Here is a 55565-nt window from a genome sequence, read left to right as displayed (position 1 = left end):
CGAAGAAACCGTCGAAACGTACCCGTTCGACAAGGTGCCTGAGGAGCGCATGGCCGCTCTGATCGGTACCACCAAGCGCGCACTCGAAGGTAAACGGGCACGCGGAATCATCCCCGAAGGCGTCTGGAATAAGATAGACGGCCGCGTTTTTTATAGCATCAGGAGATATGAAGCATGGCAAGAAAGCCAGTGGGCCTGCCCCGAGGAGTTGAATTTGCTGGCCAGTCTGTCCGTATCCGGTTCACTTGGAACGGCGAGCGGCGGTGCGAAACCCTTGCCCATCCCCAGACGCCAAAAGGGATCAAGGCGGCCGCCGATCTACGCGATCAAGTAATCAGCCTGGCCAAGCATGGGGTTCTGGACGAGAAGCGCTACGCCGAATTGTTCCCGAACTCCAGCTACGCCGCCGTGGCCACCGGCCTTACTTTCGGTGAATACGCCCAGACTTGGATCGACGGCCTTGAGATCGTTCCAGGCACTCGCCGGAACTACAAGGGCACCGTCAACAATTACTGGATGCCGGAACTGGCCACGGTACCCATGACCACTATCACCCCGATGCTGTTGCGTCGGGTGATTGCCGAGACCACATGGGAGAGCTCGACCGTGAAGCGCACGGCGATCTCGCGAGTGAATGCCTTGTTCAAGGCTGCGGTGCGGGATGAGGTAATCGAAAGGAATCCGGCGACGGCGATCAAGCTCCCTGGCAAGGCCAAGAAAGTGATTGATCCCTTCAGCGTGGAAGAAGCGGACATGATCATTGAGTGGATGTATGCCAACTTCACTTCGAGGGCGGCACAGATCTACGCGGCCTACTTTGAGTTCGCGTTTTACTGTGGCATGAGGACGGGAGAGCTTAGGGCTCTGCGATGGGATGAGATCGACATGGATAAGCGCGTTGCACACGTCTGCCGGATCGTTGTTGATGGGAAGGTCGAGGAGCGCACGAAGACCAAGCACGCCCGCACGGTGATGTTGAACAGCCGAGCCATGCACGCGCTGAAGCGCGCCAAGCGAATTGCCGACGCCCGACTCAACCAAGTTCGCCGCAAGCGCCAGTCGTCGCCGTATGTCTTCCCGCCTTCCGGCAGTTCGGAATACATCCTCGGCGCGACCACGCCGGGCGGCCACTTCACCAAGGCACTGGAAGCTTTGAAAATAAAGCCACGCAGTCAGTACAACTGCCGTCACACTTACGCCACAATGTGCCTCATGGCGGGCATGAACCCCGCGTTCATCGCAGGACAACTCGGGCACAGCGTCCAGGTGTTACTGTCCACATATGCTCGCTGGCTGAGCTCAACTACCGACTGGTCTGAAGTCGGGAAGCTGGAAAGCCAGATTGGTACAAAATTGGTACAGGCTTAAATTTATTTCATATTTCGCCCTTTGTTTACGGGCGGCTATAGCTTTCTTAGCACATACTCCTAGAATGCGACGCTTTGAAGAAATAACCCGTTACAAACTAACGGAATATCCAACCTTTATGAGTTCGCCCGCGTGAAAATTCGTCTTTCGATCCTGAGCCTGTTTTTTGCATTTACAGGCACATTCATCACGCCAACGATCAACGCTGCGGAAACCACGGCTGCCCCACGCGATGCCTCGACCCTGAAGATTGCCTCCGGCAGCGCCCTGCTCATGGATATGCAGACCAACAAAGTCATCTACTCCAGCAACCCTGACGTGATCGTGCCGATTGCCTCCGTCAGCAAGTTGATGACCGGACTGGTGGTGGTTGAAGCGCGGCAGAACATGGACGAATGGATCAATGTCGATATCAGCAACACCCCGGAAATGAAGGGTGTGTTCTCGCGAGTCAAACTCAGGAGCGAACTGCCGCGCCGCGAAATGCTGCTGATTGCCTTGATGTCCTCGGAAAACCGCGCGGCTGCCAGCCTCGCCCACCATTATCCGGGCGGCTATGCCGCGTTTATTGCGGCAATGAACGCCAAGGCCAAGATGCTGGGCATGACCAGCACGCATTTCGTCGAGCCAACCGGGCTGTCAGAGCGCAACGTTTCCACTGCGCGCGATCTGAGTAAATTGCTGGTCGCCGCGCACAAGCACCCGTTGCTGAGCCAGCTCAGTACCACCAAGGAAAAAACCGTCGCCTTCCGCAAGCCCAATTACACCCTGGGTTTTCGCAACACCGACCATCTGGTCAACAAGGCTGACTGGGACATCATGATCACCAAGACCGGCTTCACCAATCCTGCTGGTCATTGCCTGGTGCTGGTGACCCGAATGGCCAACCGCCCGGTGGCGCTGGTGATCCTCGATGCATTCGGCAAGTACACGCATTTTGCAGACGCGAGCCGCATTCGCAGCTGGGTGGAGACCGGTCGCAGCGCGGCAGTGCCGGCAGTCGCGCAGCAGTACAAGGCACAGAAGAATCTCAAGTCGCGCCAGAGCGGCGTGGTTGAAGCGTCCAAATAGCTGTCGCACAGGAAAAAGCCCCGATTTTCGGGGCTTTTTAAGTCTGCCTAATCAGTCGTTGGGCAGCGGCATCCTGTCGTCATCGGGGATGCCATCGCCCGCAGCCGGATCTCGAGACGGCTCGGGGGTCAGCACATTCGGCCTCGCCAATGGGTCACGCATCGGACTGTCCGGATCGAGCACCGGGTCGACGTCTGACTCGGGCGTGGTCGGCACGCTGTCCGGTTTCTGGTCATCGAAGCTTGAATCGGTACTCATATGCACCTCGCTCAGGGTTTCAGATCGCCCAACGGGTCGTAGGCTTTGCCGGGCTTGCGCTGCGCATCGTCGGGCTTTTCATCCAGCGGAGCCTTCGCGGGGCCGATCGGATCGACTTGCGGATCTTCAAGGTCGGGCGAATCCGGATCAAACCCCAGATCATCGCCAGAGGAATGTTCAGATGAATGTGGGCCTTTCGGGGATGAATCTGCCATGTGCGCCTCCTGGTGCGCCCGCAAAATCACGGGCTCTACGCATAGGAGGCGAGCCGGACGCAGTCGTGCCCGGCAAGTGACGAACGGACCTCAATGTGCCGCCAGCGCCTTGCGCGCCTGCGCCGCTTCGTTTTCCTGACCGGCCTGGGCCAGCGCATCGGCTGCTTTCAGCCAGCGCTGCTGGTCAACGGCTGCAGGGATCTGCGAAGGCTTCTGGATCAGAATGGCCCAGCCGCCGGACTTTTCCAGCGCCGACTCGAAGGCACTGAAACCCATCAGTTGGCGACGGTTCATCCCCGCGCGCAACAGCACGTTCTGCTTGTTGCGATCGTAGCCGGAGAGAATCGCGTAGCGCGGCTCGGCCCAGAAGGCCGAACCTTCGCTGAAGCGCACCATCACCGGATAACCGGCAGCTACTTGGGTCAACAGCGCTGGCAGATTACTGTCCAACGGATAGACCAGCATGCCGTACTCGCGGGCGAGGTTTTCCATGTTGCGCTGCAATTTGTCTTCGGCGCCCGGCAACTGCAACGGTTTTTCCAGCAGGCCAGGGGTAATCACGATGCCTTGCTGTGACAGCAAGCTGGCCAGCACCTGCGGCCCGCTCTGATAGGCTTCGCCACGATAGAACGTGCCGCTCAACTCGACCCGCTCCGGCAGACGCTTGACCTCTGGCGCCACAGTGCCTGCGCAACCGGTCAAAACTGCCGCACCGACGGCAATGAGCAGCGCCGCACGCACTCGGGAAAATAGCTGGACCATCATCACTCTCTGTTCAGACGCCGGTCATCGTGTTCCGGCAACGCTGCGATCATAGGGCCGTGACCGCCTGCGGTATAGCCTTTACCCGCAGACGAGGCGATTGCATAGAGCGAACTGATTGGTCGCCAGCGACCTTTGGTCAATAGCCTGAAACACCCCATTGGCTAGACTGTCAGTGAAACAGAGCGAATTGAAAAGTGTGCGCCCGCTGCAGGGCGAAGAGGAGGCACTGATGAGCCTGACCATGACCATCGTGATGTTGATTGCCGGCTGGCTGGCTGTGGCGACCGCCATGTTGTGGGGGGTGTTGCGGATTTCGCGGCGGCATCATCATCCGGTGCAGACTGCGCCAACTGAGAAAAGCGAAGAGCATCGTGGGCGGCATGTGACGGCGCACTGAAGATCAAAAGCCCCTCTCCCTAGCCCTCTCCCGCGGGGAGAGGGAACTGACGGAGCTGTTCTCGCAAGTTATGCCGACCTGCACTATCGAGCCGAACTCATTACTTGAAAAGCCCTCAAATCGGCTCCCTCTCCCTCGGGAGAGGGCTGGGGTGAGGGGCTGGCGTCACATCGCACCACCCATATCAAAGCGAAAAAAAACCGCCTGAGCCCAAAAGCCCAAGCGGTCTTTACGCTGTCAGCGCTTACGCTTGCTGAGTAACTTTCTTCTGTTTAGCCCGACGCGACATCATGTTCAACACCTCGATACCCGCCGAGAACGCCATCGCCGCATACACATAACCTTTCGGTACGTGGGCGCCGAAACCTTCGGCGATCAGGGTCATACCGATCATGATCAGGAAGCCCAGGGCCAGCATCACCACGGTCGGGTTGTCGTTGATGAACTTGGCCAGCGGGTCAGCTGCCAGCAGCATCACCAGGACCGACACCACCACCGCAATGATCATGATCGGCAAGTGTTCGGTCATGCCGACAGCGGTAATGATGCTGTCGATCGAAAACACCATGTCGAGCATCAGGATCTGACCGATCGCGGCAGCGAAGCCCAGGGTCACGGTCGAGGTCGCGGTCTTCGGATCTTCCGGAGCCGGGTCCATGCTGTGATGGATCTCGGTGGTGGCTTTCCACACCAGGAACAGACCACCGGCAATCAGGATCATGTCCTTCCAGGAGAACGCATGGCCAAGGATTTCGATCACAGGCTCGGTCAACTGCACGATGAAGGCGATGGTGCTCAACAGCGCCAGACGCAGGATCAACGCCATGCCGATACCGATGCGGCGCGCCTTCTGCCGATGTTGCTCAGGCAGCTTGTTGGTCAGGATCGAAATAAAGATCAGGTTATCGATGCCGAGCACGATTTCCATTACCACCAGTGTGGCCAAAGCAACCCAGGCGGTGGGGCTGGCGGCGAGTTCTAACAGATATTCCATGGGTCAGTCCTGACTCTGTGTAAGACGGGGTTAGATAGTCTTGGAGGAAGATTCGGATTCTTCCGTTTCTTTTTCCGGTGTTTCTTTTTTCTGAATCAAGCCACCGGTGGCATCGCTGAGCGCTTGCTCGGCGGCTTTATGGGTATCGTCGATCGCTTGCTTGGCAGTTTCAGCGGCCGCGCCCATCAATTGCTGGGCGCTTTTTTCGGCCTGGTCGCAGCCTGCCAGAACCAGTAAAGACGCAAACATCAGCGCAGGAAATGTGTATTTCATAATGATTCCTCGAATAAACCAGAGCGGCACGCAGAGCAGCCGTCGATGGCTGGGCATTCTAGGGAGACGAACACTTCAGGAAAATTCGTATTTTTAGCGGCTATACTTCGGTTTTCACGAACTGAAGATCGCCATGCTCAATTACCGTCAACTGCATTACTTCTGGGTTGTCGCCAAGACTGGCAGCATTGTGCGCGCCTGCGAGCAACTGAACCTGACCCCGCAAACCATCAGCGGGCAGATCTCCCTGCTTGAACAGACCTACGGCATCGAGTTGTTTCGTCGTGTCGGTCGACAGCTGGAACTCACCGAAGCCGGGCGCCAGGCCCTGCCCTACGCCGAGCAGATGTTCCAGCTCGGCGGCGAACTCGAGTTGATGCTGCGCGCGCAGCCCAACGAACAGCAGATCCTTTTTCGCGTCGGGGTCGCCGATGTGGTGCCCAAATCCATCGTTTATCGTTTGATCGCGCCGACCATGGAATTGAGCGAACCGCTGCGCATCACCTGCCGCGAAGACAAACTCGAACGCTTGCTGGCGGATCTAGCGATCCAGCGTCTCGATCTGGTGATCTCCGACAGCCCGATGCCTTCGCACCTCGACATCAAGGGCTACAGCCAGAAACTCGGTGAATGCGGGATCAGTTTTTTCGCCACCGCCGAACTGGCCGCGACATACGGTCAGGACTTCCCGCGCAGCCTGCACAGCGCCCCGCTGCTGATTCCCGGCGCGGAGACCGTGGTGCGCAGCCGTTTACAGCGCTGGTTTGCCGAACAGCAGATCCAGCCGCAAATCGTCGGCGAGTTCGATGACAGTGCGTTGATGCAGGCGTTCGGCCAATCCGGCAGCGGAATTTTCATTGGTCCGAGCGTGATTGCCGATGAGGTGAAGCGCCAGTACGGCGTCGTGTTGATTGGCCAGACCGACGCGGTGACCGAGTCGTTCTATGCCATTTCCGTGGAGCGCAAGGTCAAGCACCCCGGCATCGTGGCGATTACCGAGGGTGCCCGACGCGAGCTGTTTACCACCTTATGAAGCGCAGGCCTCGCGCGGCTTCAAGGTCATCAGGACCATGGCGAGGAACACCGACAGCAGAATGAACCCGGCAGCGGCAAAACCGAGGAAGCCCAGGCCCGCGCTGTCGATGACCCGACCGCCGATCATCGCGCCCAGACCGATGCCCAGATTGGCCCCGGCGATGTTCAGCGAGGCAGCAAAGGCAGGCGCTTCCGGTGCGGCTTTCATCAGCCGCACATGGCTGACCAGGAACAACGCCGCCTGGGTCACGCCCCAGATCGCCATCGCCACCGCCAGGCCCAACGGCGAATGAATGTTCGGCACCAGCGAGACCATGCCGGCGATCATGAACGCACAGAACAGTACCGAAGCGCCGAGCGGGTGCCGGTCCACCGCACGGCCGCCCAATGAGTTGCCGATCAGCCCGACCGCGCCGAAGCCCATCAGGCACCAGCCGACCACGGTGCCGTTGAACCCGGCCAGACGCTCAAGGATGTCGGCCAGATAGGTGTAAGCGGTGAACATGCCGCTGAACACCAGGATCGACAACAGCACATGGCCGAGCATCAGCGGGCTGCGCAGGATCTTGAACTGCGAACGGAAGCTGACTTGATGCTGATGCAGGCTGGTTTTCGGCAGGTAGACGAATAGCAGTAGAGCCTTGGCAAACGCGACCACCGCGAGAATCGCAAACGCCGTACGCCAGCCGAAGGCGTCGGAAATCAGCGTGCCGACCGGGATGCCGAACACCGTGGCGCAGACAATGCCAAAACCGATCTTGGCGATAGCGCGGCCGGCGAAATCCGGGCCGACAATATCGACCGCGGTTTCGCTGGCCAACGCCCAGAACACCGGCAACCCCAGCGCCGGAATCAATCGGGCAACGGCCATGACCCAGATATTCGGCGCCAGTGCCGCAACGGTATTGGCCAGACCGAACATGATCAGAATGCTGATGAACAACTTGCGTCGCTCGAAGCGGGCGAAATACGCAGTCAAAAATGGCCCGAACATGGCCACGGTAAAAGCGAATAAAGTCACCAGCAAGCCAGCCTGAGGGATAGTGACTTCGAGATCGCGGGCAATCGCCGGCAACAGGCCGACGATGACGAATTCCGTGGTCAGCACCGTAAATCCGGCGGCGGACAACAGAAGAATAGGCAACAGCATGCGCAACTCCAGAAAAACGACGACACCAGCGTTGGCCTTGCGGCCCGCTGGCGAAATTTGAAAATGAGGATGGCGCAGCTTACCAGAGAGTGCCCCGAGCTGACTTGCACAAACCTGTCTGATTGGCCAAACAAACAGGTGGCAGATCGTCACATGCCTGAGGGATAAGGCCTACGCTGTGATAAAGTCCGCGCCCTGCAAAACGTACAGCCTGTTCAGCGGCCGGTTTTTTGGCGCTGATGTCGATTCGACACTCGGTTCGTGCCTGCCCACGCAACCTCGCACCCTATAAAAAACAGAGATGCCGTTCATGACCGCCTCATCCCCTTCTCTCCTGCAACGCTTGAAAAATCTCAGCCTGGTGACCCAGATCGTGATCGGCCTGATCGCCGGTATCGCCCTGGCGCTGCTTGCCCCGGAAGCGGCCAAGTCCACCGCGTTCATCGGCAAGGTGTTTGTCTCGGCGTTGAAAGCCGTGGCGCCGATTCTGGTGTTCGTCCTGGTGATGGCCTCGATTGCCAATCACAAGCATGGTCAGGAAACCCACATCCGACCGATCCTGTTCCTGTACCTGCTGGGCACGTTCAGCGCAGCGGTGGTGGCCGTGGTTGCCAGCATGGCGTTCCCGTCCCATCTGGTGCTGTCGACTGAAAACGTCGCGGTCAGCGCACCGGGTGGTATCGGCGAGGTGCTGCAAAGCCTGCTGCTGAGCGTGGTCGATAACCCGGTCAACGCGCTGATGAACGCCAACTTCATCGGCATTCTGGCGTGGGCGATCGGCATGGGCATCGCGATCCGCCATGCCGGCGACACCACCCGCGAAGTGCTGGGCGACCTGTCCAATGGCGTCACGGTCATTGTTCGCGTGGTCATCCGCTTTGCGCCGCTGGGTATTTTCGGTCTGGTCGCGTCGACGCTGGCCACGTCCGGTTTCGGCGCGCTGCTCGGTTACGCCCACCTGCTCGCGGTATTGCTCGGTTGCATGCTGTTCGTGGCGCTGGTGATGAACCCGCTGATCGTGTTCTGGAAGCTGCGCCGCAACCCTTATCCGCTGACCCTCAAGTGCCTGCGTGAAAGCGGCATCACCGCGTTTTTCACCCGCAGCTCGGCGGCGAACATTCCGGTCAACCTGGAACTGAGCAAGCGCCTGGGCCTGCATGAGGACACCTACTCGGTGTCGATCCCACTGGGCGCGACCATCAACATGGCCGGCGCGGCGATCACCATCACCGTACTGGCCCTGGCTGCGGTGCACACGCTGGGGATTGCCGTGGACATTCCGACGGCGATCCTGCTCAGCGTAGTGGCGGCAATCTGCGCCTGCGGCGCTTCGGGCGTGGCCGGTGGCTCGCTGCTGTTGATTCCGCTGGCGTGCAGCCTGTTCGGCATCCCGAGCGAGATTGCCATGCAGGTGGTGGCGGTCGGTTTCATCATTGGCGTGTTGCAGGATTCGGCGGAGACTGCGCTGAACTCGTCGACTGACGTGCTGTTTACCGCAGCGGCTTGCATGGGGGAAGAAGCGAAGGCGCAGCGTACCGCCTGATATTCACAACTATAAAAAGCCCGCCTCGGTGTGAACCTTGGCGGGCTTTTTTGTGGCTGACATCTTTTGCCCCCTCACCCCAACCCTCTCCCCCAAGGGGGCGAGGGGGAAAGGGAGCCGATCTGTGTGCTGTTCGAAATTAGAGTTCGACTCGATGGATCGGGCCGGCGTATCTCGAACAAACAACTTGGTCAGTCCCCTCTCCCTCCGGGAGAGGGTTAGGCGGGCGGCGTTCCGATGAGGGGCTTTTAAAGGCTTAGAACGCGCCCATGTAATCGCGCTTGCCCACTTCCACACCGTTATGACGCAGCAATGCATACGTGGTGGTGACGTGGAAGAAAAACTGCGGCAGACCGTAAGTCAGCAGGTACGACTGGCCACTGAAGCGCTTCTCTTTCGGCGTGCCCGGACGGGTGACGATCTCAACGCCTTCCTTGCCATCGATCTGCTCTGGCTTGATCTCGCCGATGAAGGCCAGAACCTTGGCGATCAGGGCTTGCAGCTCGGCGAAGGTGGTTTCGCTGTCGTCGTACTTCGGCAGTTCGACTTCAGCCAGACGCGCCGACACGCCTTTGGCGAAGTCGACGGCGATCTGCACCTGGCGGGTCAGCGGAAACATGTCCGGGTACAGACGCGCTTGCAGGAACGCGTTCGGGTCGATGTTTTTCTCGCTGGCGTGGGCTTCAGCCTTTTTCAGCACATCGCTCAGGGCGTTGAGCATTTGTTGAAAAACCGGGACGGATGCGGCGTACAGGGAAATGGTCATGGCAGTCTCGTGTGATGGCTGGGTGGAACAAGGAGGCGATTATAGCCATGCTTGATGACCACACGGCTTGCCTTTTGTTGGGCAAGGATTAGGCTAGGCGCCTTCGACTGCAGAGGGAACGCGCGATGACCACCGAACCAGAATCCAGCTCCGAACAGCCACGGCTCAATGCCACGGAAATCCGTATCCTCGGTTCGTTGATCGAGAAACAGGCGACCAGCCCGGAAAGCTATCCGCTGACCCTCAATGCGCTGGTGCTGGCCTGCAACCAGAAAACCAGCCGCGAACCGGTGATGAACCTGACTCCGGGCCAGGTCGGCCAGAGCCTGCGCGCCCTTGAAGGTCGCGGTTTTGCCAGGCTGGTGATGGGCAGTCGCGCCGATCGCTGGGAGCACAAGGTCGACAAGGCGCTTGAGCTGGTGCCGGCGCAGGTGATCCTCAGCGGGCTGATGTTTCTGCGCGGCCCGCAGACGGTCAATGAGTTGCTGACCCGCAGCGGCCGCATGCATGAATTCGAAGACGCCGAACAAGTGGTGCATCAGCTCGAGCGCTTGATTGCGCGCGGGCTGGCGGTGCTGATCCCGCGTCAGGCCGGGCAGCGTGAAGACCGTTACAGCCATGCGCTGGGCGATCCGGCGGATATCGAGGCGATCATCGCCGCGCGGCACAATCCCGTAGAGCGCTCGGCCACCGGCGTTTCTGTGGAGCGCATCGAAGAACTCGAAGCACGGATCGCTGCACTGGAAGAACGCCTGGCACGCCTCGAATAATTCACGCATTCCCTTTGTAGGCAGGGGAGGTGCGTTTATTCACCGTCCCAGTAATCCACCCCATCCGCCTGCCGCGCCACGGCGACGAAACCGGACGGATTGCCCTCGGCATCAACGCTGAAGTTATCCATCACCGCGTATTTATTCGAATCCGGGTATTCGCAGATCTCGGGTTGCTGCTGCGTGCTGATCGCCAGGTATCGCAACTCGGCCGAACTGGTATTGATGATCTGATGCGCCTGCTCCGGGCCGCCCGGTGGACAGGCGATCACATCACCGCTACGGATCGGAAAACGCTCGCCCCCCAGGCGCACCTCGCCCTCCCCGGCCACCACGTAGAACATTTCCTCATTGACCCGATGGCTGTGAAACGGACTGCCGCGCATGCCCGGCGGCAAGGCGTACAGGCGATAGCCAAGTTTTTGCGCGCCCAGTCGCTGGCCGATGCGGGCGAAGCGCTGTTGATAGCGCCCAGCGGTTTCGCCTTGCGGGGCAAGTGCCTCGGGAAGGGGTTCGAGTTCGACCTCGTCGAGGTTGAGGATGGGCGGGTGCATAAGCGGCCTCGGTTTTGTTTTTTTAAGGTGGACAAGTCTGCGCTTGCCGCGCAGGCAGCATAGCCCACGATGTCTGGCGTGAAATCGCAGCGAGGCCATCGCCAGCAGGCTGGCTCCCACAGGTTGACCAGGTTCCAGCTGAAAAAATGCGATCACATTGTGGGAGCTTGCCTGCAAGCGATGAGGTCCGCCCCGCCACCGCAAGATTCAATCAGCTACGCGCAAACGCCACCGCCGCCGCAAACTGCGCTTCATTCGGGCGCACGCCGGTGTACAGCACAAACTGCTCCAGTGCCTGAATCGCGATGACTTCCAGCCCGGTGATGACCCGTTTACCCTCCGCCCGGGCGCGCACAATCAGCGGTGTTTCCGAGGGAATCGCCACCACATCGAAAACCGTCTGCGCCGCCTTGATGACTTCCGGCTCAAACGCCAGTTGCCCCGCTTCCGGTCCGCCGTCCATCCCTACCGGCGTGACGTTGATCAACATCTGCGGGCGCTCCTCGCCCAGCTCTGCCTGCCAGCGGTAACCCAGCGAGTCCGCCAGCGCACGCCCGGCGCGCTCGTTGCGGGCGACGATCAGGCCGTTCCTGTAACCGCCGTCACGCAAGGCACTGGCCACCGCTTTGGCCATGCCGCCGCTGCCGCGCAGGGCGAAGGTCGAATCCTTGGGCACGGCGTGGCTCTGGAGCAACTGGGCGACGGCGATGTAATCGGTGTTATACGCCTTGAGATGGCCATTAGTGTTGACGATGGTGTTGATCGACTGGATCGCTGCCGCCGACGCATCGAGCTCATCGACCAGCGCAATGCACGCTTCCTTGAACGGCATCGATACGCCGCACCCGCGAATACCCAACGCGCGAATGCCACCGACCGCGCCGGTCAGGTCCTGACTGCTGAAGGCTTTGTAATAGAAATTCAGACCCAACTGTTCATACAGATGGTTGTGAAAACGCAGACCAAAATTCCCGGGGCGCCCCGACAGGGACATGCACAGCTGGGTGTCTTTGTTCGGGTTCATCTGCATGAAACTTCTCCTTCAAACGCACTTTCGGATAGACGGGATTAGCCAGCCCCGCGGGCTCTGAACGATCATGGGGCGTGTTTTAGAGGGCTTTCGCGGCGATCGTTCAGCCGGGTAAAGAAACCGCTACAGACCTTACACAAAATTTACCCAGCGGCTGTGCTGATTTTGCCGATTTCACTGTCTCAGATGTATCCCCGTGACAACTATGGGCCTGGTGCAGGCCCTGCCGCCGGGTCGAAGAACCGAGGATTTATCATGATTCGTAAACTTCCCATTATGGCTTTGTTGATCGGCGCGCTCGCGGTCACGGGCCAGGCAGAAGCGGGTGGTGGCCACGGCTGGCAAGGCCCTGCAGTGTTTGGCGCGATCGTCGGCTCGGCCATCATCGGCTCGGCGCTGATCAATCAGGATCGGCCGGTGTATGTGCAGCAACCGGTGTACGTTCAGCCACAGCCGGTTTATGTGCAGCAGCCGCCGCCACCGGTTTATTACCAGCCGGCGCCGGTGTATGTGCAGCAACCGGTTTACGTGCAGCCCGCGCCGGTTTATTACGGTCCGCCTCGCGGGTATTACGGTCGGCCGCATGGGTATTACGGCGGTCCGCGCTGGTGACCGGAACGCAAAGCCCCGCTTTTGAAGCGGGGCTTTTTTGTGGGGAATCGTTTAAAGCGTGAGATTGGCTCTGGATTTGCGGTGAATTCAACCCTCACCCCAGCCCTCTCCCAGAGGGAGAGGGAGCCGATCTCGGTTGGCTTCCAAGCTTGCGTAGGACTCGGTATTTCACCTCAGCGTACCTCTCACATCCACCGCGATCAGTTCCTCTCCCTCTGGGAGAGGGCTAGGCGGGCGGCGTTCCGATGAGGGCTTTTGATCTTGAGCGACGCACCTGCGATATTCGACCATTTGTCGCCCAACGTCTGAAAAAATCTCGCCAAGGTCGCTGCGAGAACAGTTTATGCAGCTAAAGTCGGCATGATTGACTCGACCGTCACGGGCATTTCCACGAAACGGTCATGGTTTTGTCATGACGGAGCCGCAATCTGAATCCGTCCGTAAACAACAGGTTGATAACAACAAGGACGACGATATGCCAACACAAAACCCGCACCGCATTGTCGGTCTGTGCACCTCTAGCAAGGTGTACAGCGCGCTGACCGAACTCAAGCATCTGGAAGGTCACCGCTGCGCCAAGTTTCTTTCGCTGCTCGCGGAGAATCTGGTGCACAAGGGCTTGCTCAACGAGCGCGAAGTCATGCACATGCTCGATCAAGTGGTCGACTGAGGCAGCCCTCAACGGCGTCAATGACCACTATCGAAAGCGTTGATTGTCCGTAGAAGCGGCGAATCTCTAAGGTAGCTCCATTGTTGAATGGAGGTACAGGTCATGGCTCAGGTTCAAATCATGTCGGTGGTCGGCAGCGCGGTTCCCGCTTCGCTCAGGGCGTCGGGGTTGCTCGCCTGCTGGTATCTGATGCGCGACGGCGAGGCGATCAGTGGTCCGCTCACCTCGTTACCCGCCGCACAGGCATTGTCGCAAAAGATCGTCAGTGCGTCGTTCAATGCCTAAGGCAGTTGCACCTTGGGTTTGGTCTCGACGAACAGCGCCCAGCTCGACAGGAACAGCGCTGCGATCAACGGGCCGATGACGAAGCCGTTGAGGCCGAACACCGCGAGGCCGCCCAGGGTCGAGATCAGGATCATGTAATCGGGCATTTTCGTGTCCTTGCCCACCAGAATCGGACGCAGGACGTTGTCGACCAGGCCGATCACGAAGACCCCGAACAGGCCCAGCACCACGCCTTGCCAGATCATCCCGCTGAGCAGGAAGTACACAGCCACCGGCGCCCAGACGATCCCCGCGCCGACCGCTGGCAGCAATGACAGAAACGCCATCAGCACCGCCCAGAGCAATGCGCTGGGAATGTCGAGGAACCAGAAAATCGCCCCGCCCAGCGCACCTTGCGTCACGGCGACGAGCACGTTGCCTTTGACGGTCGCACGCACCACACGGTTGAATTTCAGTTGCAGCCGACGCTTGTGGTTTTCCTCCAGCGGCACCGCGGTGCGCATCTTGCGCGCCAGTTCGGGACCGTCACGCAGGAAGAAAAACAGCAGGTACAGCATGATGAAAAAGCTCACCACGAATTCAAAGGTGCCCTGGCCGAAACTGAACGCCTGAGTCGCCAGCACCTGGCTGCCCTGCATGGCGGCCTTGACGATTTTCTCGCGCAGGCTGTTGAGTTCGCCCACGCCAAAGCGGTCGAGCAGCTGCTGAAAGTACGGCGGCAGGCTGTGCTTGAACTGCGCCAGATAAGCGGCAATGTCCAGCTCACCGCTTTCAATGTTCTTGTAAACCGTCGCCCCTTCCTGCACCAGCAGAATGCTGACGATGATCACCGGCAGAATCGCGATGACCAGGCACAGGCTCAACGTGCACAACGACGTCAGGTTGCGCGGCCAGCCGAACTTGATTTGCAGCCTGCGCTGCACCGGCGCAAACAGAATGCCGAGAATCACTGCCCAGAACACCGCGCCATAGAACGGCAGCAGGATCCAGATGAAGGCTACAGTGACCAGCACCAGCAGCACTGTCAGGGATTTGAATTGAAGACTCTTTTCGTTCATGTCCGATCCATGTCTGTCAGGCGTCACGCACGCCCCGAACCTTAGTCACCCGCGACGTGCGCGAGTGCCCTGTTTATTCGTTGAGCATAGATCCAGATCAATAAACCCTCGCTGCGCCTCGCTTACCCTGCCGCGCTTTTGCGACCGCCATCATGAACTCGACCCTCAGCGCCCCCGAACTGCTCGCCCCCGCGGGCACCCTGAAAAACATGCGTTACGCCTTCGCCTACGGCGCCGATGCGGTGTACGCCGGCCAGCCGCGTTACAGTCTGCGGGTGCGCAACAACGAATTCGATCATGCCAATCTGGCGCTGGGCATCCGCGAGGCGCAGGCGCAGGGCAAGCGTTTCTATGTAGTGGTCAACATCGCCCCGCACAACGCCAAGCTGAAGACCTTTCTCAAGGATCTGGCGCCGGTGATCGAGATGGCGCCGGATGCGCTGATCATGTCCGATCCGGGGCTGATCATGCTGGTGCGCCGGCATTTTCCGCAGATGCCGATTCACTTGTCGGTTCAGGCCAACACGGTGAACTGGGCGAGCGTCGAGTTCTGGCAGGAGCAAGGCGTCAGCCGGGTCATCTTGTCGAGGGAATTGTCGCTGGAAGAAATCGGCGAAATCCGCGAACAAGTGCCCAGCATGGAGCTGGAAGTTTTCGTCCACGGCGCGCTGTGCATGGCCTACTCCGGACGCTGCCTGCTCTCCGGCTACCTGAACAAGCGTGACGCCAATCAGGGCACTTGCACCAATGCCTGTCGCTGGAAATACTCGGCGCAGCAGGCCACGGAAAATCAGCTTGGCGAGATCGTGCAGACCTTCCAGCCCGAGCCGACGCTGGGCCTCGGCGCGCCTACCGATCAGGTGTTCCTGTTGCAGGAAGCCAACCGCCCCGACGAACTGATGCCGGCCTTCGAAGACGAGCATGGCACTTACATCATGAACGCCAAGGACCTGCGCGCCGTGCAGCACGTCGAGCGCCTGACACGCATGGGCGTGCATTCGCTGAAAATCGAAGGCCGGACCAAATCGCATTTCTATTGCGCCCGCACCACCCAGGTCTATCGCCGCGCCATCGACGATGCAGTCGCCGGCCGCCCATTCGATCGCAGCCTGATGAGTGACCTCGAATCACTGGCCCAGCGCGGCTACACCGAAGGCTTTCTGCGCCGGCATGTGCATGATGAATATCAGAACTATCAGCACGGCAGCTCGGTGTCAGAGCGTCAGCAGTTCGTCGGCGAACTGACCGGCGAACGGCGTGAACGCCTGGCTGAGGTCAAGGTGAAGAACCGCTTTGCCGTGGGCGATCATCTGGAACTGATGACGCCCAAGGGCAACTTCCGTTTTGATCTGCACGAACTGCAGAACCTCAAGGGCGAGACCATCGACGTAGCGCCGGGAGATGGCCACACGGTCTATCTGCCGATACCGGATGCGCTGGATCTGCGCTTCGGCTTGTTGATGCGCGATATCCACACGACCTGAGATCCGCAAGCAGATTCTCGCCCCTGTGGGAGCCTGCTCGCGAAGAGGCCAGCCAATCCAACACAAAAGCCCAGGACTCAGCGCCGATCATCCGACAACGGCGTCGGCTCATCCGCCGGCGGCACGTCCTCATCAGCGGCAGGATCTTTCCAGTCTTCCGGTCGGTCGCCGTCGCTCAAGGGATCACGCCCCGGGTCCATGCCCGGCGGCGCATCGTGATCGCTCAGGGTCGGCTCGTCGGTGCCGGGAACGCGGTGGGTCTGGTCGGTGGGCGCAATGCCGCCCGGGAACAGCGAATCGTCAGCCATGGTGCACCTCACAAATACAGCGCCGGAACGTCCGGGGTGTCTTGGTTGGAGACGGGAAAAGTGGGTAGCGTGCGACGCAGCAGACCAGCGGCATTCAACCTTGCGCGGAAAAGCGATCGCGGCTGTTGGTCAGGTGCAGCCACATCGCCGCCCGCGCCGCTTCCGGGTCCTGGCGCTTGATCGCGTTCAAAATCGCTTCATGCTCCAGATTGGCCAGTTGCCCGAGCTTGCTTAGATCTGCCGCGCCCCGCTCGGCCGCGTTGAGGCGGGTGCGCGGAATCATTGCGCTGCCCAGGTGCTGCATGATCTCGCTGAAGCACACGTTACCGGTGGCCTCGGCGATCAACAGGTGAAAGCGCCGATCCGCCTCCACGCAACTGTCGTTGTTGTCCAGCAGCCGCTGATAGTCATCCAGCGCCTGGCGCATCTGCAGCAGTTGCTGCTCGCTGCGCCGTTGCGCCGCCAGTGCCGCTGCCTGGGTTTCCAGACCCAGGCGCAACTCGAGCATGCTGCGTACACCCAACGCGGTGTCGACATTCAGGCGCAAGCCCTGCTCTGGCGCGCGCTCGATGACGAACGTGCCGATGCCGTGGCGAGTTTCCACCAGCCCTGACGCCTGCAATTTGGAAATCGCCTCACGCACCACCGTGCGGCTGACGCCGTGCTCCTGAACAATGGAATTCTCCGACGGCAGCTTGTCACCCGGCGTCATCTGGCCGAGCAGAATGCTCTGGGTGAGCTTTTCCACCAGGTCATGCGCCAGGTTGTGCGCACGTTTGCGGGCGGGGGCGTCGAAGTCTTCTTGCATGGTCGAGTCCGGTGATCGGGGCTTGCCGATCGTAGCACCGCGCGTGACGTTGGCGGGACTGATTTTGGCCCTCTAGCGCAGCCAACTTGTATGACAACAGCAAAAGTCATCCGAAACACACATCAAATCTTTCGTCACCCAGCCGCCCTTTGCAAAGACAAACAGCGACGCGCCCGCCACGCGAAAGCCAAGAAATACGGCGAATGCGAAGCAAAAAGCATAAAAACCTGCTTCTCAAGACGAAATTAATCACCCCATCCCACTTGTAGGACAAAAATTTCCAGTTGTATGATGTCTAGCAACAACGCAGCACCCAGACCTACCCGCATAAAAATAATCAGTGGGAGAAAACCAAGTGAAAACCTCCGTCTCGGGGATGAACGAGGGTGTCGATCCGACGCTCGCCTCGGCCATCTCGAAAGTCAAACGCCACGTCCTGCCGCTCTTCGTGATCATGTTCATCGTCAATTACATTGATCGGGTGAACATCGGTTTCGTCCGCACCCACATGGAAACCGACCTGGGCATTGGCGCCGCTGCCTACGGCTTCGGCGCCGGGCTGTTCTTCATCGGTTACGCGCTGTTCGAAGTCCCTTCCAACATGCTCTTGCAGAAAGTCGGCGCGCGTATCTGGCTGACCCGCATCATGTTCACCTGGGGCCTGGTCGCCGCCGGCATGGCGTTCATCCAGAACGAAACCCACTTCTATATCCTGCGGTTTCTCCTCGGTGTGGCTGAGGCCGGTTTCTTCCCCGGGGTGATCTATTACTTCACCCGCTGGCTGCCCGGTGCCGAGCGCGGCAAGGCGATTGCGATTTTCCTCAGTGGCTCAGCCGTGGCTTCGTTGATCTCCGGGCCGCTGTCCGGCCTGCTCCTGCAGATCAACGGTCTGGGCATGCACGGCTGGCAGTGGATGTACTTCATCGAAGGCATGTTCTCGGTGTGCCTGTGCGTGTTCGTCTGGTTCTGGCTCGACGCCAAACCCCACGATGCAAAATGGCTGACCCGCGCCGAACAGGACGCCCTGGTCACGGCCATTGACGACGAGCAAAAGGCCCGCGAAGCGGCGACACCGATTCGCCCGTCGCTGGGCAAATTGCTCAAGGACCGGCAGATCATTCTGTTCTGCCTGATCTACTTCTTCATTCAGTTGACCATCTACGCGGCAACGTTCTGGCTGCCGAGCATCATCAAGAAAATGGGTGAGTTGAGCGACGTGCAGGTCGGCCTGTTCAACTCGATTCCGTGGCTGCTGTCGATTGTCGGCATGTATGCGTTCGCCACGCTCTCGGCGAAGTGGAAACACCAGCAGGCGTGGGTCGCCACCGCGCTGCTGATCGCCGCGGCGGGGATGTTCATGTCCACCACCGGCGGGCCGATTTTCGCTTTCGTGGCGATCTGCTTCGCGGCGCTGGGGTTCAAGTCGGCATCGTCGCTGTTCTGGCCGATTCCGCAGGCTTATCTGGATGCCCGCATCGCCGCAGCGGTGATCGCGCTGATCAACTCGGTGGGCAACCTGGGCGGCTTCGTGGCGCCGACCACCTTCGGCTTGCTCGAAGAACACACCGGTTCGATTCAGGGCGGCCTCTATGGTCTGGCCGCGACCTCGATCATCGCCGCGATCATCGTCTTCGCCGCACGCACCACACCGAAACCTGCTGCTGAAAACGCCGTGGCCGATGCCGCGCCGAAACACGCCTGAATTCGTCTGCAAAGGAAAACAACAATGAGCGTACACGACACCGCCAAAGCCCCGATCATCACCGACATGCAGGTCATTCCGGTGGCCGGTCACGACGGCATGCTGCTCAATCTGAGCGGCGCCCACGGGCCTTTTTTCACCCGCAACATCGTCATTCTCAAGGACAACGCCGGCCACACCGGCGTCGGTGAAGTGCCCGGTGGCGAGCGCATTCGCCAGACCCTGGAGGACGCGCGCAATCTGGTGGTCGGCAGCCCGATCGGCACCTACCAGAGAATCCTCAACCAGGTGCGCCAGACCTTCGCCGATCGCGATGCCGGCGGCCGTGGTCTGCAGACCTTCGACTTGCGCATCACCATTCACGCCGTCACTGGCCTTGAAGCCGCCCTGCTCGACCTGCTCGGTCAGCATCTGGACGTGCCAGTGGCAGCGCTGCTCGGCGAAGGTCAGCAGCGTGACGAAGTGAAGATGCTCGGTTATCTGTTTTACGTCGGCGATCAGCGTGAAACCGACCTCGCCTATCGCAGCGAACCGGAGGCCGACAACGACTGGTTCCGCGTCCGTCACGAAAAAGCCATGACCGCTGAAGCCGTGGTGCGTCTGGCCGAAGCGGCGCATGCCAGGTACGGTTTCAAGGACTTCAAACTCAAGGGCGGCGTGCTCAGCGGCGATGCCGAAATCGAAGCGGTCACCGCCCTCGCCGAGCGTTTCCCCGAGGCGCGCATAACCCTCGATCCGAACGGCGCCTGGTCGCTGAAAGAAGCGATTCGCCTGTGCCGCGATCAGCATCACGTACTCGCCTACGCCGAAGACCCGTGCGGTGCGGAGAACGGTTATTCCGGCCGCGAAGTGATGGCTGAATTCCGTCGTGCCACTGGCCTGAAAACCGCGACCAACATGATCGCCACCGACTGGCGCGAAATGGGCCACGCGATCCAGTTGCAATCAGTGGACATTCCGCTGGCCGACCCGCATTTCTGGACCATGCAGGGCTCGGTGCGCGTCGCGCAGATGTGCCACGAATGGGGCCTGACCTGGGGCTCGCATTCCAACAACCACTTCGACATCTCGCTGGCGATGTTCACCCACGTCGCCGCTGCCGCGCCGGGCGACATCACCGCCATCGACACCCACTGGATCTGGCAGGATGGCCAGCGCCTGACCAAGGCGCCGCTGCAGATTGTCGATGGTCTCGTGCAGGTGCCGAAAAAACCGGGACTGGGTGTGGAACTGGACATGGATCAAGTGGCCAAGGCCCACGAACTCTACAAAGGCATGGGCCTCGGCGCGCGGGATGACAGCGTGGCGATGCAGTTCCTGATTCCGGGCTGGAAGTTCGATAACAAGCGGCCGTGTCTGGTGCGTTGAACGGGAACCCTGGGTTGAGCAAGATCTTTGAGTTTGACAGATGAACCTGTGGGAGCTGGCTTGCCAGCGATTGCGGTGGGCCTGCCAGCATCAATGTTGGCCAGGCCGGCCCCTTCGCTGGCAAGCCAGCTCCCACAGGGAATAATGGGAGTCAGGCAGAGATGTGCAGCAACCAGTTTTTGAACGCCATCATCGCCGCCGACTCAGGGCGCGACTGCAATCGTGTCAGCCAATAGCTGCCGGTGGTGATCTCGATCGCAAACGGCTGGCAAATCACCTCCGCCGCCAGTTGCCGAGCGAACATCAGTGGCGGTGCCAACGCCACGCCACCACCCTGAATGGCAGCTTCCATCATCGCCAATGACGAATCGAACATGATGCTCTGCGGCGGCGCTGCATGAGTTGCCAAACCGGCAGCTTGAAACCATTGCGGCCACTCATCGGTGCGATAGGAGCGCAGCAAGGTCTGCTGCAAAAGATCCGCTGGCGCATGCAACTGTCGAGCGATGTCCGGCACGCACAGTACCGACAGCGGCGCATCGAGCAAACGCGTCGCCTCGATGCCATGCCACGCCCCCGCACCGAAGCGAATCGCGTAATCCAGCCCTTCCGCCGCGACGTCCACACGGTTGTTATGGGTCGACAGCCGTAAATCCATGAGCGGATGTTTCGCCCGAAAGTCCACCAGCCTCGGCAACAGCCAACCCACGGCGAACGTGCCGACTGCGCCGACGGTCAACGTTTCGCGATACTGCCCGCCGGCGAGGCGTTCGAGGATCTGTGCGATGTGATCGAAGGACGTGTTCAGCACCGGCAGCAGGGTTTCACCTTCGCTGGTCAGCATCAGCCCGCGGGGCAGGCGTTTGAACAGACTGACGCCAAGCTGCGCCTCAAGGCTTTTGACCTGATGGCTGACCGCCGCTTGCGTCACGCACAGTTCCACGGCGGCGCGAGTGAAGCTCAAATGACGCGCCGAAGCCTCAAAGGCGCGCAGCGCGTTCAGCGGCAATTGCGGTCGAATCATGCCCTACCCCAAATTTTTCTAATGGCTCGTGCGAGTTTTCATCGTTTGTCGTTGGCCGCCAAGCTGACTAGATTGGCGGCGCTGATCAGTGACCTAACGAAAAAATCGTCCGCAGTGTAGCGGGATAACAACATCAACACTCATGGAGAGTGGTTCATTCATGTCATCCATCACTTCAACTAAAGCCTTTTCCTGCGCAGCGTTCAGCCTGTTTTTCGGCTCCACGGCCTGCCTCGCCGCCGTACCTGACGATGCGCAACTGCAAGCACTGGTCAGCGCAACGGTGACGCCGATCATGGAGCAGCAGAACATCGCCGGCCTGACCGTAGCGCTGACGGTCGATGGCAAGGCGCATTACTTTAACTACGGCGTCGCCGCCAAGGAAACCGGGCAACAGGTCAGCGAGAACACCCTGTTCGAAATCGGCTCGATAAGCAAAACCTTCACCGCCACCCTCGCAGGTTTCGCGCAAGCCACCGGCAAACTGGACCTGTCGACCGAGGCCAGCACACTCTGGCCTGAACTGAAGGGCAGCGCCTTTGACAACATCAGCGTGCTGCAACTGGGCACCTATAGCGCCGGTGGCTTGCCGCTGCAATTCCCGACCAACGCGGATTCGCCTGAGACCATGCTCGGCTATTTTCAGCAGTGGAAACCGACCTGGCCGGCCGGCAGCCATCGCCAGTATTCCAATCCGAGCCTCGGCCTGTTCGGCTATCTGACGGCAAAAAGCCTTGGCCAACCGTTCGATCAAGCCATGACGCAAACCCTGCTGCCGAAACTCGGTTTGCAGCACACCTGGCTCAGCGTCCCCGCCGAACAAATGAGCCTGTACGCGCAAGGCTATGACAAGGACGACAAACCTGTCCGTGTGCGCCCCGGCGCCCTCGACCTGCAAGCCTACGCGGTGAAAACCAGTGCCGTGGACCTGCTGCGTTACGTGCAAGCCAACCTCAAACCTGAAACCCTGGCGTCCCCCCTGCCCCAAACCATCGCCAACACCCACACCGGTTACTACCGCGTCGGCGACATGACCCAGGGCCTGGGCTGGGAAATGTACCCCTACCCGATCAGCCTCGAACGCCTGCTCGCTGGCAACTCCACGGAAATGGCCATGCAGGCGCATAAGGTGCAATGGCTGAATCCACCGCAGCCACAACCGGAAAACCTGCTGATCAACAAGACCGGTTCTACCGCAGGTTTTGGCGCGTACGTGGCGTTTGTACCGAATAAAGGCGTCGGCATTGCGATCATGGCCAACAAGAACTTTCCGATTGCGGAGCGGGTGAAGATTGCGCACAGGATTATCAGTGCGGTAGCTGACTGAGCAGGGAAAAAATCGTGGGAGCGAGCCTCCTCGCGAATCCCGGCGTGTCAGCCACCGATGAGGTGACTGATAGACCGCAATCGCGAGCAGGCTCGCTCCCACAGGGGATAGGGTTTATTCAGTTGAGTGCGTGATCAGTCGTCCGGCATTTGCGGCGGCTTGCTCGGTTTTGCAGGCTTGCTCGGCTTGGCGCCTTTCGCGCCTTTGGCAGGCTCCGGTTCGGCAGCGGCCGGGGCGGCCTGCGCGGCCGCGGCGGCTTCTTTTTCAGCCATGGGCATGGCGTCGATGGTTTCGAAAATTTTCGCCAGGCTCAAAGCCTTGGCTTCATCACCCGAGGCGGAGAGTTTGGTCTCGCCGTCCTTGCCCACCAGGAACACTTTCGGATATGCCCCGGCGCCCAGTTTGAGCGAGCGCAGCAGCGCCATGGTGTCCTGCTGGCCCAGGTCCTTGCCGTCGAGTTGGCCGGACATGTTGAGGATGGTGTAGACCTTGATGTTGCGGTCGGTGACGCCCTTTTTGTTGGCCGGGTCGTCCAGCGATTTTTTCAGGCTGACCCACACCGGGTCGACGGTGCTTTGTGCGATGACGATCAACGGTCGGGCGCGGCCAACATCCCCGGCCAGCGGCGAATCGCTGTCGGCGGCGAACAAGGGACCGGCCATCGCCAGCAAGAGTGTCAGGGTCAGTGACCTGATGAGCATGCGCATCTCCTTTTGATATCCACGCTCTACTGATTGCGCATCGCGGCGATTGTTCCGGTGCAGTCGGGCAAATATGTTTCGCCTTTACCGAAGCTTAGGACAGGCACGACATTGCGCAACCGTGGATCAAAACGCCAACTTGTACCCGATCAACACCAGCATCGTCGCCAGGCACGGGCGCAGGACTTCGTCGGAGATGCGCCCGGTCAGGTGGCTGCCGAGCCAGATGCCGGGCAGCGAGCCGACCAGCAGAAAGCCGAGGACGCCCCAGTCCATGTTGCCCATGCTCGCGTGGCCGAGGCCGGCGACGAGGGTCAGGGGGACGGCGTGGGCGATTTCGGTACCGACCAGGCGGCGGGTTGGCAGCAACGGGTAGAGGATGAACAAGGCGACCGTGCCGAGGGCGCCGGCGCCGATCGAGGTCAGGGCGACCATGGTGCCGAGGATCAGACCGGTGATCACCGTCATCACATTGAGGCGCGAGCCGCTGGGGTTGTAGTTGCCGCCAGCGCGTTTGTGAGCAAATTCGAGCAGGCGTTTTTTGAAGAAGATCGCCAACGCAGTGGCGAACAGCACGAAGCCCAGCGCCTGCTTAATGATGGCGTTCATCGCCTCGGGCGCGGTGTGCAGGGTGCTGAGAAACCACAGGGTCATGGCCACTGCCGGCACGCTGCCGAGGGTCAGCCAGCCAGTGATGGCCCAGTCGATGTTCTTGTTTTTCCTGTGGACGAGGACGCCGCTGGATTTGGTAATGGCGGCGTACAGCAGGTCGGTGCCCACTGCGGTTGCCGGGTTGATGCCGAACCACAGCAGGATCGGCGTCATCAACGAACCACCGCCGACACCGGTCATGCCGACAATAAAACCCACCACCAACCCGGCAATCACCAGGCCGAAATTTGCCAATTCCATTAAACCGTCCAGAAAAACGACAGGAAAAATCTGGCCCGCAGCATAGCGATTTTTCTTATAACCACATATATCGATGCGGTCTATCGTTATGCCATATCGAATATACCGCCAATTTCCCTCTGTGGGAGCGAGCCTGCTCGCGATAGCGGTGGGTCAGTTGAATCAATGTTGACTGACAAAGCGCTATCGCGAGCAGGCTCACTCCTACAGGGTTAGGAGGTGGATGCGAGTTCAGTGGATCCGCCGCCCCGCCTTGAAGCTGTGGGTTCTATTGCACCACACCGTGGCCAACGCAATGAGCGACAGGATCAGCAGCGCCCACGGAAACGACATGGCCCCGGCCCGGTCCAGCAACACGCCGCCAAACAGGCCGCCGCCGGCAATCGCGACGTTCCATGAGGTAGTGAGCATCGCCTGCACCACGTCGACGTGATCGCCCGCCGAGTCCGCGGCCGAGGTCAGCAGCAATGTCGCCGAACCGCCGAACGACAGGCCCCACACCGCCATGCAGGCATACACAACCAGCGCTGACGGTGCGGCCAGCGCCAGCACCAGTGCGGTCAAGGCGAACAGCGCGAGGCTGATCAGGGTCAGCTTGCGCAACCAGCGATCGACCAGCAGGCCGATGATCCAGATGCCCACCAGCGAGCACAGACCGAACACCAGCAGTACCAGATCGACCCGATCGGCCAGACCGGCCTGGCTCAGAAACGGCGCGATGTACGTGTACAGAATGTTGTGCCCGAGCATCCACGTCAGCACCACGAACAGCACCGGTCGCACACCGGGCAGACGCAACGATTCGAGCAAGGGCAGGCGCTCGTCGCTGGCCTGGCCCGGCCGATCCGGCACGGCGATGACGATCCACGCCGCCAACACCAGCGCCAGCGCCGACATGATCCCGAACGAGGCGCGCCAGCCGATCAGATTGCCCAGCCAGGTCCCGGCCGGCGTACCCAGCGACAGCGCCACCGGGGTGCCGAGCATGGCAATCGCCAGCGCCCGCCCCTGCTGATGCACTGGCACGATGCCACGCGCGTAACCGGCCATGATTCCCCATGACAGCCCCGCCGCCATCCCGGCGAGGAAACGCGACGCCAGCGTCAGGCCGTAATGAGTAGAAAACGTGGTCACCGTGTTGAACAGCAGGAAGCCGCCCACCGTCATCAACAACACCCGCCGCCGTGGCCAGCCGCGCGTGGCCACGGTGAGCGGAATCGCCGCAACGATCGAGCCCAGCGCATACAGCGTGACCAGTTGCCCGGCGAGCACTTCGCTGACGTTGAGGCCCGCGCCGATTTGCGGCAGCAGCCCGGCCGGCAGGGTTTCGGTAAGGATGGCAATGAAACCGGTCATGGCGAATGCCAGCAACGCGGCGATGGGCAGTTTGTCGGCGCGGACGCCGGGGTCGACGCGGCTGAAATCGGCGCTTGCGGGGTCGCTCATGACGGATGCAGCTCCTTTTGGATCAATCGAGGCAAGCGATTGTATACAAAATTTATTGCCACGACGCCATCCCTGTGGGAGCTGGCTTGCCAGCGATGGCGGTGAATCAGGCACTAAATATATTGACTGACCCGGCCCCATCGCTGGCAAGCCAGCTCCCACAGGGTTTGATGTGTAGGCTCATCACCGCGCTCACTGCACCGGCAAGAAATTCAAAAACAGCAAACTCTGCGCGTAATTCAGGCCGATCCTGCGATAGCGCTCGTCGAGCATCTGCGTCAGCAGATCCAGACGCGCCACAATCTTGCTGAACTCGGTGGCGAAACTCAGGTTGCTGCCCTCCTCCGAGATCTCATTGGAGAACAGCAGCGGCTGGCCTTCCTTGTTCTGCCGCTGCGACAGGATCCACATGGCCTTCTCGATGTTGCGCGCGGAATTGTGAACGAAGGTCGGGTTGATCGCGTCAGTCATGTAGAACTCGGTGCGATTGCCGTGCGCGGTGACGAGCATGCTGCCGATCGCATAGATGAAGGCGCCGACGCGGTCGCCGAGAAATTCCGGGCTCATCGCGTAGCTCAGCGCGGCGAGGTCCTTGCGCCCGCCGAGCACGGGCAGCGGCTGTTGCTGCTCGACAGCCAGGCGCACTTGTCTGACCGCGGTGTTGATGTTGAGGAAACCCGATTTGCGCAGTTCTTCGGGGTTGCGCAGGTACAGCTTGCCCATCAAGCGATAGAGGCTGTTGAGGTTGTCGCGCATCGCCAGCGTGGCCATGCGGTCGACGCTGGTCTGCAGAAATTCCTGCGGCTGGCCCTCACGCATCTGGGTGATGAAGCCGTTGCCGTTCTGGTGGCTGCAACCGCTGAACAGCAGCGACGACAGGCAAGCCAGCAGCAGGCACGGGCGACGGAACAGAGGGACGATCAGGGCAAAAGCGCTCGGCATGAATTCTCGAACTGGCACATTCCGGTGCGACGGTAGTCATCGCATCCTGGCCATGGATAGAGCCGCCGATTGCGAAAAAGTGCAGTGCCCGGTCTGTGAACCGACCTTCGGCAAATCCCATACAATCAATTAGTCGGACTTTATATTTGCATTTGCGCTTATGTCGGCTATAAATCCTCTGTTAATTTTCCAATAGCATGACTAATTGCAGATTTCAAAAACAACAACAAAAAGGAAGGTCAACCATGCTTCAATCCCGTCACCTGCTTTCCGGCCTCGGACTGTCCCTGATGATCACTACCCTTTCTGCCAACGCGGCGGGCCTGACCGCCGAATACAAAGCCTTCGGCAAGACCAATGACGGCACGCCGGTCGAGCAATACATTCTGCGCAACAGCCACGGCATGCAGGCCACCGTCATCACGTACGGCGCGACCCTGCAATCGCTGAAAGTCGCCGACAAGCATGGCAAGTTCGACGACGTGGTGCTCGGGTTTGACGATGTCCAGGGCTACCAGAAAGGCACCGCGTATTTCGGCGCAACCATCGGCCGCTTCGGCAATCGCCTGGCCGACGGCGCCTTCGAACTGGACGGCAAGCGCTATCAAGTGCCGCAGAACGACAAGACCAATGCGCTGCACGGCGGCACGCAGGGCTTCGACAAAAAAGTCTGGAAGGCCAAGGAAACCAAGGACAAGGATTCGGTCGGCGTGACCCTCACCTATCTGTCGGCGGATGGCGAAATGGGTTTCCCCGGCAACCTCACCACCGAGGTGACCTACCGCCTGACCGATGCCAACGAGCTGCGCATCGATTACAAGGCGAGCACCGATAAACCGACGGTGTTGAACCTGACCAACCACAGCTACTTCAACCTCGCCGGCGCCGGCAATGGCGACATTCTCAAACAGGTCGCTACGATCAACGCCAGCCATTACACCCCAGTCACCGCCAAGTTGATTCCGACCGGTGAACTGGCGCCCGTTGCGGGTACGCCGATGGACTTCACCCAGCCGACACCGATCGGCACGCACATCAAGGCTGACCATCCGCAACTGAAATTCGCCGAGCCGAAACAGGGCGGCTTCGACTTCAACTGGGCGCTGGACACCAAGGGCGATATCAGCAAAGTCGCCACCGAAGTCAGCGATCCGCAATCTGGCCGGCATTTGCAGCTATTCACTACAGAGCCGGGCGTGCAGTTCTACACCAGCAACTTCCTCGACGGCACGGTCAAGGGCAAGGGCGGCAAGGTGTATCCGCACTGGGGCGCGTTCACCCTCGAGACCCAGCACTACCCGGACTCGCCGAATCAGCCGAACTTCCCGAGCACCCGCCTCGACCCGGGCCAGACTTATACCCAGAGCGTCGTGCTGAAGTTCTCCGCCAAGTAACCCCTGCCGATCGTTCCCACGCTCCCGCGTGGGCATGCAGCCCGGGACGCTCTGCGTCCCTTCTCGAGCCAGAACGCAGAGCGTGGGAACGATCTGGACTATCCTGCTGCCCCATTAAAGGAAACGACACACTCACATAAGGAGGTTTGCATGCGTACCCTCGAGTTGGCCGGCGTGCAGGTGCCGGTGATTGGCCAGGGCACTTGGCGCATGGGTGAGGACCGCTCGGCGCACACGCGTGAAGTGACGGCGCTGCGCAGCGGCATCGAGCTGGGCATGACCCTGATCGACACCGCCGAAATGTACGCCGAGGGCGGTGCGGAAACGGTGGTAGGCGAGGCCATCACCGGCCTTCGCGATCAGGTGTTTCTGGTCAGCAAGGTCTACCCGCACAACGCCAGCCGCAAAGGCATCCCGCAAGCCTGCGAGCGCAGCCTGCGCCGGCTCGACACCGATTACATTGACCTCTACCTGTTGCACTGGCGCGGCCAATATCCGCTGGAAGAAACCGTCGAAGCGTTCGAACGCCTGCGCGAGGACGGCAAAATCGGCCGTTGGGGCGTGTCGAATTTCGACGTCGACGACCTCGAAGAACTCTCCAGTTCGCAATGCGCGACCAATCAGGTGCTCTACAACCTCGAAGAACGCGGGATCGAATTCGATTTGTTGCCGTGGTGCCAGCACCAGCGCATGCCGCTGATGGCCTATTGTCCAATCGGCCAGGGCGGCGCCATGCTGGCCGAGCCGGTGCTCAAAGACATCGCCGCTCGTCACGGGGTCACCCCGGCACAGGTTTCGCTGGCGTGGATTCTGCGTCAGGATGGGCTGATTGCGATTCCCAAGGCTGTGCACCCGGAGCATGTGCAACTCAATGCCCAGGCCGCGCAGCTGCAACTGGAGGCCGGGGATCTGGCGGCGCTGGACCAGGTATTTCAAGCGCCACAACGCAAGCAGCGGCTGGCCATGGTCTGAGCCGCTGCCGACTGGCGAGGGCTTCGCGATGAGAAGCACGGATCACCACGACCCGTTCAACCTGCAACGTTTCGTCCAGGCGCAGGACCCGGTGTTCGACCGCGTCCAGCGCGAACTCGAGACGGGCCGCAAGCGCAGCCACTGGATGTGGTTTGTCTTCCCGCAATTCGCCGGGCTGGGCGGCAGTGAGATGGCGCGACGCTTCGCCATTGGCTCGGCCGAAGAAGCGCAGGCTTATCTGGCGCACGCCGTGCTCGGCGAACGATTGCGCACCTGCACGCAATGGGTGCTGGCCGTGCGGGAGCGCTCGATCAATGAGATTTTCGGCCACCCGGACGATTTGAAATTCCATTCCTCAATGACGCTGTTCGCCCAGTTCGCTGGCGCGGACAGCGTGTTCGATCAGGCGCTGGAACGGTATTTCCACGGCATTCTCGATGAGTGGACGCTGCAACTGCTCGACTCAAAACAGGCCCAGTTGCCCGCCGATCAGGGTTGAGAAATCGTCATCGACGAACGGCAGAATCGCATCCGCCACCGGTTGCAGCTGGCGGGTGATGTAGTGGTCGTAATCGATGGCGGCGCGGCGCACTTCCAGCGGTTCCGGGCCGGCCAGCGTGATCACGTAACTGATCCAGCCGCCGTTCTGGTATTGCCGCGGACGCCCCTGTTCGGCGTTGTAGTCATCGGCAAGGCGCGCCGCACGCACATGGGGCGGCACGTTGCGTTCGTAATCGTCGAGGGTGCGGCGCAGGCGCTTGCGATAGACCAGACGCTCGTCGAACTCACCGGCCAGCGTCTTGCGCACATAGTCGCGCACGTAATCCTGATATGGCTTGCGCTGAAAAATCCGCTGATACAGCTCCTGCTGAAATTGCCGGGCCAGCAGCGACCAGTCGGTGCGCACGGTTTCCAGGCCCTTGTAGACCATTTCCTCGCTGCCATCGCCGCGGACGACGAGGCCGGCATAGCGTTTCTTGCTGCCCTCCTCCGCGCCGCGAATGGTCGGCATCAGAAAGCGTTTGTAATGAATCTCGAACTGCAATTCCAGCGCACTTTCCAGCCCATATTCCTCGCGCACATGCTCACGCCACCAGTCGTTGACGTGCCGGACCAGTGCATGGCCGATCTGCGCTGCCTCCTCCTGGCCGTGCGGGCGGCGCAGCCAGACGAAGGTCGAATCGGTGTCGCCATAAATCACCGCGTGACCCTGCGCCTCGATCAACTGGCGCGTGCGCAGCATGATTTCGTGGCCACGCAAGGTGATCGATGACGCCAGCCGCGTATCGAAAAAACGACAACCGCTGGAGCCGAGCACGCCGTAGAAGGCGTTCATGATGATCTTCAGCGCTTGCGACAGCGGCGCGTTGTGCTCGCGCTTGGCGATCTCGCGGCCCTCGGCCACGCGCGACACAATGGACGGCAGGCAGTGCCGCGTGCGAGAGAAACGTGCGCCTCGGAAGCCCGGCACCGAATCGGCGTCGTCGGGATGTTGCAGGCCCTCGATCAAGCCCACCGGGTCGATCAGAAACGTGCGAATGATCGACGGATACAGGCTTTTATAATCGAGCACCAGCACCGATTCGTAGAGCCCCGGCTGCGAGTCCATGACAAAGCCGCCGGGGCTGGCCTGCGGCGGATTGGTGCCCAGATTGGGCGCTACGAAACCCTGACGGTGCATCAGTGGCATGTACAAATGAGTGAACGCAGCCACCGAGCCACCGCTGCGATCCGCTGGCAGGCCGGTGACGCTGGCGCGTTCGAGCAAAAAGGTCAGCAGTTCGGTCTTGGCGAAGATCCGCGTGACCAGTTCGCAGTCCTTGAGGTTGTACTTGGCCAGCGCCGGTTTGTCCTCGGCGAACATGCGGTTGATTTCGTCCATGCGCTGGTACGGATTGTCGATGGCCTTGCCTTCGCCGAGCAAAGTCTGCGCGACGTTTTCCAGGCTGAACGACGGAAAGCTCCAGGTCGCCGACCGCAGCGCTTCGATGCCATCGATGATCAACCGCCCCGCCGCCGAGGCGAAATAGTGATTGCGGCTGCCGTGCTCGCGCCACTGCATCTCTTCACCGCCACGGCCGATTTTCAGCGGCACACCGAGGCGTCGCGCATGTTGGTGGAGGATGCGCAAATCGAATTGCACGACGTTCCAGCCGATGATTGCGTCGGGGTCGTGCTGAGCGAACCACTCGTTGAGCTTTTTCAGAATCAGCGTGCGCGAATCGCAATATTCCAGATCAAAGTCGACGATGCTGGCGTCACCGTTCGGCGCGCCGAGCATGTACACCTGGCGCTGACCGCAGCCTTGCAGCGCGATCGAGTACAGCTCGCCGGTTTCTGTGGTTTCGATGTCCAGCGACACCAGCCGCAGCGTCGGGCGGTACGCGGGATCGGATTTGAGCTGGGCATAGAGCAACACGCCGTCGGCGTCGGCTGTACCGCTGAACACGACCGGCGCTGTGATGAAGCGCTCCATCAGATAGCGTTCCGGCGGGCGCACATCGGCTTCGAACACATCGATGCCGGCGCGGCTCAGGGCGGTTTCCAGGCGCATCAACTGGCCGTGCTGCTGACAATACAGACCCAGCACCGGGCGATGCTCGAAATCCTGCAAGGCCAGCGGGCGCAGTTCGACGTTCTTTTCGTCGTGCAACAAGCGTTCGGCCGCTTCGCGCTGCTCGGCGGGAATGAACGCCACCGACGGCTGATGCGGCAAGCGCACACGGCGCGGCCCGGCGTCGGTCGCCAGCCAGAACTCGACTTCGGTGCCGGCCGGCGTATCGCGCCAATGCCGGGTCAGGACGAAGCCCTGCGGTAAATCCACCACTGCAACCTCGGAATCTGGATAGATCGGCATTCTACCCGGCATTGCTTGAAATGACCTTGGCGATAAATCAGCGCTTGAACCGCAAAAAACCCGGCAAATGGCGTTTTTTGCACGCTATCTGCCGCTTTGCCACCTTGCCCTGCGCGGCTGCGTCTACGATGCTTGGTGAACAACGACAACACCTGAGTAACCGCCATGAAGACCGTCGCCCAACTGCTCAAGCTCAAAGATCAGAAAAATCAGGAAGTGCACCAGATCAAACCCGATCACATGGTGCTCGAAGCGCTGATGAAGATGGCCGAGAAAAACGTCGGCGCCCTGCTGGTGGTGGAAGACGACAAGGTGGTCGGCATCATCAGTGAGAGGGACTATGCGCGCAAACTGGTGCTCAAGGGCCGCTCATCGGTGGGCACACCGGTCAGCGACATCATGGTCAAGGACGTGATCACCGTGGACACCAAACAGACCGTCGACACCTGCCTGGGCATCATGTCTGACAAACGCCTGCGTCACTTGCCCGTGGTCGAGGACGGCCAGTTGATCGGCCTGCTGTCGATCGGCGACCTGGTCAAGGAAGCGATTGCCGAACAGGCCGAGCTGATCAAACAGCTGGAGCAATACATCCGCGGGGAATAAATCTCAAGGCACCGCCCCCCCTGTAGGAGTGAGCCTGCTCGCGATAGCGGTCTGTCAGCTAAAAACTGGGTGACTGACAGACCGCTATCGCGAGCAGGCTCACTCCTACAGGGGTTTTGTGGTGGGCTCAGGTTGGCCAGTGTCGCGCAAACACCGGCGCCAGCACCGGGTGGCGGTCGATGCGTTGCAGCCAGGCGTAGAACCCCGGTCGCGTCTGGCGTAGATGCTCGCGGCTACCCTCCCAGCGCGTCACTACCGCCGCCAGCACATCCAGCGCCCCCGGCGTCTCGTCGTCCAGGTACAGCTCGCCGGAGAACTGGTCGGCAAACAATTCCCAACTGAAGTGCAGACGCTGGCGCGCGCCGGCGATCAGGTTCTGCCGTGCGCCTTCGTCGGGCGTGATCAGCCAGCGCTCGGGGTAATCGATGATGCCGATGGCCGCGTAGCAGTTGCTGACGATATAGGCCAGGCCGCGAATCGCCTGATCACGATCCGCCGCCTCGGCGGGCAACAGACCGGATTGGGGAAACGTCAGACCCAAGTGAATCAGAATCGCCGCGCTCTCGGTCATCGCGCTGCCGTCGGGCAGTTGCAACGTCGGAATCTGTTTCAGCGGATTGAGTTTGGCCAACGCCTCGGCGGCCTCCGCGCTGGCTTCGTTATCAATGAAGCGGTAAGCAATCTGGCATAACTCCAGTGCCGCCTCGATCGCCGCAGCGCCGGAATTCTTGTGCCCATAAAGTTGATACATAGCCAATCCCCCCGAAAAAACCTTTGCCACAGAGTAGATGCCTGTGGCCCGGGTGTAGAAATAATCTGCCGGTGTAACGGTTCTGGCACGGTTTTCCCATGCACTGCCGACTTGCGAATTCACATCTCGCACAACAGCGCTGGCGGTGCCCATCCCGCACCAAGAGCAATCATCGAACGCTATCCGCGTTCTTGTAAGGTGCGATACCGAACCAAAAGTTCGCGTATCCAGGCTGGCAACAAGGAGTTCACCGCGTGAATCTTCAACCGTTTTGCCGCATCACTCGCCACTACTATCTGTGCGCTCCAGGCCTGGTTCATCCGAACAGCCGCCCTGCTTACTTTATTACCTGACTTCAACAGCACGTCGCTGTCGGCCATTCATTGTTCGCCGACAGCGACGTGCTATTTAGTTTTTAAATATGACTCGGCTGTTCGCGGCGCTAATCAGCGCAATTACAGCGTTGTCGGACAATAACTTCCCGCCAACTGTGATTGCACCAAAAGCGTTCCAGCGGAATAACTTTGTCGGCACTTTAACATCGGTTTCCGTTAAACAAGAACAAGGAAAACAACCCGTGACCCGCTAGAACACTGACCCGCACCAAATCGGTCCCTCACGCACCAGCACGTGCACGGACAGGCAGTCGCGCAACCGCTCTGTTTCGCTATTTCGCGGGATAAAGCGTCAAGCCCGACTCGCCTCTGAAAAAGCCCCGCCCGACGGGGTAACGGCTCACTGCGCGCCATGACAAACGCTTGGTCGTGACAAAACTTATATAAATGCGACATGCGTAACACCCATGAAATAACTGCGCTACGTTGCAGCAATATCTGGCACAACGGTTGCAATATGTAACAGGCATGAGACACCCAGAAGTGACTGGAGCAACAGAACAACAACCATGGAATGGCTAATGAACAATCGAAGTCGAATGGCACTGAGCCAGTAAGTTTGCACAAGCCAGGTTAATTGGATAGTTCCACTATCGGCTTCTGCACACCTTGAAGAAAGTTGCATTCACCCACTCGAACATTCACCCGATGTTCGGACGGCGGCTTATTGCCCTTCATCTACCCGAGGGAGCTTTAATGAACGATGCGGTAAAGCACAAAACCCTGCCGGGGCCGTTGCGGGAAGCGCCGGTCCCGCCGCCAACGGGCAGGCCGGCCTTCACAGCCAATACCTCACAACCCGGCGGTCTGAATAAACAGCAGATGGTCTTGCTGGTGGCCGTGTCGGCGCTGATACACGGGGCTGCCTGGTGGTTTCTCCAGCAGTCCCGAACCGAGCCATTACCGACGCCGCCACAGATTCCGGAAATGACCGTCGAGCTGACCAGCCCGACGCCACCAGCACCGCCGACCCCGGAACCGCCACCCCCGCCGCCTCCGCCACCACCGCCACCACCGCCCGAGCCTGAGCAACCGGTGGAAGACGAAGACGCGGTCAAGCCACCGCCCAAACCGGTGGAAAAGCCCAAGCCGATCGAAAAACCGAAACCGGTCGAGAAGCCCAAACCGGTGAAAAAAGTCGAGCCCGCGAAAGCGCCGCCGGCCCCGCCGCAGCCGGCAGCCCCCGCTGCACCGGCGACACCGAGCGCGCCGCCGGCACCGGCCGCTGCGCCCGCGCCAGTGAAAGAGTCGGCAGCGATTTCCGGCCTCGCCAGCCTTGGCAATCCACCGCCGGAATACCCGTCGCTGGCATTGCGGCGCAATTGGGAAGGCAGCGTGGTGTTGCGCATTCAAGTGTTGGCCAACGGTCGCGCGGGTTCGGTGACGGTGACCAAATCCAGCGGCAAGCCACAACTGGATGACGCCGCCGTCGCTGCGGTGAAGAACTGGAAGTTCATTCCGGCCAAGCGCGGTGACACGCCGATCGACGGCTTCGCCACCCAGACCATCGATTTCAAATTGCCGCAGTGACGGCACAACCGACTCATAACTGATTAACGCAAGCGAGGTGTAACCATGAACGATTTGTCTTCGATGATTGTCCCCGGTGTCCTCTGGGGCCTGGTGCTGTTTTCCGTGGTCAGTTGGGCGATCCTGCTGGTCAAGTCGGCGCAGTACCTGCGCCAGAAAGCGCAGAACAAACAGTTCACCAAAGCCTTCTGGAGCGCGCCGGACCTGCTCACCGCCGCCGAACATGCCAGCCAGTACCCGGGTTCGCTGGCGCGCATCGCCAGCAGCGGTTTCGAGGCGTTGCTGGTGGAAGATTCGCCGCGCACCACGCAACAACTGGCGCACACCATCAACCGCTCGGATCGTCTGGAACGCAACCTGCGCCAACAGATCCAGAAGGAGCGCCGCTCGCTGGAAAACGGTCAGGCGATTCTCGCCAGCATCGGCAGCACCGCGCCGTTCATCGGTCTGTTCGGTACGGTGTGGGGCATCATGGAAGCGCTGAAAAGCATCGGCGAAACCGGTTCGGCCAGCCTTGAAGCGGTCGCCGGCCCCATCGGTCACGCACTGATCGCCACCGGTGTGGGTATCGCTGTCGCGGTGCCGGCCGTGCTGATCTACAACTTCTTTCTGCGGCGCCTGAAGCTCGCCTCGGCGGACATGGATGACTTCGCCCACGACTTCGACGCCCTCGCCTCGCGCAGCGCGTTTTCCATCAGCCGTCAGGCCATTGCCAGCAAAACCACCAGCGCCGTGCGGGAGGCCAGCTGATGTCTTTCTCGACTCAAGACAGCGATGAAGTGCTCAGCGAAATGAACGTCACGCCACTGGTCGACGTGATGCTCGTGCTGCTGGTGGTGTTCATCGTCACCGCGCCGCTAATGACCAACGCGATCAAGGTCAACCTGCCGAAAACCGACGCCGTTGCCCCCGCCGAAAAGAAAGACCCGGTGGTGGTCAGCGTCGATCAGGACGGCAAGTTTTACCTGGCCAAGACCGAACTCGCCCCCGAGTCCCTGGAAGCCAGCCTCAAGGAGGTCAAGGCCAAGGACGCCGATGTCCGCGTGCAGTTGCAGGCCGACGCCGCCGTCAATTACGGCCAGGTGGCGAAAGCCATGGCGTCCATCGAACGCTCGGGCATCAGCAAGATCTCGGTGATGACCACCCACTGAATGCGGTGCTGCGCGCGGCTTGAAAGACGCGCGCCGCACCGCTGAACGAATCCCGTCGTAATCGGCCGACCGAAAAAACGCCACGCGTGTTCGGAGGGGATCGGCTTGCTTGAAGAAAGTGGTTTTCCGCACGCGGTATCACCGGTAGCGGAGCAATGAGCGGCTCACAAGGCCATTTCGATAACGTCTGATAAAAGTCGGAAACAACCATGCTGATGAACACTCCACGCTTCACGCTCAAACCCTTGGTGGCCACGATCTCTCGCCATCGTTTCGTTCCGCTGTACCTGGTGGCCATGGGGATGGGCGCCGGCACCGTGCAAGCGGCCGAGGACGACAATGCCAGCGCCCCGGCGGCGGCCGCGGTCGTCGCGCCCACCACGCAACTGCAACGGGTAGAAGTGACCGGTTCGGCGATTCGCCGGGTCGATGCGGAAACCGCGGTGCCGATCACCATTCTCAAGGCCGATGAGCTGCGCAAACAGGGCGTGACCACCACCGCCGAACTGGTCCAGCGCATCACCGGCAGCCAGTCGATCAACAACAGCGCAGGCTCCGTGGGCGCGGCGACTGGCGGTGCCTCGTTCGCCGACATGCGCGGCATCGGCGCGAACAAGACGCTGGTGCTGCTCAACGGCCGACGCCTGGCCAACAACGCGTTGTCGGGCACCAACTCGGCGGGCGGCGCGGTGGATCTGAACATGATCCCGTTTGCCGCCATCGAGCGCGTGGAAGTGCTGCGCGACGGCGCCTCGGCGCTGTACGGCACCGATGCGATCGGCGGCGTGATCAACTTCATCACCAAGAAGTCGCTCACCGACGGCGCGTTGACCCTCGGCGGCGAAACCCCGACCCACAGCGGTGGTGGCGCGACCAAAGACATGAGCGCCAGTTGGGGTTACGGCGATCTGGAAGAAGACCGCTTCAACGTCCTCGGCGTGTTCAACTACAACAAGCAGCAGAACCTCGACGCCAACGACCGCTCCTTCGCCACCGACTACGCCCCCGGCCGCGGTCTCGATCAGACCTCCGGCACTGCGTTCCCCGGCAACTACAGTCAGAACGGCAACGCCACCAACCCGTTGGCCGCCAGCAACTGCAACGGTCCCAACCTGATCGCCCGCGACGGCTTGTGCCGCTTCAGCACCCGTGAATTCATCGACCTGGTGCCGCAGACCGAGAAGACTTCGTTCTTCGGCAAGACCACCGGCAAGCTCGGCGACGATCACAACGTCAACCTCGAATATTTCTGGTCGCGCAACAACAACGCCACCGCCATCGGCCCGGCACCATTGACCGGTCTGAGCCTGGATTCGTCGTCGCCCTACTACCCCGGCAATGGCATCACCCCGGCGCCCACCGATTTCGCCCTCGACCCGACGCAACCGGTCGACGTCAACTGGCGTGAAACCGCCGCCGGCCCGCGTGAATCGAAGGACCAGAACACCAGTCAGCGCTTTCTGCTGAGCTTCGATGGCTTGGTTGCCGGCTGGGATTACAACGTCGGCGCCTCGTACAACCAGAACAAAATCGTCTCCAGCGTCACCAGTGGTTATGTCAGCGATCAGGCGATGATCGACGGTCTGGCCAGCGGTTTGCTCAACCCGTTCGGCCCGCAGTCGGCAGCTGGTCAGCAATACATCGATAACGCGGCGTATCACGGCGCCTATTCCACGGCTGTGGGGCGCGTGGCCGGGTTCGACGGGCGCATCAGCCGCGAGATCGGCGACTGGTTCGGCGCCGGCCCGTCCGGTCTGGCCTTGGGTGGCGAGTACCGCAAAGAGAAATTCCACCAGGACTTCGAACAATTTGCCGGCGACATCCAGAGCCTCGGTATCGACCCGGCCGGCAGCGTCGAGGGTGACCGCAGCGTCAAAGCCGCCTACGCCGAAATCAACGTGCCGGTGCTCGACAGCCTCGAACTGTCCGCCGCCGTGCGTCACGACAAGTACAGCGACTTCGGCAGCACCACCAACCCGAAATACTCGTTCCGTTATCAGCCATTGAAAGAGCTGGTGGTGCGTGGCGCCTACAGTGAAGGCTTCCGTGCGCCGTCGCTTTATGAGTTGTATTCGCCGCGCAGCATCACCTACACCCAGGGCTACTACAACGACCCGGTGCTGTGTACCGGCGGCGTGGTGCAACCGGGCGGCAACGGTGGCCGTGATTGCGGTCAGCAGTTCCTCAACCAGATTGGCGGCAACGAAGACCTGGCCCCGGAAAAGGCGCGCAACGTGACTCTGGGCTTCGTCTATCAGCCGATCAGCAACCTGTCGGTGGGCCTGGATTTCTGGTGGATTCACATTTCCAACCAGATCCAGCCGTTCCCGGAATCCACCGTGTTCGATCAGGCCGGTTCCTATCAGGATCGCTTCGTGCGTAACGCCGACGGCACACTCGATTACATCGTTACCGGCAACGCCAACCTCGGCATCGTCGAAACCAACGGCGTCGATGTGTCGCTCGACTATCGCTTTCCCAATACGCCGTACGGTCAGTTTGGCCTGGGCCTGCAAGGCACTTATGTCGACGAGTACGACTTCCAGAGCACCATCAAAGGCCCGTTCACTGACAAGGTTGGCGACTTTCAGGGTGACGGCGTAATCGCGCGCTGGAAGCACAACCTCACCGGCAACTGGAGCCTGGGCGCGGCGCGGGCAGCGCTGACCAACCGTTTCACAACCGGTTACAACGACTACGACCGCGACACCCATTCGCGCGTGGCGTCGTATTCGGTGTGGGACCTGTCGGCGGGCTACACCTTCAACAAGGTGCTGGATGTCGACGCCGGGATGAAGAACGTCTTCGACCGCAACCCGCCGTTCTCCAACCAGGCCTACAACTTCCAGAGCGGCTATGACCCGCGCTACACCGACCCGCTGGGACGCACCTTGTTTGCGCGCATGACTTACCACTTCTAAAGAACGAGCACCGCAAAACCCTGTGGGAGCTGGCTTGCCAGCGATGGCGGTTTGTCAGTGAATTGAATGTTGACTGACTCACCGCTATCGCTGGCAAGCCAGCTCCCACAAGGGTTCCGTGACCATTCAGGGATTTTGGGGAGTGACTTCATGAGATTCATGCGCAACATCGCCGCCCTGCTGTTCGGCAGTGCGTTGCTGTGCTCCGGCACCTCGGCGCTGGCCGCCGGCAGCCATGCGCTGACGGTGTACGGCGAGGCGCCGAAGTATCCGGCGAATTTCCAGCATTTCGATTTCGTCGATCCCAAGGCGCCCAAGGGCGGATCGCTCAGCCGCGCGTCGATGGAGATCGGCCAGTACAACTACATCACCCCGTATGCCGATCAGGGCATTTCCGTGGTGCAGGTCAACGACTGGGTGTATGCGCCGCTGGCGTTCCGCTCGCTCGATGAGCCCTACACCGTTTATGGCCTGGTCGCCGAGCAGATCGAGCGTGATCCCGACGGGCTCTGGGTGCGTTTCACCCTCAACCCGAAGGCGCGTTTTGCCGACGGCACGCCGATCACCGCCGAAGATGTGCGCTACACCTTCAACCTGCTGATGACCAAGGGCAGCCTCAGTTATCGCCAGCAGTACGCCGATGTGCAGGACGTGCTGATCGAAGGCCCGCGGCAAGTCCGTTTCACCTTCAAGAACAACCTCAACCGCACGCTGGCGCTGGATCTGGCGACGATGCGCGTGGTGCCCGAACATTGGTGGAAAACCCGTGACTTCGCCAATGGCGGCGGTTTCGAGCCGCCGCTGGGCAGCGGCCCGTACCGGGTGAGCAAGGTCGACGCCGGGCGCAGCATCAGTTTCCAGCGCGACCCGGACTGGTGGGGCAAGGACCTGCCGGTCAGTCGCGGGATGTACAACTTCGACACGCTGACGGTGAATTTCTACGGTGACACCGACGTCGCTCGCCAGTTGTTGCAGGCCGGTGCGTTTGACTACAACCGCGAGTTTTCCTCATCCGGTTACGTCGTCGGCTACGACAGCCCGGCCCTGCGCGACGGGCGTTTGCAGCAAGCGATTCTCGCCCCGGAAAAACCTACCGCCGCGCAAGGCTTCGTGTTCAACCTGCAAAACCCGATCTTCAAGGATCGCCGCGTGCGTCAGGCGATCAGCCTGCTGTGGGATTTCGAATGGACCAACAAGCAGATGATGCGGGGTTTCTACGTGCGCCAGAACAGCTTCTGGCCGAAGAGTGAAATGGCCGCCACCGCCCTGCCCGACGCCGAGGAGTTGAAAATCCTTGAACCACTGCGCGGCAAGGTCCCCGATGAGGTTTTCACCACGGTGTATGAAGCGCCGAAAACCGACGGCAGCGGCTACATCCGCGACAAGCAATTGCAAGCGCTGAGGCTGCTCGCCGAAGCCGGTTGGACGCCGCAACACAATCGCCTGGTCAACGCTGCCGGTGAGCCGCTGGAATTTACCTTTCTTGACGGTCAGGGCGGCTTCGATCGCATGCTGCTGCCGTTCAAACGCACCCTCGCGCAGATCGGCATCACCCTCAATCTGCGGCGCATCGATTCGGCGCAATACGTCAACCGTCTCAACGCCCGCGACTACGACATGATCGTCACCAGTTTCCCGCGCAGTGGCGACCCGATCGTCTCTCCCGGCCGCGAGTTGTACAGCCTGTACGCCTCGCAAAGTGCCACGCAGGTCGGCAGTTCGAACTCGATGGTGCTGGCCGACCCGGCGGTCGATCAACTGATCGACGGACTGGTCCAGGCCAACAGCCGCCAAACCATGGTGCATTACGCCCGCGCCCTCGACCGGGTGCTGCAATGGGGTTACTACATGATTCCCAACTACTACTCCAAAGGCACGCCGACGGTATTTCAGAACCGCTTTGGCATGCCGGCCGTACAACCGGCGTATGACGAAGGCCTCAACACCTGGTGGGAAGTCTCGGCCAAGCCGCTGACCACCCAGCAGATGCGTGCTCAGCTCGCGGGAGGCCAGTGACATGCTGCGCTATCTGAGTCGTCGCTTGCTGCTGATCATCCCCACACTGCTGTGCATTCTGGTGGTCAATTTCCTCATCGTCCAGGCCGCGCCGGGTGGGCCGGTGGAGCAAGCCATTGCACGTCTGCAAGGTTTTGGCGGGAACAGCATGGGCGGTGGCGGCGAAGTCGCGGCGGTCGGCGGTGCCGGGCGCAGCAGCCGTGGTCTGGACCCGGCGCTGATCGAAGAAATCAAACACCATTACGGCTTCGACAAACCGCTGCACGAACGCCTGTGGCTGATGCTGACAAACTACGCGCAGCTGGACCTGGGCAGCAGTTTTTTTCGCGGCGCCAAGGTCACGGACCTGATCGTGCAGAAGCTGCCGGTGTCACTGTCGCTGGGCTTGTGGGCGACGCTGATCACTTACCTGATTTCGATCCCGCTGGGCATTCGCAAGGCAATCAGAAACGGCAGCGCGTTTGATGTCTGGAGCAGCACGGCAATCATCGTCGGCTATGCGATGCCGGCATTTCTCTTTGCCATTCTGTTGATCGTGGTGTTCGCCGGTGGCAGCTACGTCAACTGGTTTCCAGTGCAGGGGCTGGTCTCGGACGACTTCGACCAACTGAGCACGCTGGGCAAGCTCGGCGATTACCTCTGGCATCTGGTGCTGCCGGTCACCGCGCTGGTGATAGGCGGCTTCGCCACCCTGACGATCCTGACCAAGAACAGCTTTCTCAACGAGATCAGCCGCCAGTACGTGATCACCGCGCGGGCCAAAGGCCTGACCGAGCGCCGTGTGCTCTACGGCCATGTGTTTCGCAACGCCATGCTGCTGGTGGTAGCCGGGGTGCCGTCGGCGCTGATCGAGGTGTTTTTCGCCGGCTCGCTGCTGATCGAAACCATCTTCAACCTCGACGGCCTCGGCCGGATGAGCTACGAAGCGGCGGTGTCGCGCGACTACCCGGTGGTATTTGGCGCGCTGTTTCTGTTCACCCTGTTCGGCCTGTTGATCAAGCTGATCGGCGACCTCTGCTACACCCTGCTCGATCCGCGCATCGACTTCTCGGCGAGGACTGCCTGATGTTCACACTGTCTCCTCTGGGCCGACGCCGTGTCGCGCAATTCAAGGCCAACCGCCGTGGACGCTGGTCGCTGTGGCTGTTTATCGGCTTGTGCCTGATTTGCCTGGGTGGCGAGTTGATCGCCAATGACAAGCCGCTGGTGATCCGTTATCACGACGCTTTTTACTTTCCGATCCTCAGCGATTACCTCGAAACCGATTTCGGTGGCGAGCTGCCGTTTCAGCCGGATTACGCCAGCAATTACGTACACAAATTGATTGAGGATCAGGGCGGCTGGATGCTGTTTCCGCCGATCCCGTTCAGCTACGACACGGTCAATTACGACCTTGCGGAACCGGCACCCAGTCCGCCCTCGGCGAGCAATTGGCTGGGCACCGATGATCAGGCCCGCGATGTGTTGGCGCGGGTGATTTTCGGTACGCGGATTTCGATTCTGTTTGCGTTGATCCTCACCGCCATCAGCGCGCTGATCGGCATCGTTGCCGGCGCGCTGCAAGGCTATTACGGCGGTTGGGTCGACCTGCTCGGGCAACGTGTGCTGGAGATCTGGTCGGGGCTGCCGGTGCTGTACCTGCTGATCATTCTGTCCGGTTTCGTCTCGCCGAGTTTCTGGTGGTTGCTGGGGATCATGGCGCTGTTTTCCTGGCTGGCGCTGGTCGATGTGGTGCGCGCCGAGTTTCTCCGTGGGCGCAATCTGGAATACGTCAAAGCCGCGCGGGCACTGGGCCTGACCGATAACGAACTGATGCGTCGGCACATCCTGCCCAACGCTATGACCTCTACCCTCACCTACCTGCCGTTCATTCTCACCGGTGCCATCGCCACCCTGACCGCGCTGGATTTTCTCGGTTTCGGCATGCCGGCCGGCACCGCCTCGCTGGGCGAGCTGATCGGTCAGGCCAAGCGCAATCTGCAGGCACCGTGGCTGGGGCTGACGGCGTTTTTCGCCTTGGCGTTGATTTTGTCCCTGTTGGTTTTTATTGGTGAGGCCTGCCGTGACGCGTTCGATCCCCGGAGCTGACATGACTGACAACCTGATTGAAATTCGCGACCTGCGCGTGGCGTTCGCCGGGCAGCCCGTGGTGCGCGGGGTCAACCTCGATATTCGCCGTGGCGAGTGCCTGGCATTGGTCGGTGAATCCGGCTCGGGGAAATCGGTGACGGCGCATTCGATCCTGCGCTTGCTGCCAGAAAAAAACCTCAGCAGCAGCGGCTCGATCCGCTACAACGGAGTGGATTTGCTGCATGCCAGCGAGCAGCAGATGCGTGGCTTGCGCGGCAATCGCATCGCGATGATCTTTCAAGAGCCAATGACCTCGCTCAACCCGCTGCACACAGTGCAACGGCAAATCAGCGAAGTGCTGGAAACCCACAAAGGCCTCAAGGGCCGCGCGGCTCGCGCACGCACGCTGGAGCTGTTGGAACTGGTCGGCATTCGCCAGCCGTTGCAGCGTTTGAAGGCCTATCCGCATCAGCTCTCCGGCGGTCAGCGGCAACGGGTGATGATCGCCATGGCGCTGGCCAACGAGCCGGAGTTGTTGATCGCCGATGAGCCGACCACGGCGCTGGATGTCACGGTGCAGCAGAAGATCCTCGAACTGCTGATCGAGTTGCAGCAACGCCTCGGCATGTCGTTGCTGCTGATCAGCCACGACCTCAATCTGGTGCGGCGCATCGCGCAGCGCGTGTGCGTGATGCGTCACGGCGAGATCGTTGAACAGGCCGACTGCGCAACGTTGTTCAACGCGCCGCAGCATCCATACAGCCGCCTGCTGATCGAGGCCGAGCCGAGCGGCGCGCCGGTGCCGAGTCAGTACGAGCACAACCTGCTTGAGGTTGATGATCTGAAGGTCTGGTTTCCTCTGCCCAAGGCATTGTTCAGCCGCCAGCAGGACTACATCAAAGCGGTGGACGGGGTCAGTTTCACCCTGCACCGCGGCAAGACCTTGGGAATTGTCGGCGAGTCGGGTTCGGGCAAGTCGACCTTGGGCCAGGCGATCCTGCGTCTGGTCGAATCCGAGGGCAACATCCGTTTCGGCAACAAGCAATTGAGCCTGCTCAACCAGCGCTTGATGCGGCCGTTGCGGCGGCAGATTCAGGTGGTGTTTCAGGACCCGTTCGGCAGCCTCAGCCCGCGCATGTCGGTGCAGCAGATCATTGCCGAGGGCTTGCTGACCCATGGCATCGGTACAGAAGCCGAACGTGAAGCCGCGGTGATCCGCGTGCTTGAAGAGGTCGGCCTCGACCCGCAAAGCCGTCATCGCTATCCCCATGAGTTTTCCGGCGGCCAGCGCCAACGCATTTCCATCGCCCGCGCACTGGTGCTGGAACCGGCGCTGATCCTGCTCGACGAACCGACCTCGGCGCTGGACCGCACCGTGCAAAAGCAGGTGGTGGAGTTGTTGCGGCAATTGCAGATCAAGCACGGGCTGACGTATCTGTTCATCAGCCATGATCTGGCAGTGGTGCATGCGCTGGCGCATGACTTGATGGTGATCAAGGATGGCAAGGTCGTTGAACAAGGATCGTCGCAGGAGATTTTCGCGGCGCCACAACATCCCTACACCCAGGAACTCCTCAACGCCTCGGGCTTGAAGCCCGCTGAAGATTCCTGTGGGAGCTGGCTTGCCAGCGATGGCGTCGTGTCAGGTGACATTACCGCCTCTGACCCACCGCTATCGCTGGCAAGCCAGCTCCCACAAGTTACAAGGTGAGCAAATAAATTTTCAGGCACTGCATCCAATCGCCGCCGCCACGGGTAGTCCCTGTAACAGCCCACTCTCGTGCTGTCAGCGCTCTACCCTTTTCGGAGAATCATCGGATGAACATCACCCAGCTGATTGGCTTCACCGGTTTGCTCGCCGTCTCCTCGACGACCTTTGCCCAGAGCAGTTATCCCGACACCATCAAAGTGCCGGACGGCCACAAGATCGCCCTGGAAACCACCGGCGTCGGCGAGATCACTTATGAATGCCGCGACAAGCCGAACATGGCCGGTCAGACCGAGTGGACCTTCGTCGGCCCGAAAGCCGTGCTCAATGACCGCAGCGGCAAGCAGGTCGGCACCTACTTCGGCCCGCCGGCGACCTGGCAGGCCAAGGACGGTTCGAAAGTCACTGGCACGCAATTGGCCGTGGCGCCTTCGAGTCCGGGCAACCTGCCTTATCAACTGGTCAAGGCCAACCCGGCTGAAGGCAAAGGCGCGATGAGCGGCGTGAGCTACATCCAGCGCGTCGCACTCAAGGGCGGCGTGGCCCCGGCCAGCGCCTGCACGACGGCGAACAAGGGCAAACAGGAAGTGGTGAAATATCAGGCGGATTACATCTTCTGGGCGGCGAGCTGATTTTCTTCCTGCGCCGCATACCCTGTGGGAGCGGGCTTGCCCGCGATTCCGGTGGGTCAGTGAAATCCTTTCTGCTGACACGACGCCATCGCGGGCAAGCCCGCTCCCACAGGACTTTGTGGTGTTTGCTCGAATGTCAGCTAGATTGCACACCATGCCTTTAGCCGAATCCGATTTCGATTACCAAGACCGTCTCGCTGCCTGTGCCCGCGGCGAGCGTGCGGCTCTGCGCGATTTGTATGTGCAGGAAGGCCCGCGCCTGCTCGGCGTGGCCAAGCGGCTGGTGCGCGACACCGCACTGGCGGAGGACATCGTTCATGAAGCATTCATCAAGATCTGGAACGGCGCGGCGGGGTTTGACCCGGCGCGCGGTTCGGCGCGTGGCTGGATGTTCAGCGTGACCCGCCATCTGGCGCTGAACCTGTTGCGCGATCACGGTCGCGAAACATCGTTCAGTGCCGAGCACGAAGTGGCGGCCGAGGATGACGGCTTCGATGCCGCCGCACATTCGGCGCGCATCCACCGTTGCCTGGAACAGCTGGAGCCGCAGCGGCGCACCTGCATTGTGCATGCGTATGTCGACGGCTACAGCCACGCGCAGATTTCGGCGCGCCTCGGCACGCCGCTGGGCACCGTCAAAGCGTGGCTCAAGCGCAGCCTCAATGCGTTGCGGGAGTGCATGGGATGACCGGCGAATCGGCGCAGGAACGTGATGAACTGGCCAGCGAATACGTGCTCGGCACGCTGTCGTTCGAACAGCGAATCGAGGTGCAGCGACGCTTGCCCAACGATCCCGAGTTGCGTGCGGCGGTGGACGCCTGGGAGCGGCGCCTGCTGGAGCTGACCGATCTGGCCGAACCGCAGCAACCGTCGGCCCTGCTGTGGCCGCGCATCGAACGCAGCCTCAATCGCCTCACGCACAAAACCCCGGCAACGTCGTGGTGGAATCAGCTGCCGCTGTGGCGCGGCTTGAGTGCGGCCGGCCTTGCTGCGACCTTAATATTGGGCACCATCCTATTGACCCAGACCGCGCCAAAACCTAGTTATCTGGTGGTGCTGGTGGCGCCACAGGACAAGGCACCGGGCTGGGTGATCCAGGCCAGCAACTCGCGCGAGATTCAGTTGATTCCGCTCGGCGTGGTCGAAGTACCGGCAGACAAGGCCCTGGAATTCTGGACCAAAGCGGACGGCTGGCAAGGGCCGGTGTCGCTGGGGCTGGTCAAACCGGGTGAGGCCTTGTCGGTGCCGCTGGATAAACTGCCGCCGCTGCAACCGAACCAGTTGTTCGAGCTGACGCTGGAGGGCGCCAATGGCTCGCCGATGGGCAAACCGACCGGGCCGATTCAAGCGATCGGCCGCGCGGTGAAGGTGCTTTAAGGCTCTGTTCTGCGGCTTGCAGCTACCATCATCGGCGTCGATGTTCACCATCACGGCAATGAAGTTCTCAGAAAAAATTCCGGGCGTAACATCAGCTCCATACCAACCAACAACACCCCGGAGCACACCATCATGAAACGCCAGACTCTTCTCAGCATCGCTTTCTCGGTTTTCGCAGTTAACGCTTTCGCCGCTACCCCGGCCCACACAATGATCGCCGCTGACGGCTCGGACAAATTGATCGAAAGCCGTCTGGCTGAAGGTGGTTCGGATCGTCTGATCGAACGTCGCGTTGCTGAAGGTGGCTCGGATCGTCTGATCGAACGTCGCGTTGCTGAAGGCGGTTCGGATCGTCTGATCGAACGCCGCGTTGCTGAAGGTGGTTCGGATCGTCTGATCGAACGTCGCGTTGCTGAAGGTGGCTCGGATCGTCTGATCGAACGTCGCGTTGCTGAAGGTGGTTCGGATCGTCTGATCGAACGTCACGTTGCTGAAGGCGGTTCGGATCGTCTGATCGAACGCCGCGTTGCTGAAGGTGGTTCGGATCGTCTGATCGAACGTCGCGTTGCTGAAGGCGGTGCTGATCGCTTGAACGAACTGCGCAACGCTTGAATGAATGGCGTCACGCGCAACACCGCAGAAAAACCCGGCTCCCTCAGCCGGGTTTTTTATGTCTGACGGTTTTACCCGGCCTTGGCCATGCAGCGTTTGTAGCGCTCGTCCACGCGTTTGGCAAACCACGCGGTGGTGAGCTTGCGGGTGATCTTCGGACTTTGCAGAACGATGCCCGGCAACACCGCACGCGGCAACGCTTTGCCCTCGGCCTGCTCGGCCAGCTCAAAAACCCGCTTGTAAAGTTTGCTCTCTTCGAATTCCAGGGTTTTGCCCTTCTCCAGTTGATCGCGAATGCTCGGGTTGCGCATGCCCAGCGATTTGCCAAGGGTGCGCACCGCCAGTTCCGTGCCGCCGGGCATGATCGAGTCATAGCGGATCAGGTCGCCATCGAGCGCCAGCGGGATGCCCGAAGCGCGACTCACGGCATTCTGGAACGCGGCGTTGCGGCTGGCGTACCAACCGGCATTGAAATCGGCGAAGCGGTACAACGGCTCGCGGTAACTGACCGGATAACCGAGCAAATGGGCGATACCGAAATACATGCCGCCGCGCCGACTGAACACTTCGCGGCGAATCGTGCCGTCCACCGGGTACGGATAGTCCTTGGCATGCTGTTCGGCAAACTCGATGCTGACCTGCATCGGTCCGCCGGTGTGCACCGGGTTGAAGCCGCCGAACAAGGTGCGTCCCATCGGCACCATGCCAATGAAATCATCGAAAATCGCACTCAGCTCTTTTTCGCTGCGCGCCGCGTTCAGGCGTTCGCTGTAACTCTTGCCGTTGGGCGAACGCACTTGCAGGGCACCGCTGACCAGCAGGCTGGGGATGTGCACTTTGGCGGCGCGGCGGTCGATTTCGTCACGGGCGATCTTGCCCAGGCCAGGGACTTTTGGGTCAGCCTGAAAGGTCGATTCCTGCTCGGCCACGGCCAGCACCGAACACAGATTTTGCGTGGTCGGGCTGATGTTCTGCGCGGCGAAGGCGGCGTAGATATCGGTGGCCCAGCCCTGCCGGTCAGGGATTTTCGCCGGCAGCAGCCGGACGATTTCGGCCTTCACCTCGGCGGGTGGGCGTGGCAGCGGTTCGCCGCCGCGCTGGCTGACGCAACCGGCCAATGCCAGCAATGCCGCGAAGGTGATGAGTAAGCGTGGGGGGTGCATGTTGCGTTATCCAGTCCGTTGAGGCGCCACCACCATACACAATCGCTGGCAAAACGTGGGCCGTGACACAAAGAACACCCTGAACCCTGTGGGAGCTGGCTTGCCAGCGATAGCGGTAGATCAGCCAGAATGATTCTGCCTGTGCCGACGCCATCACTGGCAAGCCAGCTCCCACAGGTTATGGGGTGTTGTTCAGATCCCGGCCAACGCCAGATCCATCGCAAAGTAGGTGAAGATCAGATCAGCACCCGCACGTTTGATCGCGCCGAGGCTTTCGCGCACCACACGGTCCTCATCGATCGCGCCGGCCTGGGCGCCGAACTTGATCATCGCGTACTCGCCACTGACCTGATACGCCGCCAGCGGCAGGTTCGACGCCTGACGGATGTCGCGGATGATGTCGAGGTAGGCGCCGGCCGGTTTGACCATCAGCGCGTCGGCGCCTTCCTGCTCGTCGAGCAGCGATTCGCGCAGGGCTTCGCGGCGGTTCATCGGGTTCATCTGATAGCTTTTGCGGTCGCCCTTGAGCGCGCTGCCACCGGCCTCGCGGAACGGGCCATAAAGCGCCGAAGCGAATTTGGTCGAGTAGGCCATGATCGGAATCTGGGTGAACCCGGCCGCGTCCAGCGCCTGACGAATCGCTCGCACCTGGCCGTCCATCGCGGCCGATGGCGCGATCACATCGGCACCGGCACGCGCCGCCGCCACGGCTTGTTTGCCGAGGTTGATCAGGGTCTGGTCGTTGTCGACTTCGAGGTTGTGCATCACGCCGCAGTGGCCGTGATCTGTGTACTCGCAGAAGCAAGTGTCGGACATCACGATCATCTCCGGCACGGCGTCCTTGGCGATGCGCGACATGCGCGAAACCAGGCCGTCTTCACGCCAGGTATCGCTGCCGTTGCTGTCCAGATGATGCGAGACGCCGAAGGTCATCACCGACTTGATCCCGGCGCGCGCGTAGCGCTCGATTTCGCTGGCCAGCTTGCGCTCGGGAATGCGCTGCACACCGGGCATGCTGGTGATCGGCACGAAGTCGTCGATGTCTTCTTCGACGAAGATCGGCAGGACCAGATCGTTCAGGCTGAACTCGGTTTCCTGGAACAGACTGCGCAGGCTCGCATTGCGGCGCAGACGGCGGGGACGTGCTTCGGGGAACTGACTGGACATGGGGCCTTTCCTGAAAACAGCGGATGAGACGAAAGTCGTAGGGGGCGAAGCTTATGCCTTGCGGGGGTTGGGGTACAAACCTGGATCAATCAAGAGAGCGTTACCGGGTTCGCAACAATCTTCAGAACACACCTTCATTCCTTGTGGGAGCTGGCTTGCCAGCGATGGCGGCAAGTCAGTCACCCTTTATGTCGACTGTGCCGGCCCCATCGCTGGCAAGCCAGCTCCCACATGGGATATGTGTAAACCTCAAAGTCAGGAGGGAATGGTGAGGCCTCGGACAACAGCAGGACGGGCGAGAAACCGCTCCAGCACCCGCGTGACATTGGGGAAGTTCTGAATGCCCACCAGATCACCCGCTTCATAAAAACCGATCAGGTTACGCACCCACGGGAATGTGGCGATATCGGCGATCGTGTAACGCTCGCCCATGATCCAGTCACGTCCTTCCAGGCGCGTATTCAACACGTTGAGCAGGCGCTTGCTTTCATCGACGTAACGGTCGCGCGGACGCTTGTCTTCGTAATCCTTGCCGGCAAATTTGTTGAAGAAACCGAGCTGGCCGAACATCGGGCCGATGCCGCCCATCTGGAACATCAGCCACTGGATCGTCTCGTAACGCAGCGCGCCTTCCTGAGCCAGCAACTGGCCGCTTTTATCAGCCAGATAGATCAGGATGGCGCCGGACTCGAACAGCGGCAGCGGCTGGTCGCCGGGCCCATGCGGATCGAGGATCGCCGGGATCTTGTTGTTCGGGTTCAGCGACAGAAACTCCGGCGAAGTCTGGTCGTTGGTGTCGAACCCGACGCGATGCGGCTCGTACGGCAAGCCGATTTCTTCGAGCATGATCGAGACTTTCACACCGTTGGGCGTCGGCAGGGAATAGAGCTGAATCCAGTCAGGGTACTGCGCCGGCCATTTCTGGGTGATCGGGAACGCGGACAGATCGGTCATGGGAAGCATCCAGTCACAAATTAGAAGGCGATCATAAAACAGGCCCGCCGCAGCGCCTACACGAACCGTAACATCCTGTCGCTAACCTGCGCTCAAGCTCGCAAAGTTTGCCGTTAAAGTGCCGCACGGCGGGCCGAATCGAACCAAATGGCCCTGCACGACTCTGAGCTATGCCTTTTTGCAGAGGAAGCTGTTCACGACATGGAAAACACCCGGCGCCGGCAGCCAGTGGTGTAACGGTTTGTCAGCCCTAACTGAATTTGCTGAAGACTTTCTATTTCATGACGAACCTGATGAGTTTCGCCAAACGTTTCAAACACCGTGCCTATGTGGTCCTGCCTTCCCTGCTGGCCGTGACTGCGCTGGCGTTGTCGCTGGAGTCCAGCGAGAGCCGCGCACAGCCGGCCGACGGCACGCAGACGCTGGTGTTTCTGCGCCATGCCGAAAAACCTGAAGGCGGCTTGGGTCAGCTCAACTGCCAGGGCCTGAACCGTGCCATCGACCTGTCGACGCTGTTGCCGGAAAAATTCGGCAAGGCCGACTACGTGTTCGCCGCCAATCCGACGCGCAATGTCGAGGAAGGCGAGCTGGACAATTCCTACAGCTACATTCGTCCGTTGATGACCATCAGCCCCGCTGCGATCAAGCTCGGCCTGCCAGTGAACATCGAATTCTCGGCCAATGACACCAGCGATCTGGCCCGCGAACTGCTGGACGAGAAGTACCACAACTCGACGATCTACACCGCCTGGTCGCACGGCTATCTGCCGGAGCTGATCAACAAGGTCGCGGGCAACGCGGTCGGCAAGAAACAGAACATCACCGAGGACTGGGCGGGCAATGATTTCGACTCGCTGTATGTGCTGACCCTGACCTGGCATAACGGCAAGGCCAGCCTGCAGAGCCATAGTTACAAGCAGGGGCTGGACAACGGCAAGGACACTTGCCCGACCTGAGTTGGGTATCGCCTGATCTTGCCCTATCGCTGGCAAGCCAGCTCCCACAGGGTATGAGGGTGTATATGAATGACCTGTACACCCACAATACCTGTGGGAGCGGGCTTGCCCGCGATGGGGCCAGCAAAAGCGCCATCAGACCTTCTGACTCACCCGCTCGCGCAGATACTCGATCACCGCCCCCCGCTCCCCGGCAAACTCGATCCGCCCGCCCTTCTTCTCGCGCTGGAACACATACATCGGGTCGTAATACTCACGCAGCAAGCCTTCGATCCAGCCGCGATGCAGGTCCACCGCGCCGCTGCGGGCCTGCTCGGCCAGTGCGTCTTCCATCAACAGCAACAAGCGTCGATGGCGCTCGCCGCCCAGACGTTTCTGTACGTTGTTCAGGCTCTCGATCAAGCGTTCGGCGAACAGCGTGAAACCCTCCTCGCCGTGGACCGCTGAAAACTCCGCCGCCAGATCGGTGACGTAATCACGCAGGATCCGCTCGACGCGGTCCTCGAAACGGTCTTCCAGCCAGACCATCGGGTACTGCTGCATGCCCTGATACAGCGCCAGCGGCAAGGCGCAACTGCCGACCACCCGGCTCTCGTCCTCAAGCACGAACTGCTCGATACCGGCATCGCGTTTTTTCAGGATGTCGATGGCCAGACGGTTTTCGAAATCGATGTTCGATGGCTGCCCGGTCGCGCGTTTGCCGAAGCTCGAGCCGCGGTGATTGGCGTGCCCTTCCAGGTCCAGGCCATTGCGCAGTTGCACCAGCACTTCGGTCTTGCCGGTGCCGGTCATGCCGCCGAGCAAAACGAAATCACACTGGCCGATGGCCTGCTCAAGGGTGTCGATCAGAAAACTGCGCATCGCCTTGTAGCCACCACCGACGCGCGGATAGTCGATGCCCGCCTCGTCGCGCAGCCATTGCTGGGTGATCTGCGAGCGCAGGCCGCCGCGAAAACAATAGAGATAACCATCAGGATGCGCCCGGGCGAAATCGGCCCAGGCCTGGATGCGCTCGGCCTTCACCGCGCCGGATACCAGTTGATGGCCCAGTTCGATCGCCGCCTGCTGGCCATGCTGCTTGTAGCAGGTGCCGATTTTTTGCCGTTCGGCGTCGTTCATCAGCGGCAGGTTGACCACGCCGGGGAACGCGCCCTTGTGAAACTCGACCGGCGCGCGAGCGTCCATCAGCGGTCGGTCGTTGAGGAAAATGTCGCGGTAGTCGGTGCAGTCGCGGAGCATCAAATCACCTCGACTGCGTTCGTCTGTCGCTCGACCAGTTCGCCGATTGGCGCAAGGCTCAGGCCCAGTTCGGCGGCGACCGCGAGGAATTCCTCGTTGCCCTCCGGTGTCACGGCGATCAGCAGACCACCGCTGGTTTGCGGGTCGCACAGCACGCGTTTGTGCAGCTCCTGAACGCGGCCGACCTGTTTCGCGTAGCTGTCGAAATTGCGCAAGGTGCCGCCGGGCACGCAGCCCTGATCAAGGTAATACTCGACGCTGTCCAGACGTGGCACGCGGTCATAGGCAATGCGTGCGGTGAGCTGGCTGCCTTCAGCCATTTCCACCAGATGCCCGAGCAGGCCAAAACCGGTGACGTCGGTCATCGCGGTGACGCCGGCGAGTTTGCCGAAACGGCTGCCGGGCTTGTTCAGGGTGCACATCCAGTCACGGGCCACACCGACGTCGGCGGCGCGCAGCTTGCCCTTCTTTTCGGCGGTGGTGAGGATGCCGATGCCCAGCGGTTTGGTCAGGTACAACAGGCAACCGGCGGTGGCAGTGTCGTTGCGCTTCATGTGGCGCTTTTCCACCAGACCGGTCACCGCGAGGCCGAAAATCGGCTCCGGCGCATCGATCGAGTGCCCGCCGGCCAGCGGAATGCCCGCCGCGTCGCACACCGAGCGGCCACCGCGAATCACTTCCCGCGCCACTTCCGGCGCCAGCACGTTGACCGGCCAGCCGAGGATCGCGATCGCCATCAGCGGATCACCGCCCATCGCATAGATATCGCTGATCGCGTTGGTCGCGGCGATGCGGCCGAAATCGAACGGGTCATCGACGATCGGCATGAAAAAGTCCGTGGTCGACACCACGCCGCGCTCGGCATCGATCTCGTACACCGCCGCGTCATCACGCGAGGCATTGCCGACCCACAATTTGGGGTCGAGGTTCTGCGCGCCACTGCCGGCCAGGATCACTTCCAGCACCTGCGGAGAAATCTTGCAGCCGCAACCGGCGCCGTGGCTGTATTGGGTCAGACGAATCGGCTCGCTCATGGGAGGGTCTCTGGCAATGAATGGGGCGGATTCTAGCAGAGCGCGACAAGGATCATGGGCGCTGGCGTCTGCCAAACGTCTTGGCGAACAGGCTCGCCGCTATGGGGATTGGCGCTGGATGCAGCTTTCTGATCGATCCGTCATGAAATGCCGCGAAAGCCACGATATTTCAGCGTCTTGCCAAATCTGGTACGCCTTGTGCAAACGTTTGCCTGTCACCCATGCCAGCGTTTTCGTGACAAACCGTAATCGCCCACGGAACTGCGGGCCCGGATCCACAAAAAGGACTTTGCATGCACTTCGCCTCGTCTCATCGCGCACCGTTTTTGCGCACTTGCGCTGTTTCCCTGCTACTGACCGGCGTTACCGGATTTCTCAGCCACAGCGCCTATGCACAACCGGCGCCCGCCGAAGAATCCGCTCAGGGCGAGAGCCTCAGCCCCGAGGCCAGCCCGCCGAAAAAAGGTGCATACCTGTCGGACTGGTACAACCAGGACCTGACCCTGATCGGCAGCAAGGACATCAGCTTCGGCCCGCAACCGGCCGATGACATCTATCTGGAATACGAGTATTTCGGCCGCAAAGGCCCGTTCGAACTCTACGGTTACATCGACGTGCCGAAGATCTTCAACATCGGCAACAGCCACGACAAAGGCGTGTGGGATCACGGTTCGCCGGTGTTCATGGAGCACGAACCGCGCATCTCCATCGACTACCTCGCCGGCCGCAGCCTGGCCATCGGCCCATTCAAGGAATGGTACGTGGCGTTCGACTGGATCTACGACCACGGCAGCCGCAAGGAAAACCGCGCCAACACGCTTTACAGCGGTTTGGGCACCGACATCGATACGCACTCGCGGGTCAATCTGTCGGCCAACCTGTACGGTCGCTATCAGTGGGAAAACTACGGCGCGAGCAATGAGTATTCGTGGGACGGCTACCGCGCGCAGCTCAAGTACATCATCCCCATCGATAAATTCAGCAACGGCGCGTCGCTGACCTACATCGGCTTCACCAACTTCGATTTCGGCTCGGACCTGCACAAGGACGACCCGGCGCGCACCGCCAACGCGACAGTGGCGACCAACGTCTTGCTGTACTCGTTCACGCATGTGCGCTTCACCCTGGTCGGCCGCTATTTCCACAACGGCGGCAACTGGGATGACGGCAGCGAGCTGAATTTCGGCGACGGCAATTTCCGCGCGCGTTCCAACGGCTGGGGTT

55 protein-coding genes (1 of these 55 running past the window's edge) are annotated in these 55565 nt (G+C 60.7%); 31 read left to right on the top strand and 24 right to left on the bottom strand.

The features are described 5' to 3' along the window. The first annotated feature begins 174 nt into the window (after positions 1-174). Complete coding sequence (locus BLU24_RS11525; RefSeq protein WP_093100201.1) at positions 175-1368, top strand: tyrosine-type recombinase/integrase; 1194 nt, start codon at positions 175-177, stop codon at positions 1366-1368. Positions 1369-1500: 132 nt separating this feature from the next. Beyond that, positions 1501-2439, top strand: coding sequence for a D-alanyl-D-alanine endopeptidase (pbpG, locus tag BLU24_RS11520; RefSeq protein ID WP_093100198.1), 939 nt, complete (start codon positions 1501-1503; stop codon positions 2437-2439). A 51-nt stretch (positions 2440-2490) separates the two neighbouring features. On the opposite strand, the gene BLU24_RS11515 is transcribed toward pbpG, so the two are convergent. From BLU24_RS11515 to BLU24_RS11505, 3 genes are all read right to left on the bottom strand, one after another. Beyond that, complete coding sequence (locus BLU24_RS11515) at positions 2491-2697, bottom strand: hypothetical protein (protein ID WP_090284499.1); 207 nt, start codon at positions 2695-2697, stop codon at positions 2491-2493. An 11-nt stretch (positions 2698-2708) separates the two neighbouring features. Further along, positions 2709-2912: a DUF6021 family protein gene (locus tag BLU24_RS11510; RefSeq protein WP_090284500.1), complete on the bottom strand. Its 204-nt coding sequence runs from the start codon at positions 2910-2912 to the stop codon at positions 2709-2711. Positions 2913-3002: 90 nt separating this feature from the next. Beyond that, entirely contained in the window at positions 3003-3674 is a 672-nt protein-coding gene (locus tag BLU24_RS11505) for a hypothetical protein (protein ID WP_093100195.1), read from the bottom strand. 232 nt (positions 3675-3906) lie between these two features. Here BLU24_RS11505 and BLU24_RS11500 point away from each other — a divergent pair, with 232 nt between their 5' ends. Then, positions 3907-4074, top strand: coding sequence for a hypothetical protein (locus BLU24_RS11500; protein WP_172833265.1), 168 nt, complete (start codon positions 3907-3909; stop codon positions 4072-4074). Between the two features lie 244 nt (positions 4075-4318). Here the strand turns inward: BLU24_RS11500 and BLU24_RS11495 are convergent, their stop codons facing one another. Both BLU24_RS11495 and BLU24_RS11490 read right to left on the bottom strand, forming a co-directional pair. Further along, positions 4319-5068, bottom strand: coding sequence for a TerC family protein (locus BLU24_RS11495; RefSeq protein ID WP_093100192.1), 750 nt, complete (start codon positions 5066-5068; stop codon positions 4319-4321). Between the two features lie 30 nt (positions 5069-5098). Next, positions 5099-5341, bottom strand: a complete 243-nt coding sequence (locus tag BLU24_RS11490; RefSeq protein WP_090284505.1) for a hypothetical protein — start codon at positions 5339-5341, stop codon at positions 5099-5101. Between the two features lie 133 nt (positions 5342-5474). On the opposite strand from BLU24_RS11490, the gene nhaR reads away from it, so the two are divergent. Next, entirely contained in the window at positions 5475-6374 is a 900-nt protein-coding gene (gene nhaR, locus BLU24_RS11485) for a transcriptional activator NhaR (RefSeq protein WP_093100189.1), read from the top strand. Here nhaR and BLU24_RS11480 read toward each other — a convergent pair. Next, positions 6369-7526 (bottom strand): MFS transporter, encoded by a 1158-nt coding sequence (locus BLU24_RS11480; protein WP_093100186.1) that lies wholly within the window; start codon positions 7524-7526, stop codon positions 6369-6371. The two genes, nhaR and BLU24_RS11480, sit on opposite strands and share 6 nt — an antisense overlap. 310 nt (positions 7527-7836) lie before the next feature. On the opposite strand from BLU24_RS11480, the gene sstT reads away from it, so the two are divergent. Continuing rightward, positions 7837-9069: a serine/threonine transporter SstT gene (gene sstT / locus BLU24_RS11475; RefSeq protein WP_093100183.1), complete on the top strand. Its 1233-nt coding sequence runs from the start codon at positions 7837-7839 to the stop codon at positions 9067-9069. Between the two features lie 256 nt (positions 9070-9325). Here the strand turns inward: sstT and BLU24_RS11470 are convergent, their stop codons facing one another. Beyond that, the gene (locus tag BLU24_RS11470) at positions 9326-9835 is read right to left on the bottom strand and encodes a DUF1993 domain-containing protein (protein WP_093100180.1); all 510 of its coding nucleotides are present in this window, start codon (positions 9833-9835) and stop codon (positions 9326-9328) included. 125 nt (positions 9836-9960) lie between these two features. Here BLU24_RS11470 and BLU24_RS11465 point away from each other — a divergent pair, with 125 nt between their 5' ends. Next, complete coding sequence (locus BLU24_RS11465; protein ID WP_093100177.1) at positions 9961-10605, top strand: YceH family protein; 645 nt, start codon at positions 9961-9963, stop codon at positions 10603-10605. Positions 10606-10640: 35 nt separating this feature from the next. On the opposite strand, the gene BLU24_RS11460 is transcribed toward BLU24_RS11465, so the two are convergent. Further along, a complete protein-coding gene (locus BLU24_RS11460) occupies positions 10641-11159 on the bottom strand; it encodes a cupin domain-containing protein (RefSeq protein WP_093100173.1) in 519 nt (172 codons plus the stop codon). Positions 11160-11370: 211 nt separating this feature from the next. After that, entirely contained in the window at positions 11371-12189 is an 819-nt protein-coding gene (locus BLU24_RS11455) for a shikimate 5-dehydrogenase (protein ID WP_090284517.1), read from the bottom strand. A gap of 255 nt (positions 12190-12444) precedes the next feature. On the opposite strand from BLU24_RS11455, the gene BLU24_RS11450 reads away from it, so the two are divergent. The 3 genes from BLU24_RS11450 to BLU24_RS11440 all read left to right on the top strand — a co-directional run bounded on the left by BLU24_RS11450 (position 12445) and on the right by BLU24_RS11440 (position 13756). Beyond that, entirely contained in the window at positions 12445-12801 is a 357-nt protein-coding gene (locus BLU24_RS11450) for a hypothetical protein (protein ID WP_090284519.1), read from the top strand. A gap of 475 nt (positions 12802-13276) precedes the next feature. After that, a complete protein-coding gene (locus BLU24_RS11445; RefSeq protein ID WP_016984641.1) occupies positions 13277-13471 on the top strand; it encodes a hypothetical protein in 195 nt (64 codons plus the stop codon). Between the two features lie 102 nt (positions 13472-13573). Continuing rightward, entirely contained in the window at positions 13574-13756 is a 183-nt protein-coding gene (locus tag BLU24_RS11440) for a hypothetical protein (protein ID WP_090284520.1), read from the top strand. On the opposite strand, the gene BLU24_RS11435 is transcribed toward BLU24_RS11440, so the two are convergent. Continuing rightward, positions 13753-14814, bottom strand: coding sequence for an AI-2E family transporter (locus BLU24_RS11435; RefSeq protein WP_093100171.1), 1062 nt, complete (start codon positions 14812-14814; stop codon positions 13753-13755). The two genes, BLU24_RS11440 and BLU24_RS11435, sit on opposite strands and share 4 nt — an antisense overlap. 152 nt (positions 14815-14966) lie before the next feature. Here BLU24_RS11435 and trhP point away from each other — a divergent pair, with 152 nt between their 5' ends. Further along, positions 14967-16298 carry a prephenate-dependent tRNA uridine(34) hydroxylase TrhP gene (gene trhP, locus BLU24_RS11430; protein ID WP_093100167.1) on the top strand — a complete coding sequence of 444 codons (1332 nt, stop codon included), beginning with the start codon at positions 14967-14969 and terminating at the stop codon, positions 16296-16298. Positions 16299-16375: 77 nt separating this feature from the next. Here the strand turns inward: trhP and BLU24_RS11425 are convergent, their stop codons facing one another. Beyond that, positions 16376-16606 (bottom strand): hypothetical protein, encoded by a 231-nt coding sequence (locus BLU24_RS11425; RefSeq protein ID WP_093100162.1) that lies wholly within the window; start codon positions 16604-16606, stop codon positions 16376-16378. A 94-nt stretch (positions 16607-16700) separates the two neighbouring features. Beyond that, positions 16701-17414 carry a FadR/GntR family transcriptional regulator gene (locus BLU24_RS11420; RefSeq protein ID WP_093100159.1) on the bottom strand — a complete coding sequence of 238 codons (714 nt, stop codon included), beginning with the start codon at positions 17412-17414 and terminating at the stop codon, positions 16701-16703. A 355-nt stretch (positions 17415-17769) separates the two neighbouring features. Here BLU24_RS11420 and BLU24_RS11415 point away from each other — a divergent pair, with 355 nt between their 5' ends. Together BLU24_RS11415 and gudD are read left to right on the top strand one after the other, a co-directional pair. Further along, on the top strand, positions 17770-19116 hold the full coding sequence (locus tag BLU24_RS11415; RefSeq protein ID WP_093100157.1) for an MFS transporter: 1347 nt from the start codon (positions 17770-17772) through the stop codon (positions 19114-19116). A 24-nt stretch (positions 19117-19140) separates the two neighbouring features. Beyond that, the gene (gudD, locus tag BLU24_RS11410; protein WP_093100155.1) at positions 19141-20484 is read left to right on the top strand and encodes a glucarate dehydratase; all 1344 of its coding nucleotides are present in this window, start codon (positions 19141-19143) and stop codon (positions 20482-20484) included. A gap of 151 nt (positions 20485-20635) precedes the next feature. Here the strand turns inward: gudD and BLU24_RS11405 are convergent, their stop codons facing one another. Continuing rightward, positions 20636-21508, bottom strand: coding sequence for a LysR family transcriptional regulator (locus BLU24_RS11405; RefSeq protein WP_093100152.1), 873 nt, complete (start codon positions 21506-21508; stop codon positions 20636-20638). A gap of 160 nt (positions 21509-21668) precedes the next feature. Here BLU24_RS11405 and ampC point away from each other — a divergent pair, with 160 nt between their 5' ends. After that, the gene (gene ampC / locus BLU24_RS11400) at positions 21669-22835 is read left to right on the top strand and encodes a class C beta-lactamase (RefSeq protein WP_093100149.1); all 1167 of its coding nucleotides are present in this window, start codon (positions 21669-21671) and stop codon (positions 22833-22835) included. 134 nt (positions 22836-22969) lie between these two features. Here the strand turns inward: ampC and BLU24_RS11395 are convergent, their stop codons facing one another. The 4 genes from BLU24_RS11395 to BLU24_RS11380 form a co-directional block, all read right to left on the bottom strand. Further along, the gene (locus BLU24_RS11395) at positions 22970-23536 is read right to left on the bottom strand and encodes a DUF4174 domain-containing protein (RefSeq protein ID WP_093100147.1); all 567 of its coding nucleotides are present in this window, start codon (positions 23534-23536) and stop codon (positions 22970-22972) included. Between the two features lie 126 nt (positions 23537-23662). Further along, complete coding sequence (locus BLU24_RS11390; RefSeq protein ID WP_093100145.1) at positions 23663-24448, bottom strand: sulfite exporter TauE/SafE family protein; 786 nt, start codon at positions 24446-24448, stop codon at positions 23663-23665. A 231-nt stretch (positions 24449-24679) separates the two neighbouring features. Beyond that, complete coding sequence (locus tag BLU24_RS11385) at positions 24680-25894, bottom strand: MFS transporter (RefSeq protein ID WP_093100142.1); 1215 nt, start codon at positions 25892-25894, stop codon at positions 24680-24682. 192 nt (positions 25895-26086) lie between these two features. After that, positions 26087-26836: a hypothetical protein gene (locus BLU24_RS11380; protein WP_093100139.1), complete on the bottom strand. Its 750-nt coding sequence runs from the start codon at positions 26834-26836 to the stop codon at positions 26087-26089. A gap of 245 nt (positions 26837-27081) precedes the next feature. On the opposite strand from BLU24_RS11380, the gene BLU24_RS11375 reads away from it, so the two are divergent. From BLU24_RS11375 to BLU24_RS11365, 3 genes are all read left to right on the top strand, one after another. Beyond that, complete coding sequence (locus BLU24_RS11375; protein WP_093100136.1) at positions 27082-28230, top strand: aldose epimerase family protein; 1149 nt, start codon at positions 27082-27084, stop codon at positions 28228-28230. A 150-nt stretch (positions 28231-28380) separates the two neighbouring features. Continuing rightward, entirely contained in the window at positions 28381-29202 is an 822-nt protein-coding gene (locus BLU24_RS11370) for an aldo/keto reductase (RefSeq protein WP_093100134.1), read from the top strand. Between the two features lie 28 nt (positions 29203-29230). Next, a complete protein-coding gene (locus tag BLU24_RS11365) occupies positions 29231-29701 on the top strand; it encodes a DUF1810 domain-containing protein (protein WP_093100132.1) in 471 nt (156 codons plus the stop codon). Here BLU24_RS11365 and BLU24_RS11360 read toward each other — a convergent pair. Beyond that, entirely contained in the window at positions 29666-32026 is a 2361-nt protein-coding gene (locus tag BLU24_RS11360) for a DNA polymerase II (protein WP_172833330.1), read from the bottom strand. The genes BLU24_RS11365 and BLU24_RS11360 overlap by 36 nt on opposite strands. Before the next feature lie 198 nt (positions 32027-32224). Here BLU24_RS11360 and BLU24_RS11355 point away from each other — a divergent pair, with 198 nt between their 5' ends. Further along, on the top strand, positions 32225-32665 hold the full coding sequence (locus BLU24_RS11355) for a CBS domain-containing protein (protein ID WP_093100130.1): 441 nt from the start codon (positions 32225-32227) through the stop codon (positions 32663-32665). A gap of 127 nt (positions 32666-32792) precedes the next feature. Here the strand turns inward: BLU24_RS11355 and BLU24_RS11350 are convergent, their stop codons facing one another. Next, positions 32793-33416 (bottom strand): glutathione S-transferase N-terminal domain-containing protein, encoded by a 624-nt coding sequence (locus BLU24_RS11350; RefSeq protein WP_093100128.1) that lies wholly within the window; start codon positions 33414-33416, stop codon positions 32793-32795. A 1091-nt stretch (positions 33417-34507) separates the two neighbouring features. On the opposite strand from BLU24_RS11350, the gene BLU24_RS11345 reads away from it, so the two are divergent. The 12 genes from BLU24_RS11345 to BLU24_RS11290 all read left to right on the top strand — a co-directional run bounded on the left by BLU24_RS11345 (position 34508) and on the right by BLU24_RS11290 (position 47828). Next, complete coding sequence (locus tag BLU24_RS11345; protein ID WP_093100126.1) at positions 34508-35341, top strand: energy transducer TonB; 834 nt, start codon at positions 34508-34510, stop codon at positions 35339-35341. Positions 35342-35404: 63 nt separating this feature from the next. Beyond that, positions 35405-36091, top strand: a complete 687-nt coding sequence (locus tag BLU24_RS11340) for a MotA/TolQ/ExbB proton channel family protein (protein WP_394508129.1) — start codon at positions 35405-35407, stop codon at positions 36089-36091. After that, a complete protein-coding gene (locus BLU24_RS11335; RefSeq protein ID WP_041477201.1) occupies positions 36091-36492 on the top strand; it encodes an ExbD/TolR family protein in 402 nt (133 codons plus the stop codon). Before BLU24_RS11340 ends, BLU24_RS11335 begins: the two co-directional genes overlap by 1 nt. 209 nt (positions 36493-36701) lie before the next feature. Then, on the top strand, positions 36702-39413 hold the full coding sequence (locus BLU24_RS11330; RefSeq protein WP_172833264.1) for a TonB-dependent receptor: 2712 nt from the start codon (positions 36702-36704) through the stop codon (positions 39411-39413). A gap of 150 nt (positions 39414-39563) precedes the next feature. Further along, positions 39564-41429, top strand: coding sequence for an extracellular solute-binding protein (locus tag BLU24_RS11325; protein ID WP_093100124.1), 1866 nt, complete (start codon positions 39564-39566; stop codon positions 41427-41429). 1 nt (position 41430) lies between these two features. After that, on the top strand, positions 41431-42495 hold the full coding sequence (locus BLU24_RS11320; RefSeq protein WP_093100122.1) for a microcin C ABC transporter permease YejB: 1065 nt from the start codon (positions 41431-41433) through the stop codon (positions 42493-42495). After that, the gene (locus BLU24_RS11315) at positions 42495-43517 is read left to right on the top strand and encodes an ABC transporter permease (RefSeq protein WP_090284563.1); all 1023 of its coding nucleotides are present in this window, start codon (positions 42495-42497) and stop codon (positions 43515-43517) included. Before BLU24_RS11320 ends, BLU24_RS11315 begins: the two co-directional genes overlap by 1 nt. Before the next feature lies 1 nt (position 43518). Further along, positions 43519-45210 (top strand): ABC transporter ATP-binding protein, encoded by a 1692-nt coding sequence (locus BLU24_RS11310; RefSeq protein ID WP_093100119.1) that lies wholly within the window; start codon positions 43519-43521, stop codon positions 45208-45210. 107 nt (positions 45211-45317) lie between these two features. Further along, the gene (locus BLU24_RS11305; protein ID WP_093100117.1) at positions 45318-45839 is read left to right on the top strand and encodes a DUF3455 domain-containing protein; all 522 of its coding nucleotides are present in this window, start codon (positions 45318-45320) and stop codon (positions 45837-45839) included. Positions 45840-45993: 154 nt separating this feature from the next. Continuing rightward, on the top strand, positions 45994-46527 hold the full coding sequence (locus BLU24_RS11300; protein WP_093100115.1) for a sigma-70 family RNA polymerase sigma factor: 534 nt from the start codon (positions 45994-45996) through the stop codon (positions 46525-46527). After that, on the top strand, positions 46524-47216 hold the full coding sequence (locus BLU24_RS11295) for an anti-sigma factor (RefSeq protein ID WP_093100112.1): 693 nt from the start codon (positions 46524-46526) through the stop codon (positions 47214-47216). The genes BLU24_RS11300 and BLU24_RS11295 overlap by 4 nt, the downstream gene beginning before the upstream one ends. Before the next feature lie 132 nt (positions 47217-47348). Continuing rightward, complete coding sequence (locus BLU24_RS11290) at positions 47349-47828, top strand: phage infection protein (RefSeq protein WP_093100110.1); 480 nt, start codon at positions 47349-47351, stop codon at positions 47826-47828. A gap of 71 nt (positions 47829-47899) precedes the next feature. Here BLU24_RS11290 and BLU24_RS11285 read toward each other — a convergent pair whose 3' ends face one another. The 3 genes from BLU24_RS11285 to BLU24_RS11275 form a co-directional block, all read right to left on the bottom strand. Continuing rightward, positions 47900-48991 carry a DUF1615 domain-containing protein gene (locus tag BLU24_RS11285; RefSeq protein ID WP_093100107.1) on the bottom strand — a complete coding sequence of 364 codons (1092 nt, stop codon included), beginning with the start codon at positions 48989-48991 and terminating at the stop codon, positions 47900-47902. 192 nt (positions 48992-49183) lie between these two features. Continuing rightward, complete coding sequence (gene hemB, locus BLU24_RS11280) at positions 49184-50158, bottom strand: porphobilinogen synthase (RefSeq protein WP_090284571.1); 975 nt, start codon at positions 50156-50158, stop codon at positions 49184-49186. Positions 50159-50413: 255 nt separating this feature from the next. Further along, on the bottom strand, positions 50414-51112 hold the full coding sequence (locus BLU24_RS11275; RefSeq protein ID WP_093100104.1) for a glutathione S-transferase family protein: 699 nt from the start codon (positions 51110-51112) through the stop codon (positions 50414-50416). A gap of 281 nt (positions 51113-51393) precedes the next feature. On the opposite strand from BLU24_RS11275, the gene BLU24_RS11270 reads away from it, so the two are divergent. After that, entirely contained in the window at positions 51394-52068 is a 675-nt protein-coding gene (locus tag BLU24_RS11270; RefSeq protein WP_093100101.1) for a histidine phosphatase family protein, read from the top strand. Between the two features lie 135 nt (positions 52069-52203). Here the strand turns inward: BLU24_RS11270 and mnmH are convergent, their stop codons facing one another. Continuing rightward, on the bottom strand, positions 52204-53307 hold the full coding sequence (gene mnmH, locus BLU24_RS11265) for a tRNA 2-selenouridine(34) synthase MnmH (protein ID WP_093100098.1): 1104 nt from the start codon (positions 53305-53307) through the stop codon (positions 52204-52206). Beyond that, positions 53307-54341, bottom strand: coding sequence for a selenide, water dikinase SelD (gene selD, locus BLU24_RS11260; RefSeq protein WP_093100095.1), 1035 nt, complete (start codon positions 54339-54341; stop codon positions 53307-53309). The genes mnmH and selD overlap by 1 nt, the downstream gene beginning before the upstream one ends. A gap of 293 nt (positions 54342-54634) precedes the next feature. On the opposite strand from selD, the gene BLU24_RS11255 reads away from it, so the two are divergent. Then, on the top strand, positions 54635-55565 hold the 5' portion of the coding sequence (locus tag BLU24_RS11255) for a nucleoside-specific channel-forming protein Tsx (RefSeq protein ID WP_093100092.1). It continues 29 nt past the right edge of the window; the window shows 931 of its 960 coding nt (coding positions 1-931); the start codon lies at positions 54635-54637; the stop codon falls past the right edge of the window.

The sequence above is a fragment of the Pseudomonas sp. Z003-0.4C(8344-21) genome, from assembly GCF_900104975.1.
Classification (GTDB): Bacteria; Pseudomonadota; Gammaproteobacteria; order Pseudomonadales; family Pseudomonadaceae; genus Aquipseudomonas; species Aquipseudomonas granadensis.
This window is presented reverse-complemented; position numbering and strand designations above follow the sequence as displayed.

Coding starts and splice junctions, on each gene's coding strand:
- BLU24_RS11350 (WP_093100128.1), bottom strand. CDS start 33,416: ATGTATCAACTTTATGGGCACAAGAATTCCGGCGCTGCGGCGATCGAG.
- BLU24_RS11380 (WP_093100139.1), bottom strand. CDS start 26,836: ATGCCGAGCGCTTTTGCCCTGATCGTCCCTCTGTTCCGTCGCCCGTGC.
- nhaR (WP_093100189.1), top strand. CDS start 5,475: ATGCTCAATTACCGTCAACTGCATTACTTCTGGGTTGTCGCCAAGACT.
- BLU24_RS11370 (WP_093100134.1), top strand. CDS start 28,381: ATGCGTACCCTCGAGTTGGCCGGCGTGCAGGTGCCGGTGATTGGCCAG.
- BLU24_RS11460 (WP_093100173.1), bottom strand. CDS start 11,159: ATGCACCCGCCCATCCTCAACCTCGACGAGGTCGAACTCGAACCCCTT.
- BLU24_RS11425 (WP_093100162.1), bottom strand. CDS start 16,606: ATGGCTGACGATTCGCTGTTCCCGGGCGGCATTGCGCCCACCGACCAG.
- BLU24_RS11325 (WP_093100124.1), top strand. CDS start 39,564: ATGAGATTCATGCGCAACATCGCCGCCCTGCTGTTCGGCAGTGCGTTG.
- BLU24_RS11305 (WP_093100117.1), top strand. CDS start 45,318: ATGAACATCACCCAGCTGATTGGCTTCACCGGTTTGCTCGCCGTCTCC.
- hemB (WP_090284571.1), bottom strand. CDS start 50,158: ATGTCCAGTCAGTTCCCCGAAGCACGTCCCCGCCGTCTGCGCCGCAAT.
- BLU24_RS11335 (WP_041477201.1), top strand. CDS start 36,091: ATGTCTTTCTCGACTCAAGACAGCGATGAAGTGCTCAGCGAAATGAAC.
- sstT (WP_093100183.1), top strand. CDS start 7,837: ATGACCGCCTCATCCCCTTCTCTCCTGCAACGCTTGAAAAATCTCAGC.
- BLU24_RS11490 (WP_090284505.1), bottom strand. CDS start 5,341: ATGAAATACACATTTCCTGCGCTGATGTTTGCGTCTTTACTGGTTCTG.
- BLU24_RS11480 (WP_093100186.1), bottom strand. CDS start 7,526: ATGCTGTTGCCTATTCTTCTGTTGTCCGCCGCCGGATTTACGGTGCTG.
- trhP (WP_093100167.1), top strand. CDS start 14,967: ATGAACTCGACCCTCAGCGCCCCCGAACTGCTCGCCCCCGCGGGCACC.
- BLU24_RS11440 (WP_090284520.1), top strand. CDS start 13,574: ATGGCTCAGGTTCAAATCATGTCGGTGGTCGGCAGCGCGGTTCCCGCT.
- BLU24_RS11450 (WP_090284519.1), top strand. CDS start 12,445: ATGATTCGTAAACTTCCCATTATGGCTTTGTTGATCGGCGCGCTCGCG.
- selD (WP_093100095.1), bottom strand. CDS start 54,341: ATGAGCGAGCCGATTCGTCTGACCCAATACAGCCACGGCGCCGGTTGC.
- BLU24_RS11455 (WP_090284517.1), bottom strand. CDS start 12,189: ATGCAGATGAACCCGAACAAAGACACCCAGCTGTGCATGTCCCTGTCG.
- gudD (WP_093100155.1), top strand. CDS start 19,141: ATGAGCGTACACGACACCGCCAAAGCCCCGATCATCACCGACATGCAG.
- ampC (WP_093100149.1), top strand. CDS start 21,669: ATGTCATCCATCACTTCAACTAAAGCCTTTTCCTGCGCAGCGTTCAGC.
- BLU24_RS11355 (WP_093100130.1), top strand. CDS start 32,225: ATGAAGACCGTCGCCCAACTGCTCAAGCTCAAAGATCAGAAAAATCAG.
- BLU24_RS11395 (WP_093100147.1), bottom strand. CDS start 23,536: ATGCTCATCAGGTCACTGACCCTGACACTCTTGCTGGCGATGGCCGGT.
- BLU24_RS11500 (WP_172833265.1), top strand. CDS start 3,907: ATGAGCCTGACCATGACCATCGTGATGTTGATTGCCGGCTGGCTGGCT.
- BLU24_RS11285 (WP_093100107.1), bottom strand. CDS start 48,991: ATGCACCCCCCACGCTTACTCATCACCTTCGCGGCATTGCTGGCATTG.
- BLU24_RS11295 (WP_093100112.1), top strand. CDS start 46,524: ATGACCGGCGAATCGGCGCAGGAACGTGATGAACTGGCCAGCGAATAC.
- BLU24_RS11525 (WP_093100201.1), top strand. CDS start 175: ATGGCAAGAAAGCCAGTGGGCCTGCCCCGAGGAGTTGAATTTGCTGGC.
- BLU24_RS11435 (WP_093100171.1), bottom strand. CDS start 14,814: ATGAACGAAAAGAGTCTTCAATTCAAATCCCTGACAGTGCTGCTGGTG.
- BLU24_RS11290 (WP_093100110.1), top strand. CDS start 47,349: ATGAAACGCCAGACTCTTCTCAGCATCGCTTTCTCGGTTTTCGCAGTT.
- BLU24_RS11510 (WP_090284500.1), bottom strand. CDS start 2,912: ATGGCAGATTCATCCCCGAAAGGCCCACATTCATCTGAACATTCCTCT.
- BLU24_RS11275 (WP_093100104.1), bottom strand. CDS start 51,112: ATGACCGATCTGTCCGCGTTCCCGATCACCCAGAAATGGCCGGCGCAG.
- BLU24_RS11270 (WP_093100101.1), top strand. CDS start 51,394: ATGACGAACCTGATGAGTTTCGCCAAACGTTTCAAACACCGTGCCTAT.
- BLU24_RS11345 (WP_093100126.1), top strand. CDS start 34,508: ATGAACGATGCGGTAAAGCACAAAACCCTGCCGGGGCCGTTGCGGGAA.
- BLU24_RS11495 (WP_093100192.1), bottom strand. CDS start 5,068: ATGGAATATCTGTTAGAACTCGCCGCCAGCCCCACCGCCTGGGTTGCT.
- BLU24_RS11465 (WP_093100177.1), top strand. CDS start 9,961: ATGACCACCGAACCAGAATCCAGCTCCGAACAGCCACGGCTCAATGCC.
- BLU24_RS11445 (WP_016984641.1), top strand. CDS start 13,277: ATGCCAACACAAAACCCGCACCGCATTGTCGGTCTGTGCACCTCTAGC.
- mnmH (WP_093100098.1), bottom strand. CDS start 53,307: ATGCTCCGCGACTGCACCGACTACCGCGACATTTTCCTCAACGACCGA.
- BLU24_RS11505 (WP_093100195.1), bottom strand. CDS start 3,674: ATGGTCCAGCTATTTTCCCGAGTGCGTGCGGCGCTGCTCATTGCCGTC.
- BLU24_RS11515 (WP_090284499.1), bottom strand. CDS start 2,697: ATGAGTACCGATTCAAGCTTCGATGACCAGAAACCGGACAGCGTGCCG.
- BLU24_RS11420 (WP_093100159.1), bottom strand. CDS start 17,414: ATGCAAGAAGACTTCGACGCCCCCGCCCGCAAACGTGCGCACAACCTG.
- BLU24_RS11385 (WP_093100142.1), bottom strand. CDS start 25,894: ATGAGCGACCCCGCAAGCGCCGATTTCAGCCGCGTCGACCCCGGCGTC.
- BLU24_RS11470 (WP_093100180.1), bottom strand. CDS start 9,835: ATGACCATTTCCCTGTACGCCGCATCCGTCCCGGTTTTTCAACAAATG.
- BLU24_RS11365 (WP_093100132.1), top strand. CDS start 29,231: ATGAGAAGCACGGATCACCACGACCCGTTCAACCTGCAACGTTTCGTC.
- BLU24_RS11320 (WP_093100122.1), top strand. CDS start 41,431: ATGCTGCGCTATCTGAGTCGTCGCTTGCTGCTGATCATCCCCACACTG.
- BLU24_RS11405 (WP_093100152.1), bottom strand. CDS start 21,508: ATGATTCGACCGCAATTGCCGCTGAACGCGCTGCGCGCCTTTGAGGCT.
- BLU24_RS11310 (WP_093100119.1), top strand. CDS start 43,519: ATGACTGACAACCTGATTGAAATTCGCGACCTGCGCGTGGCGTTCGCC.
- BLU24_RS11390 (WP_093100145.1), bottom strand. CDS start 24,448: ATGGAATTGGCAAATTTCGGCCTGGTGATTGCCGGGTTGGTGGTGGGT.
- BLU24_RS11315 (WP_090284563.1), top strand. CDS start 42,495: ATGTTCACACTGTCTCCTCTGGGCCGACGCCGTGTCGCGCAATTCAAG.
- BLU24_RS11330 (WP_172833264.1), top strand. CDS start 36,702: ATGCTGATGAACACTCCACGCTTCACGCTCAAACCCTTGGTGGCCACG.
- BLU24_RS11375 (WP_093100136.1), top strand. CDS start 27,082: ATGCTTCAATCCCGTCACCTGCTTTCCGGCCTCGGACTGTCCCTGATG.
- BLU24_RS11300 (WP_093100115.1), top strand. CDS start 45,994: ATGCCTTTAGCCGAATCCGATTTCGATTACCAAGACCGTCTCGCTGCC.
- BLU24_RS11340 (WP_394508129.1), top strand. CDS start 35,405: ATGATTGTCCCCGGTGTCCTCTGGGGCCTGGTGCTGTTTTCCGTGGTC.